The sequence below is a fragment of the Pigmentiphaga kullae genome, assembly GCF_004216695.1.
Classification (GTDB): Bacteria; Pseudomonadota; Gammaproteobacteria; order Burkholderiales; family Burkholderiaceae_B; genus Pigmentiphaga; species Pigmentiphaga kullae.
This window is the reverse complement of record NZ_SGXC01000002.1, coordinates 1,571,285-1,627,443: the sequence shown is the minus strand read 5'-3', so window position 1 is coordinate 1,627,443 and position 56,159 is coordinate 1,571,285. Positions and strand designations below refer to the sequence as shown.

At 67.7% G+C, this 56,159-nt stretch carries 52 protein-coding genes and 1 pseudogene (2 of these 53 running past the window's edge); 25 read left to right on the top strand and 28 right to left on the bottom strand.

Going from position 1 to position 56,159, the window contains the following annotated elements; genetic code table 11:
* From EV675_RS22005 to adeC, 3 genes are all read left to right on the top strand, one after another.
* On the top strand, nt 1-215 hold the 3' portion of the coding sequence (locus EV675_RS22005) for an efflux RND transporter periplasmic adaptor subunit (protein WP_130359789.1). 994 nt of this gene lie to the left of the window's left edge; the window shows 215 of its 1,209 coding nt (coding positions 995-1,209); its start codon lies off the left edge, out of view; it ends in the stop codon at nt 213-215.
* Nucleotides 216-366: 151 nt separating this feature from the next.
* Nucleotides 367-3,549, top strand: coding sequence for an efflux RND transporter permease subunit (locus EV675_RS22000; RefSeq protein ID WP_130359787.1), 3,183 nt, complete (start codon nt 367-369; stop codon nt 3,547-3,549).
* Between the two features lies 1 nt (nt 3,550).
* On the top strand, nt 3,551-5,005 hold the full coding sequence (gene adeC / locus EV675_RS21995; RefSeq protein WP_130359785.1) for an AdeC/AdeK/OprM family multidrug efflux complex outer membrane factor: 1,455 nt from the start codon (nt 3,551-3,553) through the stop codon (nt 5,003-5,005).
* Nucleotides 5,006-5,145: 140 nt separating this feature from the next.
* Here adeC and EV675_RS21990 read toward each other — a convergent pair whose 3' ends face one another.
* Together EV675_RS21990 and EV675_RS21985 are read right to left on the bottom strand one after the other, a co-directional pair.
* Entirely contained in the window at nt 5,146-5,337 is a 192-nt protein-coding gene (locus EV675_RS21990) for a hypothetical protein (protein WP_130359783.1), read from the bottom strand.
* Nucleotides 5,338-5,515: 178 nt separating this feature from the next.
* Nucleotides 5,516-6,304 carry an AraC family transcriptional regulator gene (locus tag EV675_RS21985; RefSeq protein ID WP_130359782.1) on the bottom strand — a complete coding sequence of 263 codons (789 nt, stop codon included), beginning with the start codon at nt 6,302-6,304 and terminating at the stop codon, nt 5,516-5,518.
* A 91-nt stretch (nt 6,305-6,395) separates the two neighbouring features.
* Here EV675_RS21985 and EV675_RS21980 point away from each other — a divergent pair, with 91 nt between their 5' ends.
* Complete coding sequence (locus EV675_RS21980; protein WP_242621537.1) at nt 6,396-7,049, top strand: pyridoxamine 5'-phosphate oxidase family protein; 654 nt, start codon at nt 6,396-6,398, stop codon at nt 7,047-7,049.
* Nucleotides 7,050-7,095: 46 nt separating this feature from the next.
* Here the strand turns inward: EV675_RS21980 and EV675_RS21975 are convergent, their stop codons facing one another.
* The 6 genes from EV675_RS21975 to leuS form a co-directional block, all read right to left on the bottom strand.
* Nucleotides 7,096-8,574, bottom strand: a complete 1,479-nt coding sequence (locus EV675_RS21975; protein ID WP_165404706.1) for a THUMP domain-containing class I SAM-dependent RNA methyltransferase — start codon at nt 8,572-8,574, stop codon at nt 7,096-7,098.
* 12 nt (nt 8,575-8,586) lie between these two features.
* On the bottom strand, nt 8,587-9,009 hold the full coding sequence (locus EV675_RS21970) for a CopD family protein (RefSeq protein WP_130359778.1): 423 nt from the start codon (nt 9,007-9,009) through the stop codon (nt 8,587-8,589).
* 100 nt (nt 9,010-9,109) lie between these two features.
* The gene (locus tag EV675_RS21965) at nt 9,110-10,375 is read right to left on the bottom strand and encodes a glutamate-5-semialdehyde dehydrogenase (protein ID WP_130359776.1); all 1,266 of its coding nucleotides are present in this window, start codon (nt 10,373-10,375) and stop codon (nt 9,110-9,112) included.
* Between the two features lie 28 nt (nt 10,376-10,403).
* Nucleotides 10,404-11,438: a DNA polymerase III subunit delta gene (holA, locus tag EV675_RS21960; RefSeq protein ID WP_130359774.1), complete on the bottom strand. Its 1,035-nt coding sequence runs from the start codon at nt 11,436-11,438 to the stop codon at nt 10,404-10,406.
* Nucleotides 11,439-11,583: 145 nt separating this feature from the next.
* On the bottom strand, nt 11,584-12,078 hold the full coding sequence (locus EV675_RS21955) for an LPS-assembly lipoprotein LptE (RefSeq protein ID WP_130359772.1): 495 nt from the start codon (nt 12,076-12,078) through the stop codon (nt 11,584-11,586).
* Nucleotides 12,079-12,255: 177 nt separating this feature from the next.
* On the bottom strand, nt 12,256-14,916 hold the full coding sequence (leuS, locus tag EV675_RS21950; RefSeq protein ID WP_130359770.1) for a leucine--tRNA ligase: 2,661 nt from the start codon (nt 14,914-14,916) through the stop codon (nt 12,256-12,258).
* Nucleotides 14,917-15,096: 180 nt separating this feature from the next.
* On the opposite strand from leuS, the gene EV675_RS21945 reads away from it, so the two are divergent.
* Nucleotides 15,097-17,385: a UvrD-helicase domain-containing protein gene (locus EV675_RS21945; RefSeq protein ID WP_130359768.1), complete on the top strand. Its 2,289-nt coding sequence runs from the start codon at nt 15,097-15,099 to the stop codon at nt 17,383-17,385.
* A 17-nt stretch (nt 17,386-17,402) separates the two neighbouring features.
* On the opposite strand, the gene EV675_RS21940 is transcribed toward EV675_RS21945, so the two are convergent.
* The 6 genes from EV675_RS21940 to EV675_RS21915 form a co-directional block, all read right to left on the bottom strand.
* A complete protein-coding gene (locus tag EV675_RS21940; protein ID WP_130359766.1) occupies nt 17,403-17,891 on the bottom strand; it encodes a DinB family protein in 489 nt (162 codons plus the stop codon).
* Between the two features lies 1 nt (nt 17,892).
* Complete coding sequence (infA, locus tag EV675_RS21935) at nt 17,893-18,162, bottom strand: translation initiation factor IF-1 (RefSeq protein WP_130359764.1); 270 nt, start codon at nt 18,160-18,162, stop codon at nt 17,893-17,895.
* 290 nt (nt 18,163-18,452) lie between these two features.
* Complete coding sequence (locus EV675_RS21930; RefSeq protein WP_087841797.1) at nt 18,453-18,656, bottom strand: cold-shock protein; 204 nt, start codon at nt 18,654-18,656, stop codon at nt 18,453-18,455.
* Between the two features lie 247 nt (nt 18,657-18,903).
* Nucleotides 18,904-19,689 (bottom strand): BPSS1780 family membrane protein, encoded by a 786-nt coding sequence (locus EV675_RS21925; protein WP_130359762.1) that lies wholly within the window; start codon nt 19,687-19,689, stop codon nt 18,904-18,906.
* Nucleotides 19,690-19,766: 77 nt separating this feature from the next.
* Entirely contained in the window at nt 19,767-20,735 is a 969-nt protein-coding gene (locus EV675_RS21920) for a homoserine kinase (protein ID WP_130359760.1), read from the bottom strand.
* An 86-nt stretch (nt 20,736-20,821) separates the two neighbouring features.
* Complete coding sequence (locus EV675_RS21915) at nt 20,822-21,613, bottom strand: LOG family protein (RefSeq protein ID WP_130359758.1); 792 nt, start codon at nt 21,611-21,613, stop codon at nt 20,822-20,824.
* On the opposite strand from EV675_RS21915, the gene polA reads away from it, so the two are divergent.
* Complete coding sequence (gene polA / locus EV675_RS21910) at nt 21,612-24,332, top strand: DNA polymerase I (RefSeq protein WP_130359756.1); 2,721 nt, start codon at nt 21,612-21,614, stop codon at nt 24,330-24,332. The genes EV675_RS21915 and polA overlap by 2 nt on opposite strands.
* A 36-nt stretch (nt 24,333-24,368) precedes the next feature.
* Here the strand turns inward: polA and EV675_RS21905 are convergent, their stop codons facing one another.
* Nucleotides 24,369-24,584 carry an RNA-binding S4 domain-containing protein gene (locus EV675_RS21905; protein WP_130359754.1) on the bottom strand — a complete coding sequence of 72 codons (216 nt, stop codon included), beginning with the start codon at nt 24,582-24,584 and terminating at the stop codon, nt 24,369-24,371.
* A gap of 119 nt (nt 24,585-24,703) precedes the next feature.
* Between EV675_RS21905 and EV675_RS21900 the strand changes: the two genes are divergently transcribed.
* The 6 genes from EV675_RS21900 to EV675_RS21875 all read left to right on the top strand — a co-directional run bounded on the left by EV675_RS21900 (nt 24,704) and on the right by EV675_RS21875 (nt 30,652).
* Nucleotides 24,704-26,062: a tryptophan--tRNA ligase gene (locus EV675_RS21900; protein ID WP_130359752.1), complete on the top strand. Its 1,359-nt coding sequence runs from the start codon at nt 24,704-24,706 to the stop codon at nt 26,060-26,062.
* A gap of 58 nt (nt 26,063-26,120) precedes the next feature.
* Nucleotides 26,121-26,750 carry an L-threonylcarbamoyladenylate synthase gene (locus EV675_RS21895; protein ID WP_130359750.1) on the top strand — a complete coding sequence of 210 codons (630 nt, stop codon included), beginning with the start codon at nt 26,121-26,123 and terminating at the stop codon, nt 26,748-26,750.
* A 64-nt stretch (nt 26,751-26,814) separates the two neighbouring features.
* Entirely contained in the window at nt 26,815-27,462 is a 648-nt protein-coding gene (locus EV675_RS21890; protein WP_130359748.1) for a site-2 protease family protein, read from the top strand.
* Nucleotides 27,463-27,635: 173 nt separating this feature from the next.
* A complete protein-coding gene (dapA, locus tag EV675_RS21885) occupies nt 27,636-28,535 on the top strand; it encodes a 4-hydroxy-tetrahydrodipicolinate synthase (protein WP_130359746.1) in 900 nt (299 codons plus the stop codon).
* Nucleotides 28,536-28,618: 83 nt separating this feature from the next.
* Nucleotides 28,619-29,803 carry an outer membrane protein assembly factor BamC gene (gene bamC / locus EV675_RS21880; RefSeq protein WP_242621536.1) on the top strand — a complete coding sequence of 395 codons (1,185 nt, stop codon included), beginning with the start codon at nt 28,619-28,621 and terminating at the stop codon, nt 29,801-29,803.
* 66 nt (nt 29,804-29,869) lie between these two features.
* Nucleotides 29,870-30,652 carry an MBL fold metallo-hydrolase gene (locus tag EV675_RS21875; protein ID WP_130359744.1) on the top strand — a complete coding sequence of 261 codons (783 nt, stop codon included), beginning with the start codon at nt 29,870-29,872 and terminating at the stop codon, nt 30,650-30,652.
* 183 nt (nt 30,653-30,835) lie between these two features.
* On the opposite strand, the gene EV675_RS29770 is transcribed toward EV675_RS21875, so the two are convergent.
* Entirely contained in the window at nt 30,836-31,057 is a 222-nt protein-coding gene (locus tag EV675_RS29770; protein ID WP_165404705.1) for a hypothetical protein, read from the bottom strand.
* Between the two features lie 279 nt (nt 31,058-31,336).
* Nucleotides 31,337-31,627, bottom strand: a complete 291-nt coding sequence (locus EV675_RS21865) for an ArsR/SmtB family transcription factor (RefSeq protein ID WP_130359740.1) — start codon at nt 31,625-31,627, stop codon at nt 31,337-31,339.
* A gap of 143 nt (nt 31,628-31,770) precedes the next feature.
* Here EV675_RS21865 and EV675_RS21860 point away from each other — a divergent pair, with 143 nt between their 5' ends.
* The 3 genes from EV675_RS21860 to EV675_RS21850 all read left to right on the top strand — a co-directional run bounded on the left by EV675_RS21860 (nt 31,771) and on the right by EV675_RS21850 (nt 34,551).
* Nucleotides 31,771-33,375 carry a sensor histidine kinase gene (locus EV675_RS21860; RefSeq protein WP_130359738.1) on the top strand — a complete coding sequence of 535 codons (1,605 nt, stop codon included), beginning with the start codon at nt 31,771-31,773 and terminating at the stop codon, nt 33,373-33,375.
* Complete coding sequence (locus tag EV675_RS21855) at nt 33,372-33,989, top strand: response regulator transcription factor (protein ID WP_130359736.1); 618 nt, start codon at nt 33,372-33,374, stop codon at nt 33,987-33,989. The genes EV675_RS21860 and EV675_RS21855 overlap by 4 nt, the downstream gene beginning before the upstream one ends.
* Nucleotides 33,990-34,080: 91 nt before the next feature.
* Nucleotides 34,081-34,551, top strand: a complete 471-nt coding sequence (locus EV675_RS21850; protein ID WP_130359734.1) for a GlcG/HbpS family heme-binding protein — start codon at nt 34,081-34,083, stop codon at nt 34,549-34,551.
* 22 nt (nt 34,552-34,573) lie between these two features.
* On the opposite strand, the gene EV675_RS21845 is transcribed toward EV675_RS21850, so the two are convergent.
* Nucleotides 34,574-35,719, bottom strand: a complete 1,146-nt coding sequence (locus EV675_RS21845; protein WP_130359732.1) for a JmjC domain-containing protein — start codon at nt 35,717-35,719, stop codon at nt 34,574-34,576.
* 107 nt (nt 35,720-35,826) lie between these two features.
* Here EV675_RS21845 and EV675_RS21840 point away from each other — a divergent pair, with 107 nt between their 5' ends.
* Nucleotides 35,827-36,402, top strand: coding sequence for an FKBP-type peptidyl-prolyl cis-trans isomerase (locus tag EV675_RS21840; protein WP_423213237.1), 576 nt, complete (start codon nt 35,827-35,829; stop codon nt 36,400-36,402).
* Nucleotides 36,403-36,409: 7 nt separating this feature from the next.
* Here the strand turns inward: EV675_RS21840 and EV675_RS21835 are convergent, their stop codons facing one another.
* Both EV675_RS21835 and mutS read right to left on the bottom strand, forming a co-directional pair.
* Nucleotides 36,410-37,450: a hypothetical protein gene (locus tag EV675_RS21835; protein ID WP_130359728.1), complete on the bottom strand. Its 1,041-nt coding sequence runs from the start codon at nt 37,448-37,450 to the stop codon at nt 36,410-36,412.
* The gene (mutS, locus tag EV675_RS21830; protein WP_423213234.1) at nt 37,447-40,071 is read right to left on the bottom strand and encodes a DNA mismatch repair protein MutS; all 2,625 of its coding nucleotides are present in this window, start codon (nt 40,069-40,071) and stop codon (nt 37,447-37,449) included. Before mutS ends, EV675_RS21835 begins: the two co-directional genes overlap by 4 nt.
* A 215-nt stretch (nt 40,072-40,286) precedes the next feature.
* Between mutS and EV675_RS21825 the strand changes: the two genes are divergently transcribed.
* Both EV675_RS21825 and EV675_RS21820 read left to right on the top strand, forming a co-directional pair.
* Nucleotides 40,287-40,544 (top strand): type II toxin-antitoxin system Phd/YefM family antitoxin, encoded by a 258-nt coding sequence (locus EV675_RS21825; protein WP_130359726.1) that lies wholly within the window; start codon nt 40,287-40,289, stop codon nt 40,542-40,544.
* Nucleotides 40,545-40,553: 9 nt separating this feature from the next.
* Entirely contained in the window at nt 40,554-40,967 is a 414-nt protein-coding gene (locus EV675_RS21820; RefSeq protein WP_130359724.1) for a type II toxin-antitoxin system VapC family toxin, read from the top strand.
* Between the two features lie 96 nt (nt 40,968-41,063).
* On the opposite strand, the gene EV675_RS21815 is transcribed toward EV675_RS21820, so the two are convergent.
* From EV675_RS21815 to EV675_RS21805, 3 genes and pseudogenes are all read right to left on the bottom strand, one after another.
* Nucleotides 41,064-41,870, bottom strand: a complete 807-nt coding sequence (locus EV675_RS21815; RefSeq protein WP_165404704.1) for an arylamine N-acetyltransferase family protein — start codon at nt 41,868-41,870, stop codon at nt 41,064-41,066.
* Between the two features lie 17 nt (nt 41,871-41,887).
* Nucleotides 41,888-42,262: pseudogene (locus EV675_RS21810) on the bottom strand (YkvA family protein); the annotation flags it as partial.
* Between the two features lie 25 nt (nt 42,263-42,287).
* Entirely contained in the window at nt 42,288-42,563 is a 276-nt protein-coding gene (locus EV675_RS21805) for a metal/formaldehyde-sensitive transcriptional repressor (protein WP_130359718.1), read from the bottom strand.
* A gap of 71 nt (nt 42,564-42,634) precedes the next feature.
* Here EV675_RS21805 and dmeF point away from each other — a divergent pair, with 71 nt between their 5' ends.
* Complete coding sequence (gene dmeF / locus EV675_RS21800; RefSeq protein ID WP_130359716.1) at nt 42,635-43,594, top strand: CDF family Co(II)/Ni(II) efflux transporter DmeF; 960 nt, start codon at nt 42,635-42,637, stop codon at nt 43,592-43,594.
* Nucleotides 43,595-43,619: 25 nt separating this feature from the next.
* Here dmeF and EV675_RS21795 read toward each other — a convergent pair whose 3' ends face one another.
* From EV675_RS21795 to EV675_RS21780, 4 genes are read right to left on the bottom strand one after another with little or no spacing between them, the layout of a single operon-like run.
* Nucleotides 43,620-44,306 (bottom strand): tetratricopeptide repeat protein, encoded by a 687-nt coding sequence (locus EV675_RS21795; RefSeq protein WP_165404703.1) that lies wholly within the window; start codon nt 44,304-44,306, stop codon nt 43,620-43,622.
* Between the two features lie 40 nt (nt 44,307-44,346).
* Complete coding sequence (locus EV675_RS21790; RefSeq protein ID WP_130359712.1) at nt 44,347-46,692, bottom strand: MBL fold metallo-hydrolase; 2,346 nt, start codon at nt 46,690-46,692, stop codon at nt 44,347-44,349.
* A gap of 60 nt (nt 46,693-46,752) precedes the next feature.
* Nucleotides 46,753-48,102 (bottom strand): glucarate dehydratase, encoded by a 1,350-nt coding sequence (gene gudD, locus EV675_RS21785; protein WP_130359710.1) that lies wholly within the window; start codon nt 48,100-48,102, stop codon nt 46,753-46,755.
* Between the two features lie 37 nt (nt 48,103-48,139).
* Nucleotides 48,140-49,111: a Bug family tripartite tricarboxylate transporter substrate binding protein gene (locus EV675_RS21780; protein ID WP_130359708.1), complete on the bottom strand. Its 972-nt coding sequence runs from the start codon at nt 49,109-49,111 to the stop codon at nt 48,140-48,142.
* 279 nt (nt 49,112-49,390) lie between these two features.
* Between EV675_RS21780 and EV675_RS21775 the strand changes: the two genes are divergently transcribed.
* The 4 genes from EV675_RS21775 (at nt 49,391) to EV675_RS21760 (ending at nt 52,812) form a co-directional block, all read left to right on the top strand.
* A complete protein-coding gene (locus EV675_RS21775) occupies nt 49,391-50,365 on the top strand; it encodes a LacI family DNA-binding transcriptional regulator (protein ID WP_130360304.1) in 975 nt (324 codons plus the stop codon).
* A gap of 67 nt (nt 50,366-50,432) precedes the next feature.
* Entirely contained in the window at nt 50,433-51,299 is an 867-nt protein-coding gene (locus tag EV675_RS21770; RefSeq protein WP_130359706.1) for a ParB N-terminal domain-containing protein, read from the top strand.
* Between the two features lie 134 nt (nt 51,300-51,433).
* Nucleotides 51,434-52,582: a DUF4382 domain-containing protein gene (locus tag EV675_RS21765; protein ID WP_130360302.1), complete on the top strand. Its 1,149-nt coding sequence runs from the start codon at nt 51,434-51,436 to the stop codon at nt 52,580-52,582.
* Nucleotides 52,583-52,602: 20 nt separating this feature from the next.
* A complete protein-coding gene (locus tag EV675_RS21760; protein ID WP_130359704.1) occupies nt 52,603-52,812 on the top strand; it encodes a hypothetical protein in 210 nt (69 codons plus the stop codon).
* A gap of 62 nt (nt 52,813-52,874) precedes the next feature.
* Here EV675_RS21760 and EV675_RS21755 read toward each other — a convergent pair whose 3' ends face one another.
* Nucleotides 52,875-53,984, bottom strand: a complete 1,110-nt coding sequence (locus EV675_RS21755; protein ID WP_130359702.1) for an alkene reductase — start codon at nt 53,982-53,984, stop codon at nt 52,875-52,877.
* Nucleotides 53,985-54,266: 282 nt separating this feature from the next.
* Between EV675_RS21755 and EV675_RS21750 the strand changes: the two genes are divergently transcribed.
* Entirely contained in the window at nt 54,267-55,349 is a 1,083-nt protein-coding gene (locus tag EV675_RS21750) for an HPP family protein (protein WP_242621534.1), read from the top strand.
* Nucleotides 55,350-55,535: 186 nt separating this feature from the next.
* A protein-coding gene (locus EV675_RS21745; RefSeq protein ID WP_165404702.1) for a putative bifunctional diguanylate cyclase/phosphodiesterase crosses the window boundary here: on the top strand, nt 55,536-56,159 show its 5' end (the start). It continues 1,035 nt past the right edge of the window; 624 of the gene's 1,659 nt are visible here — the first part of the coding sequence; it begins with the start codon at nt 55,536-55,538; the stop codon falls past the right edge of the window.

The following is a 56,159-nucleotide window of genomic DNA, read 5'->3' as shown; positions in this document are numbered from 1 at the left end:
GCGCCGAGAACAAGATCGAGCCGCGCCCGGTCAAGACCGGTGCCGCGGTGGGCGATCGCTGGATCGTCACCCAGGGTCTGAAGCCCAACGACGTGGTCGTCGTCGAAGGCTTCCAGAAGGTGCGTCCGGGCGCGCAGGTCAAGCCCGTCCCCTGGAAGCCCGCGGCCGAGCCCGCGCCGGCGCAGCCGGCTGGCCAGCAAGGCAGCAAGTCGTGATTGGTACCGTGCCCGGCGCGCAATCCGCCCCGGGTACGCGGGCCGGTGAAGACCGGTCCGGTCGAGACGCAGGCAGGGCGAACCCGGCTTCGTCAAGATCGAGCCGGGTCCTGTCGGGCCGCCCGAAGCATCTCTAAGAGAGTCACCAGACATGTCGCAATTTTTCATTAGCAGGCCGATTTTTGCCTGGGTGGTCGCGCTGTTCATCATCCTGGCAGGTGTCCTGGCCATTCCCAACCTGCCGGTGTCGCAGTACCCGGCGGTGGCGCCGCCGGTCATCTCGGTGTCGGCCACCTATCCCGGCGCGTCCGCCGAAACGGTGGCGCAGTCGATCACCAGCCTGATCGAGGACGAGCTCAACGGCGCCCAGGGCATGCTGTATTTCGAGTCGCAGAGCAACTTTGGCCGCGCCGAAATCGACATCACCTTCGCGCCGGGCGTCGATCCCGACCTGGCCGCGGTGGATGTGCAGAACCGCATCAAGCGGGTCGAGTCCCGCCTGCCGCAGTCCGTGCTGCAGCAAGGACTGCGGGTGGAGAAGGCCAGCACCAACTTCCTGCTGGTGCTGACCCTGTCCTCCGAAAGCGGCGCCACCGATGCCGTCGGCCTGGGCGATTACCTGACCCGGAACGTGCTGAGCGAAATCCGCCGTATCCCGGGTGTGGGCCGGGCGCAGTTGTTCGCCTCGCAGCGGGGCATGCGCATCTGGATCGACCCGGCCAAGCTGGTGGGCTTCAAGCTGTCCGCGGCCGACGTCAATGCCGCCATCGCGGGCCAGAACGTGCAGTTGCCGGCGGGCGCCATCGGCGACCAGCCCAACCTGCCCGACCAGCAGATCACCGCGACCATCTCGGTGCGCGGCCAGCTGGCTACCCCCGAGGAGTTCGGCAACATCGTGCTGCGCGCGAATCCGGACGGCTCGTCGGTGCGGCTGCGCGACGTCGCGCGCATCGAGGTCGGCGCCGAGTCCTACGCGTTCTCGTCGCGCCTGAACGGCAAGCCGACCGCCGCCGTGGCGGTGCAACTGGCGCCGGGCGCCAACGCGCTGTCGGCGGCCGAGGGCGTCAAGGCCAAGATGGCCGAGCTGTCGGCCTACTTCCCCGCCGACTACAAGTACGACATCCCGTACGACACCTCGCCCTTCGTGAAGGCGTCGATCGAGAAGGTGCTCCACACCCTGGTCGAGGCCATGGTGCTGGTGTTCCTGGTGATGTTCCTGTTCCTGCAGAACTTCCGCTACACGCTGATTCCGTCCATCGTGGTGCCGATCTGCCTGATGGGGTCGTTCGCGTGCATGCTGATCGCCGGGTTCTCGATCAACGTGCTGACCATGTTCGGCATGGTGCTGGTGATCGGTATTCTGGTGGACGATGCCATCGTGGTGGTGGAGAACGTCGAGCGGATCATGGTCGAGGAAGGGTTGCCGCCCAAGGAGGCCACCCGCAAGGCCATGGGCCAGATCAGCGGCGCCATCATCGGCATCACGCTGGTGCTGACGGCCGTGTTCCTGCCGCTGGCCTTCATGAGCGGGTCGGTGGGGGTGATCTACCGGCAGTTCTCGCTGGCCATGGCCACGTCCATCCTGTTCTCGGGCTTCCTCGCGCTGTCCTTGACGCCGGCGCTGTGCGCCACGCTGCTCAAGCCCATCCCCAAGGGCGCGCACGACGAGAAGAAGGGCTTCTTCGGCTGGTTCAACCGCAGCTTCAACCGCACCGCCGACCGCTACCAGAACTGGGTGGGACGCCTGCTGGCCAAGACCGGGCGCTACATGGTCATCTACGCGGCCATCCTGGCGGTGATGGCCTACACCTTCCTGCGCCTGCCTTCCTCGTTCCTGCCCGCGGAAGACCAGGGCTACGTGATCACCGACATCCAGACGCCCCCGGGCGCCTCGGTCAACCGCACCAGCGAGGCGGTCGACGTGATGGAAGCGCACTATGCCGCGCGGCCTTCGGTGAAGTCCATCATCACTATCCTGGGCTTCAGCTTCTCGGGCATGGGCCAGAACGCGGCGCTGTCGTTCGCCACGCTCAAGGACTGGTCCGAGCGCGGCGCGGACGAATCGGCGCAGGCCGAGGCCGCGCGCGCCAACGGCAGCTTCTTCGCGCGCATCAAGGACGCCATGGTGTTCTCGATCGTGCCGCCGGCCATTCCCGAACTGGGCAACGCGACCGGCTTCACGTTCCGCCTGCAGGACCGGGGCGGACTGGGCCACAACGCGCTGCGCGACGCCCGCGACCAGTTGCTGGGCGCCGTCGCCAAGAGCCCGGTGATCGCGTACGCCCGTGTCGAAGGTCTGGAAGACGCGCCCGAACTGCGCCTGCTGATCGATCGCGAGAAGGCCAATGCCCTGGGTGTGTCGTTCGATTCCATCCGTTCGTCGCTGTCCACGTCGGTGGGCTCGGCCGTGGTGAACGACTTCATCAACGCCGGCCGCGTCCAGCGCGTGGTCGTGCAGGCCGAGGCCAGGGACCGCATGTCGCCTGACGACCTGCTGCGCCTGTATGCCGCCAATTCGAGCGGGGGGCTGGTGCCGTTCTCGGCCTTCGCTTCGTCCGAATGGGCCAAGGGTCCGGTGCAGGTCATCCGCTACAACGGCTATCCCGCCTATAAGATCTCGGGCGACGCCAAGCCGGGCTTCAGTACCGGCGAGGCCATGAGCGAGATGGAGCGCCTGGTGCGCGAACTGCCCCCGGGCATCGGCTACGAGTGGACGGGCCAGTCGCTGCAGGAACGCGTGTCGGGCGCCCAGGTGCCCATCCTGCTGACGCTGTCGCTGCTGGTGGTGTTCCTGGTGCTGGCCGCGCTGTATGAAAGCTGGTCCATTCCGTTCTCGGTGATCCTGGTGGTGCCGCTGGGGATCCTGGGCGCGGTGCTGGCGGTGACGATGGTGGGCATGCCCAACGACGTGTTCTTCAAGGTGGGCCTGATCACCATCATCGGCCTGTCGGCCAAGAACGCCATCCTGATCGTGGAGTTCGCCAAGGACCTCTATGCCGAGGGCAAGGGCCTGGCCGAAGCCACGATCGAGGCGGCGCGCCTGCGCTTCCGTCCCATCATCATGACGTCGCTGGCGTTCATCCTGGGCGTGCTGCCGCTGGCCATCGCCACCGGCGCCAGCTCGGGCGCGCAGCGCGCCATCGGTACCGGCGTGATGGGCGGCATGATCTCCGCCACGTTGCTGGCCGTGTTCCTGGTGCCCGTGTTCTTCGTGGTGGTGCTGAGGCTGTTCAAGACCAAGCCCGAATCGCTGCATATCATGGGACACCATGACGACGAGCCGAACAAGGGCGATGCCGGCGCGGCGGGAACGGTCAAGCATGAAGGAAACTGATATGAAACGACCCGCACACTCACTCGTGGCGGTGGCCGTCGCCGCCCTGCTGGGGGGATGCTCGCTGATCCCGACCTATGAGCGCCCGGCGGCGCCGGTGGAGGCGGATTTCTCCGCCCACGGCGCGGCGCCGGCCGGCGCGCAGCCGGCCACGGCCGACATCGGCTGGCGCCAGTTCTTCGGCGACGAACGCCTGCAACGGCTGATCGCGCTGTCGCTGGAAAACAACCGCGACCTGCGCGTGGCGGTGCTGAACATCGAGGCGGCCCGGGCCCAGTACGGCGTGACGCGCGCCGACCAGTTCCCCGGCATCAATGCCAACGCGAACGGCACGCGCCAGCGCACGCCCGGCGACCTGTCGTATTCCGGCCGCTCGACCATAGGCAGCCAGTACCAGGTCAACCTGGGGGTGACCGCGTTCGAACTGGACCTGTTCGGCCGCGTCCGCAGCCTGAGCCAGGCGGCGCTGGCGCAATACCTGGCCAGCGAGGAAACCCGGCGCAGCACGCAGATCAGCCTGGTGGCCCAACTGGCCAATGCCTACCTGAACGAGCGTTCCAGCGACGAGCTGCTGGCGCTGGCACAGCGCACCTTGAAGACCCGGCAGGATTCGTACGGCCTGATCAAGCTGCGCTACGACGCCGGCGCGGCGTCCGAACTGGAGCTTCAGCAGGCCGAGTCGCTGGTGCAGAGCGCCTTGTCCGAGCAGGCCATCGCCGAGCGCAACCGCGCGCAGGCCACCAATGCGATCGTGTTGCTGATCGGCCAGCCCCTGCCCGCCGATCTGCCCGCGCCGCGGCCTTTGAGCGAGCAGGGGCTGCTGGCCGATGTGCCGGTGGGCCTGTCGTCCGACCTGATCGAACGCCGGCCCGACATCCGTTCGGCCGAGCAGCAATTGCGCAGCGCCAATGCCAGCATCGGCGCCGCCCGCGCCGCGTTCTTCCCCAGGATTTCGCTGACCGGCGCGTTCGGCACCGCAAGCAGCCAGTTGTCGGGGCTGTTCGACAGCGGTTCGCTGGCCTGGAGCTTCGCGCCCCAGATCAGCCTGCCCATCTTCGACGGCGGCCGCAACCGGGCCAATCTCGACCTGTCCGAAGCCCGCAAGAACATCGCGGTGGCTCAATACGAGAAGACGATCCAGACGGCGTTCCGGGAAGTGGCGGATGCGCTTGACGCCAAGGGGACCTACGACCGGCAGATCCAGTCGCAGCAGACCCTGGTGGATGCGTCCCGCCGCAGCCTGGAGCTGTCCGACATGCGGTATCGCAACGGGGTCGACAGCTACCTGCAACTGCTGGATTCGCAGCGGGCGCTGTTCACCGCCGAGCAGAGCCTGTTGCAGGCGCGCACTCAGCGCCTGAACAACCTGGTGGGCTTGTACAAGTCGCTGGGTGGCGGTTGGGAAGAGAACACGGTGGCCGCCAAGGCGGCGCCGCCAACATCTACCGTGCAATGAAAAAAACAAGGGGCGCTTCGGCGCCCCTTGTCATTCCACCCCAGTTAGTCGTTTTCTTCATGGCCGATGCCTTGTCCCAATGAACAAAGGGCGTCTCCCGCTGGCGGGGACGCCCTTGCCGAGGCACCGCATGGCGGCGATCAGCCGTTGACGTACTGGATGTTGTAGCGGCGAGCGTTCGCCTTCAGGTCGGCGATCAGGTTCAGGACCTGGGTGGCCGCGGCGCGCAGGGTTTCGAACGGGCGGGGCTGTTCGAATTCGTTGGCCAGCTCGCCACGGATCAGTTCGCGCTCGAGCGTGTCGGTCAGCTTGCTGTCTTGAACGTATTTCATGGCTGTATCCTTTACAGTGGTTGCCTAGGTGCTATCCCCTAGGTGATAACCCTATATTAGGGGAAACCCCAGGATAAGGCAAGCTCTTGTCGCATCGCAGCATGAATAGGGCGGGAAGTGTTGCTGCCCAGCCTCATATTTGATGTTTATGAATCACCTAATGGGATAAAAACAAAGCTCAGAGACGCGCGCGATAGGTGGCCGGCGTTTCCCCGAAGGTGCGCTTGAAAACTCCGATGAACGCACTCGCCGTCGAATAACCCAGGTCGAATGCGATGGCCGTCACGGATATTCCTGCCGCGAGCATCTCCAGTGAACGCAACATGCGTGCGCGCTGCCGCCAGGCCGTGAAGTTGAACCCTGTTTCGGCCAAGAACCGTCGGCTCAGGGTGCGCGAACTGACGGCCGCCCAGGCCGCCCAGCGCTCGAGGTCCCGATCGTCGGCCGGATCGGCAATCAGCGCCCGTGCTATGCGCTGCAGGCGCGGATCGCGCGGCAGCGGCAGCCCGAAGGGTTCGGCCGGCAGGCTGCGGATCTCGTCGAGGATCACCGCGGCGACGTGGGCGTGGGGTCCGGTCAGCGGCGCTGCGGTCACGGGTTCCCAGGCGCATGCCCGCAGTACTGCTTCCCGCAGCAGGCCGGAGGTTCGAAGGGTGCAGGGGTGCTGCGGCAGATTCGCGCAGGCGGGCTCGGCGACGTAGACGCTCCAGCCATGAAACGGCCCGTGCGACCGGCCCGAATGGGGGGTATGCGGCGGCAGCCACACGGCGTGGATTGCCGGAACGAGCCACAGGCCGTCATCGACGCCCACCGACAGCAGGCCACGCAGCGACCCGAACAGCTGCCCACGCGCATGTTGGTGGGGAGTGGCGGCCAAGTCACCGTCGTGCCGGCCCTGGGCGGCGACCAGGACCGGCCCCTCCGACATGTCGAGAAAGTGGCGCAGTTGGAGGATGGGATCAGGCATGGCGGATTCAAGCTATCGAATGTCCGATACATTCTATAGCCGCCACGCGAAGTCTCCTTACACTGAAGTCCATTCATGCAGGAGGCCGCCCATGCGCGCACAAGACATTCCTCCGGACCATTCCGACGAGCCCGATCTGGACGCGCTCTATGCGCAGCCCTCCGAGAGGATCCAGAAGGCGGTGCTGGACCGCCTGGTCGATTTTCACGTGGACTACCTCCGGGTCGCCACGTTCTTCTGCCTTGCCACGGGCAGCGAGCGGGGCCTGGACGCCTCGCCCCGCGGCGGCCCGCCCGGGTTTGTCCACGTGCTCGATCCGCACACGGTCGCCTTTGCCGATTGGCCGGGCAACAATCGTATCGAGTCGATGCGCAATCTGCGGCGCGACGAACGTCTCGGCATGCTGTTCCTGTTCCCCGGCTTGGAGATCTTCCTGCGCATCAACGGCCGCGGTCGCGTTTCCACAGCCGCAGAGCTTCTGGCCCAGTTGCGTGAAGGCGAACGGACGCCCAAGACCGCGACCGTGGTGCAGGTCGACGAAGTGCTGCTGCATTGTGGCAGGGCGATCAACCGCGCGGGACTCTGGAGGGACGGCTCCAGGCTCGACCGCCAGGCCCTGCCTACGGTCGGCCGGATGATGGCTTCACTCGCCAGGTTGGGCGATGACCCGGCCGGGATCGGTGATGCGCGGGTCGAGCAGATCGATGCGCACTACGATCATTCGGTCCGGCACGACCTGTACTGAAAACTTGCCCACCGCGCATCGACGGCGGTTTGGGCGAGCTTGAGGTTCAGCGGCGGAAACTGCCCTTGACCAGCTGGAAGCCGAACAGCCGGCAGGCCAGCGCGCCGTTGTAGACGGGCGTGCGCCGGAACGGATCCAGGCGCAGCTTGCGGGGGAATTCCATGTCGCTGGTGATGACGTGCAACTGCCAGCCGCCGAATTCCCGCTTGAGCGTGCTGGCCCATTCGGTCCAGAGCTGGCGATCTTCTTCCAGGTCCAGGCGTTCCCCGTAGGGCGGATTGGTGACCAGCCAGCCCGCGCGTTCGTCCAGCGGGCAGGTGTCGCGCGCGTCGGCCACTTCGAAATAGACCGCGTCCTCGGTCAGCCCCGCCCGGTGGGCATTGTCGCGCGCCGCGTCGATGGCGCGCGGATCGATGTCGGCGCCGGCCAGTTGCATGGGCAGTTCGGGCAGGATGCGGGCGCGCGCGTCATCCTTCAGGTCGCGCCAGCGGCGGTCCTGGTGGCCGCGCAGGCGCTCGAAGGCGAACGGGCGGGAGATGCCCGGCGGCACGCGCAGGCCCTTGAGCGCGGCCTCGATCAGGATGGTACCGCTACCGCAGAAGGGGTCGATCAGCGGTACGTCGGCGGGCCAGCCGGACAGGGCCAGGAGGCCCGCCGCCAGATTCTCGCGCAGTGGCGCCTCGCCCTTGTCCAGCCGCCAGCCGCGCTTGAACAGCGATTCGCCGGAGGTGTCCAGGTAGAGCGTGGCGCTGGTTTCGTCCAGGAAGGCATGCACGCGGGCATCGGGCCGCACGGTATCGATGTTGGGGCGTTCCCCCTCGAGTTCGCGCAGGCGGTCGCAGATGCCGTCCTTGACCCGCAGGTTGCAGAACTGCAGGCTTTTCATCGGGCTGCGGACGGCCGAGGTATCCACGCGCAGGGTCTGCTCGGCGCCGAACCAGCGCTCCCAGGGGGTGGCGCGGGCCAGTTCCAGCAGTTCGTCCTCGTCGCGCACGGTGCCGTGCGCGACCCGGACCAGGACGCGGGTGGCCAGCCGCGATTCCAGATTGGCGCGCATCATGCCGTTCCAGTCGGCCGTGAAATGGGCGCCGGCGCGGCCGGGGTGGGCGTCGTCGTAGCCCAGCGCATGCAGCTCGTCGACCAGAGCATGTTCCAGGCCCTGCGGGCAGGGGGCGAACATGGCGAAGACCTCGGCCTGCGCGCCGCGGGGCCGCCGTTCGGCCCTCGGCTCGGCCGCGGGGGCTGGGGCTGGGGCGGGGCGGCCCGCGTGCCGCTCGCGCGGGCGGGCAACAGGCTCGTCGTCGCGTCGCGGCCGCGGCTTGCGGGGCGGCGCGTCGGGAGCCTGCCTCGGCTCATCCGCAGCGGCGGGCTGTTTGCCGCCTTCGAGCGCCGCCCGTGCCACGCGATGGGCGCGCGGGCCCGACCGGCTGCGCCGCTCGGTGTCCTGCGGATCGCCGGATTGCCGTGGGCGGGTGCCGGTGGGAAGGGAAAGCGTCGGTTTTTTGCGCTCGGGAGTATCGGACAAGACGTGGGCCAATCAGAAGGGTTTGACGACAACGAGGACGGTGGCGGCCAGCAGCAGCAGCACGGGAACCTCGTTGAACCAGCGGTAGAACACGTGGGGCCGGGCGTTGCGGCCGGCCTCGAACTTGCGCAGCAGGCTGCCACAGGCGTGGTGGTAGCCGATGACCAGGATGACCACCGCCAGCTTGGCGTGCATCCAGCCGTTGCCGGGGCCGCGCCCTATACCATAGCCCACATACAGCCACAGGCCCAGCAGGACCGCCGGCACCGCCAGGATGGTGGTGAAGCGGAACAGCCGGCGCGCCATGCCCAGCAGCCGCGTGGCGGCGGCCGCGTTCGTTTCCTGCGCCAGGTTGACGAAGATGCGCGGCAGGTAGAACAGGCCGGCGAACCACGAGGCGACGAAGACGATGTGAAAAGCTTTCACCCACAACATAAGCGCTTCCTTGTCGATGCATGCATGCCGCCGGGGCGGCGGGATCGGACGGCGGGGCGGGCCGTCGGGCCCTGGCCGCCGCATGGTGTTGCGCGAGGCGTCAGCCCCGCGTCTGGCCGTCGCCGGTCAGGACCCACTTCAGCGTGGTCAATCCTTCCAGCCCGACCGGACCGCGGGCGTGCAGCTTGTTGGTCGAGATGCCGATCTCGGCACCCAGGCCGTATTCGTAGCCGTCGGCGAAACAGGTCGGCAGATTGACGTAGACCGAGCTCGAATCGACCTCGCGCTGGAAGCGGCGGGCGGCGGACAGGTTCTCGGTGACGATGGAGTCGGTGTGCTGGGAGCCGTGGGCTTCGATGTGGCCGATGGCCTGGTCCAGGTCGTCCACTACCTTGACGGACAGGATGGGACCCAGGTATTCGGTGTCCCAGTCTTCCTCGGTCGCGGGCAAGGCCTGCGGCAGCAGCGCGCGGGTGCGCTCGCAGCCTCGCATCTCGACGCCGTGCGCGGCAAACGCCTGGCCCATCGCGGGCAGGAAGGCCGCGGCCACGCCCGCGTGGACCAGCAGGGTTTCCATCGACCCGCAGATGCCGTAGCGGTAGGTCTTGGCGTTGAACGCGATGGTGTGGGCCTTGGCCAGGTCGGCGTCGCGGTCGACGTAGACGTGGCAGATGCCGTCCAGGTGCTTGATGACCGGCACCCGCGCTTCCTCGGACAGGCGCTTGATCAGCCCCTTGCCGCCCCGGGGAACGATGACGTCCACGTATTCGGTCATGGTGGCCAGCTTGCCCACGGCCGCCCGGTCGGTGGTCTCGACCACCTGCACGGCGTCGGCGGGCAGGCCGGCGGCTTCCAGGCCCGCGCGCACGATGCGGCCCAGCGCGGTATTCGAGTGGATGGCTTCGGAACCGCCGCGCAGGATGGTGGCGTTGCCCGATTTCAGGCACAGCGCGGCCGCGTCGATGGTGACGTTGGGGCGCGATTCGTAGACGATGGCGATGACGCCCAGCGGGACCCGCATGCGGGCCACCTGCATGCCGTTCGGCCGCGTGCGGGTCTCGGTCAGTTCGCCCACGGGGTCGGGCATGGCGGCGATCTGCTCCAGGCCGGCGGCCATCAGCCCCAGGGCCTTGTCCGACAGCGTCAGGCGGTCCACCAGGGCCGCGTCCAGTCCGTTCGCCCGGGCCGCTTCCAGGTCCTTGGCGTTTTCCGCCTGCAGCCAGTCCTTGCGGTCGCGCAGGCCGGCCGCCATGGCGCGCAGCGCGGCGGCCTTGGCGCGGTCGTCGGCGCGCGCGACCTGCCGGGCGGCGGCGCGGGCGCTGGCGCCGATCCGGCGCATGGTTTGGTCGAGCGTAGAGGTATCCATCCGTATGAATCGCTGGGGGCGGGGCGCCTCAGGCAGCGAGCCTGAGCGCCAGCCGCGTGATTTCGTGCCACGGATCCGGGAGGCGCCCCGGAACACGCAGTCCTTTGATGATCTTGTCCACCTCGTGGGCGTGGTGGACGGCGGCGGTCCAGGCCTGGGGGGGCAGCCGTTTGAGTGCCTGGTTGGCCAATTGTTCATGCGTGCCGAAGAAACGCAGCGTGCGCATCAGCGCCGGCACGCTTTGCCCCTGCTGGCCTGCCTGGGCCAGGCGGGCCAGCAGGCGGATTTCCTCGCCCACCGCCCACAGCACCAGCGGCAGGGCTTCGCCCTCGGCACGCAGGCCTTCGATCAGGCGCACCATGCGCTTGCCGTCGCCCGCCAGCATGGCGTCGCGCAGCTTGAAGACGTCATAGCGCGCCACGTTCATGACCGCGTCCTGCACCTGCTCCAGCGTCAGCGTGCCTTCGGGATACAACAGGCCGAGCTTGAGGATTTCCTGGTGCGCGGCCAGCAGGTTGCCCTCGACGCGGTCGGCCAGCCATTGCAGGACCTCGGCGCCGGCGCGCTGCTTCTGCCGCGCCAGCCGCTCTCCCACCCAGCCGGGCAGCATGGGCCGTTCGATGGTGGGCACGTCCACGACGATGCCATGCTCCGCCAGCGCCGAGAACCAGGCCGACGAGCGGGTCGTCTTGTCCAGCTTGGGCAGCATCACGACCGTGACGCTGTCGCCCCGCTGGCTTGGCGCCTGCCCGGCCAGCCGGGCGATCACCTCGCCGCCGGTCTTGCCGGGCTTGCCGGTGGGGATCTTCAATTCCAGCAGCCGGCGGTCGCCGAACAGCGAGATCGATTGCGAGGCGCTCAGCAGCGCGTTCCAGTCGCTGCGGGCGTCCGCCACCACCGTTTCCCGTTCCGTGAATCCGCCGGCGGTGGCCGCCGTCCGCAAGGCGTCGCAGGCTTCGATCACGAGCAGGGGCTCGTCGCCGGTTACCGTATACAGCGGTTCCAACTGCTCGCCCGCCCGCTGGAGCTGGGCAATCAGTTGTTCGGGACGCAATTGCCTCATGGCGTGCCTCCAGCGGACCGATGAGCACCGAGGTCGACGGCGAGATCGCGCCGCCGTGACCCAGGATGCGGTGGATCCGGCTCCGCCGGTCCACTCGCATCGCCCCCTGGGGGGCGCGCGAAGCGCGTAGGGGGGGGGCTCTTCATCAACTGGGCTGCTTCGACTCGACAGCGGCCATGCGGCGCAAGACCTGCTGCACCGTTTCGTTCTGCATGTCGCGATACAGCAGGTTGGCTTCGGAGTCCTTGGCCAGGGTGTTCGCGTCGCTGAAGGTCAGGTCGCGCTTGAGCGCGATGGTCGTGGGCGGGATGTAGTCCTGGCCCTTGCCGTCGTGGACGCGGAAGGCGAACAGGTAGCGCAGCTCGAATTCCCGCACGCGGCCCGAGGCGTCCAGCGACAGGATGCTGCGCTCGCGCGTTTCCTGCAGGATCTGCAACTGGGCTTGCGCCTCCTTGGGATCCTCGACGATGCGGGTATTGGTCGTGTTGCGCACGTAGCGGCGCAACTGCGCGCCAAGCTCGGAGGTGTCGGCGGCGCCGATGTAGAGCGTGGAGAAGGGCAGGTCGGCCGTGCCCCGCAGCGCGAAGCCGCAGCCCGCCAGAAGTGCCAGCCCGCCGCTTGCTGCGGCTTGCAGCAGCATACGGCGTCGCATATCAGCAGAGGACGAAGAGGACAACGGTTTCATGCCAGTTTCCAAATCAAGACTTCACCAACGAAGCCCGTTGAGTTTCCCCAGGATGCGGTGGATCCGGCTCTGCCGGTCCACCCGCATCGCCCCCTGGGGGGCGCGCGTCAGCGCGTAGGGGGGAGCCAGCCTCTAGCCCACCACGTTTACTAGTTTGCCAGGGACAACGATAACGCGTTTGGGCGGACGTCCCTCGAGGAACCGGCCTACGGCCTCGTGCGCGACGGCCAGGGCCTCGATGGCGGCCTTGTCGGCGCTGCTGGGCACCGACAGCGAACCGCGCAGCTTGCCGTTGACCTGCAGCATCAGCTCGACCTCGTCGGTCACCAGCGCGGCTTCGTCCAGCTGGGGCCAGGGCGCGTCCAGCAGGTCGCCGTGGGCCTGGCCGTAGCCCAGGTCGAGCCAGGCCTGCCAGGTCAGGTGCGGCACGATGGGGTAGAGCACAGACAGCAGGATGCGCGTGCCCTCGGCCAGCGCGGCGTCGCCGGTCTCGCCCTCGAGCTTGGCGTCTTCCAGCGTGTTCAGCAGCTTCATGCTGGCCGAGACCACGGTGTTGTACTGGATGCGCTGGTAGTCGTAGTCGGCCTGCTTCAGGATGGCATGGACGTCGCGGCGCAGCAGCTTGACGGCCTGGCTGGCGGACGACCAGTCGGCCGGGGCGGGACGGCCCAGCGCCGCCTGGATGCGTGCGCGGTTCGCATGGCAGAAGGACCACAGGCGGCGCAGGAAGCGGTGCGCGCCGTCCACGCCCGACCCCGACCATTCCAGCGTCTGCTCGGGGGGGCTCGCGAACATTACGAACAGCCGCGCCGTGTCGGCCCCCTGCGTGTCGATCAGCGATTGCGGATCGACGCCGTTGTTCTTGGACTTGGACATCGTGCCCACGCCGCCGTAGTCCACGGGCGAGCCATCGGCCTTGAGCTTGGCGCCCACGATGGCGCCCTTGGCGTCGTAGATGTTCTCGACTTCGTCGGGCCAGAAGTACTCGATGCCGCCCTTCTCGTTCTTGCGCGAGTAGATGTGGTTGAGCACCATGCCCTGCGTCAGCAGCTTGACGAAGGGTTCGCCGAACTTGACCAGGCCCATGTCGCGCATGACCTTGGTCCAGAAACGGGCGTACAGCAGGTGCAGCACGGCGTGCTCGATGCCGCCGATGTACTGGTCCATCGGCATCCAGTAGTCGTTGCGCCCGTCGACCATCGCCGCGTCGTTGCCCGGCGAGGTATAGCGCATGAAGTACCAGGACGAGTCCACGAACGTGTCCATGGTGTCGGTCTCGCGCCGCGCGGGCTTGCCGCACTGCGGGCAGACGCACTTCAGGAACGATTCGCTCCTGGCCAGCGGGTTGCCGCTGCCGTCCGGGATCAGGTCCTCGGGCAGCACGACCGGCAGATCTTTCTCGGGCACCGGCACGGGGCCGCAGGCCTCGCAGTGGATGATGGGGATGGGCGTGCCCCAGTAGCGCTGGCGCGACACGCCCCAGTCGCGCAGGCGGAAGGTGGTGCGCTTCTCGCCCAGGCCCTTGGCCGCGAGATCGGCCGCGATGGCGTCGACGGCGGCCTGGTGGCCGAGGCCGTCGTACTTGCCGGAGTTCACCGTGCGGGCCACCTGCTTCTCGCCGTACCATTCCTGCCAGGCGTCGGTGGAGAAGGCCTGGCCCTCGGCCTGGATGACCTGCCTGATGGGCAGGCCGTATTTCCTGGCGAACGCGAAGTCGCGTTCGTCATGGGCGGGAACGCCCATGACCGCGCCGTCGCCGTAGCTCATCAGCACGTAGTTGCCGACCCAGACCGGCACGGCTGCGCCGGTGAGCGGGTGCACCACGGTCAGGCCGGTCGGCAGGCCTTCCTTGTCGCGCGTGGCCAGCTCGGCCTCGGTCACGCCGCCCTTGCGGCATTCCTCGATGAAGGCGGCCAGGGCGGGATCGGTGGCGGCGGCGTGCAGGGCCAGGGGGTGTTCGGGCGCGACCGCGCAGAACGTGACGCCCATGATGGTGTCGGCGCGCGTCGTGAACACGTACATGCGGCCGTCCTGGATCAACTGGCCGGCGGCGTCGCGGATGTCGTGGGTGAAGGCGAAGCGCGTGCCCTCGCTCTTGCCTATCCAGTGCTCCTGCATCAGGCGCACGCGCTCGGGCCAGCCGGTCAGGTTGTTCTTGACCTCGTCCAGCAGTTCCTCGGCGTAGTCGGTGATGCGCAGGTAGTAGCCGGGGATCTCGCGCTTTTCCACCAGCGCGCCCGAGCGCCAGCCGCGCCCGTCGATGACCTGTTCGTTGGCCAGCACGGTCTGGTCCACCGGATCCCAGTTCACCACCTGGGTCTTGCGGTAGGCGATGCCCTTTTCCAGCATCTTCAGGAACAGCCACTGGTTCCACTTGTAGTACTTCGGGTCGCAGGCGGCCATTTCGCGCGACCAGTCTATGCCCAGCCCCATCGCCTTCATCTGCTTCTTCATGTAGGCGATGTTGTCGTAGGTCCACTTCGCCGGCGGCACCTTGGACTTGATGGCGGCGTTCTCGGCCGGCATGCCGAAGGCGTCCCAGCCCATGGGCATCAGGACGTTGTAGCCCTTCATGCGCAACTGCCGGTACATGGCGTCGTTGATCGTGTAGTTGCGCACGTGGCCCATGTGCAGCTTGCCGCTGGGGTAGGGCAGCATCGAGCAGGCGTAGAACTTGGGCTTTTCCGAGCCGTCGGCGTTCTTCGCGTGTTCTACCGTCAGGTAGGCGTTGGTCGCTTCCCAGTGCTTCTGGGCAGCGGATTCGATCTCGGTGGGAGCGTAGCGTTCCTGCATGGGTTCCGGGCTGGTCTAAGGTATTCTGGCGCGGCGATGACGCCATGGCCGCGGGCCTGGGCCGGCTCGCGCGAGGGCAGCCGGCCGGCTAAACCCCTCATTATAGAAGCAGGCGGGGCTCTGCTGGGCCAGCGGTGCTAGACTGCCTGCCGCACTCTCTCATTCCCAGCATTCCGCGCCATGTCCCTGCTCGACAATCTCAACGCCCCCCAGCACGCCGCCGTCACGATCGAACCCCGCCACGCCCTGGTGCTGGCCGGCGCCGGCAGCGGCAAGACACGGGTGTTGACCACGCGCATGGCCTGGCTGATCCAGACCGGCCAGGTCAGCCCGCACGGCCTGATGGCGGTTACTTTTACGAACAAGGCCGCGCGCGAGATGCTGACCCGCATCAGCGCGCTGCTGCCCATCAACACGCGCGGCATGTGGATAGGCACCTTCCACGGCCTGTGCAACCGGATGCTGCGTGCGCACTACCGGGATGCCGGGCTGCCCCAGACGTTCCAGATCCTGGACACGGCCGACCAGTTGTCGGCCATCAAGCGGCTGTTGAAGGGGGCGGGCGTGGATGACGAAAAATACCCGCCGCGCCAGTTGCAGCACTTCATCAACGCCGCCAAGGAAGAGGGGCTGCGCCATACCGAGGTCGAGGCCTACGACAGCTTCAACCGGCAGATGGTGGAGCTCTACGGCATGTACGACGCCCAGTGCCAGCGCGAGGGCGTGGTCGACTTTCCCGAACTGCTGCTGCGCTGCTACGAGCTGCTGACCCACAACGCGCCCATACGCGAGCACTACCAGCACCGTTTCCGCCATATCCTGGTAGACGAGTTCCAGGACACCAACCGGCTCCAGTACCGCTGGCTCAAGCTGCTGGCGGGCGGCGGCGCGGCCCTGTTCGCCGTGGGCGACGATGACCAGTCCATCTACGCATTCCGCGGCGCCAACGTCGGCAACATGGCCGAGTTCGAGCGCGAATACGCCCACGAGCGGGTCATCCGGCTCGAGCAGAACTACCGATCGCACGGGCACATCCTGGACGCGGCCAACACGCTGATCCGCAACAACTCCGGCCGCCTGGGCAAGAACCTGTGGACCGACCAGGGGCACGGCGAACCCATCCGCGTCTACGAGGCGCTGTCCGACGCCCAGGAGGCCCAGTGGGTGATCGAGGAGATCCGCTCGCTGGTGGGCGAGGGCCGGCTGCGCCGCGAGATCGCCATCCTGTACCGCAGCAACGCCCAGTCGCGGGTGCTGGAACATGCGCTGTTCTCGTCGGGCATTCCGTACAAGGTCTACGGCGGCCTGCGCTTCTTCGAACGCCAGGAGGTCAAGCACGCGCTGGCCTACCTGCGCCTGATGGAAAATCCGCACGACGACACGGCCTGGATGCGGGTGGTGAATTTCCCGGCGCGGGGCATAGGCGCCCGCACGCTGGAGCAGCAGGCCGACATCGCGCGCCTGCACAATTGCAGCCTGTATGCGGCGGTGAGCCAGGTGCCCGGCCGGGGCGGCAACAACCTGGCACAGTTCGCGGGCCTGATCGACCGCATGCGCTTCGAGACGCAGAACCTGCCGCTGCACGAGATCGTGGACCACGTGATCGAGGCCAGCGGCCTGATCCAGCACTATCTGCAGGAAAAGGAAGGCGCCGAGCGCATCGAGAACCTGAGGGAACTGGTCAATGCGGCGGCGGCTTTCGCCGCCGAGGACGGCTATGGGCTGGCCGATGCCGGCGCGCTGGCGCAGACCCTGCCCGAGGCCGGCGTCGAGCTGCCGTCCCCGCTGGCGGCCTTCCTGTCGCACGCGGCGCTGGAAGCGGGCGACAATCAGGCGAGCGAAGGCCAGGACGCGGTCCAGCTCATGACGGTGCATGCGGCAAAGGGCCTGGAGTTCGAGGCCGTCTTCATCACCGGGCTCGAGGAAGGGCTGTTCCCGCACGAGAACAGCGTCCTGGAGCAATCCGGGCTGGAGGAGGAGCGGCGGTTGATGTACGTGGCGGTGACGCGCGCCCGCGAGCGCCTGTACCTGAGCTTCTCGCAGACGCGCATGCTGCACGGCCAGACCCGCTACAACATGCGGTCGCGCTTCCTGAGCGAGGTGCCCGAGGAATCGCTGAAGTGGCTGACGCCCCGCAACGGCCGCGCCAAGGCGGTCGATACCGCCGGCGGCTGGGGGCGCGCCGCCTGGGGCGAGGACTCCGAGCGCGGCGGCTTTTCGCGGCCGGCCAAGGATGCGCCCTACGTGGGCTCGTCGGAAGGCTATTCCAGCCGCCGCACCTCGGACGCCGGGGTCGAGGTCAACGGGCGCACCTTCAAGGTGGGCCAGAGCGTGGCGCATCCGAAGTTCGGCGAAGGCGTCATCGTCAGCCTGATGGGCAGCGGCCAGGATGCCCAGGTCCAGGTCAATTTCGGCGGGGTGGGGACCAAGACGCTGGCGCTTGCCATGGCCAAGCTCGATCCGGTCTAAGGGGCCGGACGGCGGTCTTACGCCTGGCGGCGCTGCGGCTCGGTGGCGTGGATGAAGACGGTGTAGGTATCGGCGGGGTGGGGAACCCCGGCCAGGTCGAGCGCATGGCCGATCGCGCCACGGTGATAGGTGCCGTGGTTGACGATGTGGAACAGCATTTCCTTGCGCGACATCGCGCCGCGCTGGCCGTCGGCGAACACGAAGGAAACGGTCTCGTCTTCCTCGGGCGGCCCGAGCCGGGCGGCGTAGGCGCCGTACCAGGCGTCGGAGCGGGCGATGCGTTCGCGCAGTTCGTCCAGCGCGGGCAGGCGCGGCGTGTTGGTCGAGGCATGCGGCGCCGGGGCGCCTTCCAGGCGCGACCGGAACAGGTCCTCGACGATGATCATGTGATTGAGCTGCTGCGTCGCGAAGCGCAGGGATTCCGCCCGCGCGGTGTCCAGCCGGCCGATGGCCTCGAGGGTGCGCAGGTCCGCCCAGGCCTTGTACTGGAACGCCTGCCGCAGCATGTCAGTTGCGGCGCAGGGGGCGGCGATTGCCGGACACGGGCGACGGGCCGTCCTTGTGCCGGAAACTGATGCGTCCCTTGGTCAGGTCGTACGGGGACAATTCCATCGTGACCCGGTCGCCGGCCAGGATACGGATGCGGTGCTTGCGCATTTTGCCCGATGCGTAGGCGGCAACCTCCATGCCGTTTTCCAGCGTGACGCGAAAGCTGGTCGAGGGCAGCACTTCGGCGACGACGCCTTCCATTTCGATCAGTTCTTCCTTATTCGCCATGGTCAATTCCTCCTGTACATGCGAATGCATAAATGCGAGCTTCGGCCACGGCGGGGCCATGGCATGCGGCAAGGTGGCGCGAAGCGCCAGCGATGACGGGAAAGTTCGCGTTGAAACGCCGCGAGCCGTTCTAAGGCCGGGGCGTAGTGGCTGCCGCCTGGGGTTTGGGTTTGCCGTGTCGCGGAAGCTTGGGATGGCTTCCTGGGGTGGCCCGTGGCAGGGGCCTTTCTTCCAGGCAAAAACAAAAAACCCCCGCAAGCGGGGGTTTTGGCGGATAAGCTGATTATAGCTTATACAGGCTGGATGTTGGAAGCCTGGCGACCCTTGGGGCCGACGGTGACTTCGAAACGAACCTTTTGGTTTTCCTGCAGGGTCTTGAATCCGTCCACACGGATTTCGGAGAAGTGGGCGAACAGGTCGTCGCCGCCCGAATCAGCCGTGATGAAGCCAAAACCCTTGGCGTCGTTGAACCATTTGACGGTGCCGGTTTCCATGGTGTTTATCCTTGAAATGAAATGACCAAACGAATGTAAGCAAGACAATCAAGGATGGAGACCATGAACAACCGTACCGCAGTGGTAAGCGATTTTGTACAGCAACTCGTACTCTTGAAAATCATGCCCCGCCGTTATACGGGCTATCTTTGGGCCCGTCAACCGCGTTTGCCGGATTGAACCGGAAAATGCCGGCGGTGTGGGTGAAGTCCCGGGTTTTCACTGAGAAAATCGCCCACAAAATCCCTCACGAACCGTTGCCGAAACCCGGTGCGGGAGGCGCTCCGAATACGCTGGTGTAAGTAGGATAAAAACTGCAATACAGCACCGCGGCCGCGACGAAATTGAAAGGCATTTGAATCAGCCCGGAAATCGTCGGCGACATGCCGACGGCTTCGAGCAGGCCGCCGCCCAGTTCCAGGGCCAGCACCACGAGCAGCCAGGTCGCGCCGTACATCAGGAACGCGCCCTTGTTGCGCCAGCAGGCGATGCCGGAAAAGAACAGGGCCTTGCGAATGCCCAGCCGGTGCCAGGCCACCAGTGCCGGCGCGTGCCAGAACAAGCCCGCGATGATGACGTAGAGGATGCCGAACAAGGCGATGGGCGCGCGCATGGCCGCCAGCACCCCGGCGACGTCGTCCGACGACAGGCCGGACATCGCCTCGCTCAGGCCATCGGCGAAAGGCAGGAAGGCGACCAGGCCCGCCACCAGCACGGCGGCCACGTACAGGGCGCCCATCGCCAGCAGCTTCTTGAACAGGCCCGGCGCCTTGAGCACCTGGAACAGGCGCAGCGGCAGCACCGTGCGGCCCTGCTCGATGGCGCGGCAGGCCTCCAGCGTCATGACCGTGATCGCCGGCATGCCGACGACGAACAGCAGGGGGCCGACGGGGGCGAGAATGCTGGCCACCAGGACCATGAAACCGACGGTCAGGGCCCAGGTGAACATCGCCATGGGCTGCAGGCGGAACAGGGCGAGTCCGTCGCGCACCCACTGCCAGCCGGCGCGGGGTGCCAGGGAGGCGGCTTGCATCAGCGGTCCCCCCGCGGATGCGGAATGCGTGCGTGGGCCCTCGTCGGCGCGTGCCGGTAGGAAAGATGTGTCATGGCTCAGGGAAGCGGAAAAATGTCGCCGTCGCGCCGCAGGCGCAGGATGCGTTCGAAATGGGTGGGATCGTGCGGCGTCAGGGTCTGCGCCGGGCGCGGCAGGTGGAAATCGCGCAGCCGGGACATCCAGAAACGCAGCGCGGCGGACCGCAGCACGGTGCGCCACGCGTCGCGTTCGCCATCGGTCAGCGGCCGCACCCGGTCGTAGGCGCCCAGCATCGCCTGGGCAAGCTCGGGCTGGAACGCGCCGCTGGCGTGGGCGATGCACCAGTCGTTGACGCAGACCGCCAGGTCGAACAGCCAGGTGTCGCAGCCGGCGAAGTAGAAGTCGATGAAACCGCCCAGCACCGGCGCCTCGCGCGTGCCGGCGAACAGGACGTTGTCGCGGAACAGGTCGCAGTGCGCCGGCCCCCGCGGCAGCGCGCGGCAGACGTCGGTCTGCGCGAACGCCGTCTGGACCGCCACTTCGTCGCGCAGCATGGCGGCGGCGGCCGGGTCCAGGTAGGGGGCGACGACGGGCTCGGTCTCCCGCCACCAGTCGAGCCCCAGCAGGTTGGGCTGCATCGCCGGGAAGTCGCGCCCGGCCAGGTGCATGCGGGCCAGCGTGGCGCCGACCTGTTCGCAATGGGCGGGCAGGGGCGACATCTCGCACTTGCCCGGCAGCAGGGTGGCGATGGTGCAGGGCTTGCCGTTCAACTCGGCCAGCCGGCGCCCGTCGCGCGTGGCCTGGGGGTGGGGGACGGGAATCCCGTGTTCCGCCAGGTGCGTCATCAGGTCGATGTAGAACGGCAACTGTTCGCGCGTCAGGCGCTCGAACAGGGTCAGCACGTATTCGCCCTGGCTGGTCGTAAGGAAATAGTTGGTGTTCTCGATGCCGGAAGGGATGCCGCGCAGGGCGCGCAGTTCGCCCAGCGTATAGTCGGCAAGCAGCGCGCGGGCATCCGTTTCGGTGACGGGGGTGAATACGGCCATGGATAAGCGGGGGTGAGGGCGGATATCGACGATTACCCCGCATTCTAGCGTCATCGCCCCCGCCGCCGGCCCGTCCGTCGCGGACGCTACAGGTTCAGCAGCCGCTCGCGCTCTCCCGGGGACTGGGTGAAGCCCTCGTGCTGGTAGAAGTCGAAGATGGCGTCGACGATGGCCTGGGGATCGTCGATCACCTGCAGCAGGTCGGGGTCGCCCGGCGATATCAGTCCCTGCGCCAGCGGCTGGGCGCGGATCCAGTCCACCAGGCCCCGCCAGTACTCCGACCCGACCAGGATGATGGGCATCTTCCGGCTCTTGTTGGTCTGCACCAGCGTCAGCGCCTCGAAAAGCTCGTCCAGCGTGCCGTAGCCGCCGGGCAGCACCACGTAGGCCGAGGTGAACTTGACGAAGGCCACCTTGCGCGGGAAAAAATGGCGGAAGAACAGGCTGATGTTCTGGTAGGCGTTGTTCGACTGCTCGTGGGGCAGTTCGATGTTCAGCCCGACGCTGGGGCTGGGGCCCTCGTAGGCGCCCTTGTTGGCCGCCTCCATGATGCCGGGGCCGCCGCCCGAAATGACGGAGAAACCCGCCTCGGACAGCTTGCGGGCGATCCGTTCGGTCGTTTCGTAGCGGGGGTCGCCGGCGGGGATGCGGGCGCTGCCGAAGATGCTGACCGCCGGCCGGATCTGCGCGAGGCGTTCGGACGCCTCGAAGAACTCTGACATAATCCCCAGCACATGCCATGACTCGCGAGCCTTGGTGGCGGTGGCACGCTCCACGCTCACCACGTCCCGCAGGCCGGGGATGCGTCCGGGTTTCTTCGGGACGTTTCCGCCGTCGTGGGTTTCCTTGCCTATTTCGATTTCTCTGTGTTTGATCATGATCAAGACGTTGCTGTTGGTGGACGGGTCCAGCTATCTATATCGCGCATACCACGCCCTGCCGGACCTGCGCAACGCGCAGGGGGAGCCGACCGGGGCGCTGTACGGCGTGCTGAACATGCTGCGCCGCGCACTGAACGATCATAAGGCAGACTACCTCGCCTGCATTTTCGATGCGCCGGGCAAGACCTTCCGCGACGACCTCTATCCCGAGTACAAGGCCACCCGCGCCAGCATGCCGGAAGACCTGGCGCGCCAGGTCGGGCCCATCGTCGAGGCCATACGCGCCCAGGGCTGGCCGGTGTTCGCCATCGAGGGGATCGAGGCCGACGACGTCATCGGCACGCTGGCCCTGCAGGCGGCGGGGCAGGGCATACACAGCGTGGTGTCGACCGGCGACAAGGACATGGCGCAACTGGTCAACGACCACGTGACGCTGGTCAACACCATGACCTCCGAGACGCTGGATGCCGAAGGCGTGCTGAAGAAGTTCGGCGTGCCGCCCGAGCGCATCGTGGACTACCTGATGCTGATCGGCGATTCGGTCGACAATGTGCCGGGCGTGGAGAAGGTCGGGCCCAAGACGGCGGCCAAGTGGCTCGCCCAGTATGGCACGCTGGAAGAACTGGTGGCGCAGGCCGACACCGTCAAGGGCGTGGCCGGCGCCAACCTGCGCACGGCGATCCCGAATTTCGCGCTGACGCGTTCGCTGATCACCATCCGCACCGATTGCGACCTGAGCGCCCACATTCCCGACCTGGATGCGCTGACCATGCGCGCGGTCGACCGCGAGAAGCTCGAGGTCATGTACGAACGCTACGGCTTTCGCACCTGGCTGCGCGAGCTGACGGGCGACGAGTCCCGCATTCCCGAAGGCGATTCGCGCGTGCAGGCCGACGCTCCGGCCGCGCCGGAAACCGTGAACTACGAGACGGTCAGCGACTGGGCCGCCTTCGACCGCTGGCTGGCCGCGATCCAGGCGGCGCCGCTGGTGGCCCTGGACACCGAAACCGATTCGCTGGTGGAAATGGAGGCCCGGCTGGTGGGCCTGTCCATCGCGGTCAAGCCGGGCGAGGCCTGCTACATCCCGCTGACCCACCGGCATCCGGACGCCGGCGAACAACTGCCCAAGGACGAGGTGCTGGCGCGCCTGGCCCCCTGGCTGGAGAACGCCGAGGCCCCCAAGCTGCTGCACAACGCCAAGTACGACACGCACGTCTTCGCCAACGCCGGGGTCGCGCTGCGCGGCGTCGCGCACGACACCATGCTCGAAGCCTACGTGCTGGAGTCGCATCGCAGCGTGTCGCTGGACGACCTGTCGCAGCGCTGGCTGGGCCGCAAGGGCCTGTCCTTCGTCGACGTGTGCGGCAAGGGCGTCAACCAGCTCTGCTTCGACGAGGTCGCCATCGACGTCGCCACCCAGTACGCCTGCGAGGACGTCGACTACACGCTCCAGCTGCATGCCACGCTGTATCCGCGTATCGAGGCCGACGCTGGCCTGGAGCGCATCTACGCCATCGAGTTGCCCGTCTCGCGCGTGCTGACCGTCGTCGAGCGCAACGGCGTGCGCATCGATCCCGAGGAGCTGGCCCGCCAGAGCCATGCCATCGGCCAGGAACTGCTGGTGCTCGAACAACGCGCCTACGAACTGGCCGGCCAGCCCTTCAACCTGAACTCGCCCAAGCAACTGGGCGAGATCCTGTTCGGCAAGCTGCAACTGCCGGTGGTCAAGAAGACCGCGGGCGGCGCGCCGTCCACCGACGAGGACGTGCTGAGCAAGCTGGCCGAGGACTACCCGCTGCCGCAGGCGCTGCTGAGCTACCGGGGACTGGCCAAGCTCAAGTCCACCTATACCGACAAGCTGCCCAAGATGATCAACGCCCGGACCCGGCGCGTGCACACCAGCTATGCCCAGGCGGCGGTGGTCACGGGCCGGCTGGCTTCCAGCGATCCCAACCTGCAGAACATCCCGGTGCGCACGCCCGAGGGCCGGCGCGTGCGCGAGGCCTTCGTGGCCGACCCGGGCAACCTGATCATGTCGGCCGACTATTCGCAGATCGAACTGCGGATCATGGCTCACATTTCCGGCGACGAGAACCTGCTGTCGGCCTTCGCCCGCGGCGAGGACATCCACCGCGCCACGGCGGCCGAGATCTTCGGCGTCCAGCCCGAGGCGGTCAACGCCGAACAGCGGCGCTACGCCAAGGTCATCAACTTCGGCCTGATCTACGGCATGAGCGCGTTCGGCCTGGCCAGCAACCTGGGCATCACGCGCGACGCGGCCAAGCACTACATCGACCGCTATTTCGCCCGCTACCCCGGCGTGGCGCGCTACATGGACGACACGCGCGAACAGGCGCGCGAACAAGGCTACGTCGAAACCGTCTTCGGCCGCCGCCTGTGGCTACCCGAGATCCGCGGCGGCAGCGGCCCCCGCCGCCAGGCCGCCGAACGCGCCGCCATCAACGCCCCCATGCAGGGCACCGCCGCCGATCTGATCAAGATGGCCATGGTCGCGGTGCAGGACTGGCTGGATGCAGACCGGCTGGGCGCGCGCCTGGTCATGCAGGTGCACGACGAACTGGTCCTGGAAGTCCCGCGCGAGGAAAGCGAGATCGTCGCCCACCGCCTGCCCGAGATGATGTGCAACGTGGCCGAACTGAAAGTGCCGCTGGTGGCCGAGGTGGGCACGGGCTACACGTGGGAACAGGCGCACTAGGCGGGTGACGCCGGGCAGGGGGATCGGGCGCTGCGGTCAGCCCCGGACCTGGATCCGCGCCCCATCCATTTCCACCACCTGCCCGGCGCGTATCTTGCAGGTCTTGCGCAACTCGACCTGCCCATCGACCTTCACCATCCCCGCCGCGACCAGCGCCTTGCCCGCTCCGCCCGAGTCGGCAAGACCCGTAAGCTTGAGCAAATCGCACAACGGCACAAACTCGCCCGTGAGCGTGAACGTAATCGAAGACATGGCGGACCCGGGAAGGTAAAAAGGCAATCCGCCATTATCCGCCATGCCGGGCGCGCTCCCGGCACGGGAGGTACACTGCGGCTCTACGTTCCACCTTCCCGCTTGTCGCGCTCCGACCCATGAGAACCCGCATCCTCACCGGCATCACCACCACCGGCACGCCCCACCTGGGCAACTACGTGGGCGCCATCCGCCCCGCCATCCTGGCGAGCCGCAACGACGACAACGATGCCTTCTTCTTCATGGCCGACTACCACGCGCTCATCAAGTGCGAGGACCCCGCGCGCCTGCAGCGCTCGCGCCTGCAGATCGCCGCGACGTGGCTGGCCGCCGGGCTGGACCCCAGCCGCGTCACCTTTTACCGGCAGTCCGACCTGCCCGAGATCCCCCAACTGTGCTGGCTGCTGACCTGCGTCACCGCCAAGGGCCTGATGAACCGGGCCCATGCCTACAAGGCGGCGGTGGACCAGAACGTGGCCGACAACGAGGATCCGGACGCCGGCGTCACGATGGGGCTGTTCTCGTACCCCGTGCTGATGGCCGCCGACATCCTGCTGTTCAACGCGCACCGCGTGCCGGTGGGCCGCGACCAGATCCAGCACATCGAGATGGCGCGCGACATCGCCCAGCGGTTCAGCCACCTGTACGGCGGCGGCCGCGAACTGTTCGTGCTGCCCGAGGTGCAGATCGACGAGGCCGTGGCCACCCTGCCGGGCCTGGACGGGCGCAAGATGTCCAAGAGCTACAACAACACCATTCCGCTGTTCGAGGGCGGCGCCAGGCACCTGCGCGACGCCATCGGCCGCATCGTGACCGATTCGCGCCTGCCGGGCGAACCCAAGGATCCGGACAATTCGCAGCTCTACACGATCTACCGGGCCTTCGCCGACGAGGGCGAGGCCGCCGCGTTCCGGCGTTCGCTGGAAGAGGGCATGGGCTGGGGCGACGCCAAGCAGGCGCTGTACGAACGCATCGAGCGCGAAGTCGGCCCCATGCGCGAGCGCTACGACACCCTGATGGCCCGCCCCGACGACATCGAGGACATCCTGCTGGAAGGCGCCCGCAAGGCGCGCGCCATAGGCGAGCCGTTCCTGGCCGAGCTGCGCGCGGCGGTCGGGCTGGATACCCCGCGCGCGTCTTCCCCCGCGCAGTCCGCGAAGAAGAAGGCCGGCAAGCAGGCCCGTTTCGTCAGCTTCCGTGACGACGACGGCCGCTTCCGCTTCCGCTTCCTGGCTGCCGATGGCCAGGACCTGCTGCTGTCCGAGCCGCATGCGGATGCCCAGGCGGCCGGCGCCGCCATCAAGCGGCTGCGCGCGCTGGCCGATCCGGCCCGGTCGCTGCGGGCGCAGGGAGATTCGTACGTGCTGGAACTGGACGGCGCGGCGGTCGCGCGCGGCTCCGTTTTTGCCGATGCCGCCGGCCGCGATGCCGCGCTGGCCAAGCTGGCCGCCGAGTTGCGCGCGCTGGCCGCCGAGTAGGCGGCAGGGTGCCCGGACGGTTTCCGGGCGTGATCGATGTTTGCGAGGGCCCGCAGTCGTGGCACAGTTTTTTTCCGTTCATCCCCAGAATCCCCAGATGCGTCTGCTCAAGCAGGCGGTCCAGTTGATCCGGGCCGGCGGACTGGTGGCCATACCCACCGACTCCAGCTACGCGCTGGTGGCGCCGCTGGACGATAAGCACGCGGCCGAGGCGCTGCGGCGCCTGCGCGGCGTGGACGAGCGGCATCACCTGACCGTACTGTGCCGGGACCTGGCCGAGATCGGCCAGTTCGCCCACGTCGACAACCAGCAGTACCGGTTGCTGAAGGCGGCCACGCCCGGGCCCTGGACCTTCATTCTCGAGGCCACGCGCGAAGTGCCGCGGCGCTTGTCCCATCCTTCGCGCAAGACCATAGGCATACGTGTCCCCGATCATCCGATCGCGCTGTGCCTGCTGGAGGAAATGGGCGCGCCGCTGCTTTCCAGCACGCTGATTCCCGCCAACGAGGACGAACCGCTCAACGACGCCGAGCAGATCCGCGAGCGCTACGAGCATGAGCTGGCGGCGGTGGTCGATGGGGGTGCCTGTCCCTTCGAGCCGACCACCGTGGTGGACCTGACCGGCGCCGAGCCGGAGGTCGTGCGCCGCGGCCGGGGCGATCCCGCCACCCTCGGCATCGCGGGGTAATCCCCGGCCCGGAAAAGCGCGCGGCCGTCGCCGGACGGCCATGCTCTGCCGCTACAATGCCGCGATGGATTCCATCATTCAGACAATCGCGGTCTATGCGATCCCGTTGATCTTCGCCATTACCCTGCACGAGGCCGCCCACGGATACGTGGCGCGCATGTTCGGGGACGACACGGCCACCCAGGCCGGCCGCGTGACGCTCAATCCCATCAAGCACATCGATCCGGTCGGCACCCTGCTGGTGCCGGCGATCATCCTGCTGACCAGCAAGCTGCTGGGCGGGGCGGGCCTGCTGTTCGGCTGGGCCAAACCCGTGCCCGTCGATTTCGGCCGCCTGCGCCGGCCCAAGCAGGACATGTTGTGGGTGGCCGCGGCCGGCCCCGGCATCAACCTCGTCATGGCCATCATCTGGGCGGTGGGGCTCAAGCTCATGGTCGAGTCCGGCGTGAACGAAACCTTCTTCGTCGCCATGGCGGTGGCGGGGGTGCAGGTCAACCTGATGCTGATGGCCCTGAACCTCCTGCCCATCCCCCCGCTGGACGGCGCCCGCATCGTCTTCAGCCTGCTGCCGCACGATCTGGCCTGGAAATATTCCAAGATCGAACCCTACGGCATGATGATCCTGATCGTGCTGCTGATGACCGGCGTGCTGGGCTTCCTGGTCCAGCCCATGCTGGCCCTGGGCGACGCCATCGTCCGGTTGTTTCTGTAGTCCCCCCCTACGCCCTTCGGGCGCCCCCCGGGGGGGCGAAACCGGCGGACCGGCGGAGCCGGATCCGCGGTTTCCTGGGGGGCGCGCGCGGCACGTAGGAGGGAGCCTCTACAGGCGGTATACTCCATTGATTTTCTTCCTTTTCGTCCGGTTTCGGGCACCCCTGGCAGCGTATGGCAACCACATCTCGCACTCCTATTGAAGGCAGCATCGTCGCAATCGTCACTCCGATGCAGCCAGACGGGAAGCTCGATTTCGAGGCGTTCCGGGCTTTGCTCGACTGGCACCTGGCTGAGGGCACCGATGGCTTCGTGGTGGTGGGCACGACGGGCGAATCGCCCACCGTGGCGGTGGACGAGCATGTCGAACTGATTCGTTTCGCCGTCCAGCACGTGGCGGGCCGCGCGCCGGTCATTGCCGGTACCGGCGCCAACTCCACGGCGGAAGCCATCGAGCTGACCGAGGCCGCCAAGAAGGTCGGCGCCGACGCCGGCCTGTCCGTGGTGCCTTACTACAACCGCCCCACGCAGGAAGGCCTGTACCGGCACTTCAAGACCATCGCCGAGGCGGTCGACCTGCCGATGATCCTGTACAACGTGCCGGGCCGCACCGGCTGCGACATGGCGGGCGAGACCACGGTGCGCCTGGCGCAGGTGCCCGGGATCGTCGGGCTGAAGGACGCCACCGGCGACATCGGCCGCGGCGCGCTGCTGCTTGGCCAGGTGCCCGAGCATTTCGCGGTCTACAGCGGCGACGACCCCACCGCGGCGGCGCTGATGCTGCTGGGCGCGCGGGGCAACATCTCCGTCACCGCCAACGTCACGCCCCGCCTGATGCATGAGCTGTGCGTGGCGGCCGTGGCCGGCGATGCCCGCCTGGCCGCGAAGATCAACCAGCGCATGGCGCTGTTGAACCGCAACCTCTTCCTCGAACCCAACCCCATTCCCGTCAAGTGGGCCCTGGCCCGGATGGGACGCATGGCGCTGGGGTACCGCCTGCCCATGACCGAACTCGGCGCGCAGCACCACGCTGCGGTGCGCGAGGCGCTCAAGGCGGCCGGTGTCGAAATCTGAATCCCACACGCCCCCATGTTTCGCCCCGACATGACCCGCCGGACCCAGCATGGGCCGGCGGCGGCTTCAGGAGTTACTCATCAATGAACGCAGTTCGTATGAATTTGCCGCGCCTGGCGGTCCTGCCGGTGCTGGTTTCCCTGTCCGCGCTGTTCGCGGGATGCAGCAGCGTCAACCAGCTGCTGGGCAAGGAAGAGTCCATCGACTACAAGAGCGCATCCAAGCCGCCTTCGGCCAAGCTGGAAGTGCCCCCCGACCTGACCCAGCTTCCCACCGACAACCGGTTCCAGGTCCCTTCCCAGACTTCTTCCGGGTCGACGCCGCCGGCGCCCTCGACCACGACCTTCTCCAGCTACTCGACGGTCCAGCCTGAAACCAAGCCGGCCGCCAGCAATGTGCTGCCCGAGCGTTCCGACATGCGTGTCGAACGCGACGGCGACCAGCGCTGGCTGGTGGTGGTCGATCGCTCGCCCGAGCAGCTCTACCCCGTGGTGCGCCAGTTCTGGCAGGACCTGGGCTTCCTGATGCGCGAAGACCTGCCCCAGGCCGGCGTGATGGAAACCGACTGGGCCGAGAACCGGGCGAAGATCCCGCAGGACTTCATCCGCAACACCATCGGCAAGGTCTTCGATTCGCTGTGGTCCACCGGCGAACGCGACATGTTCCGCACCCGCCTCGAACGCGTGGGCAACAGCACCGAGATCTACATCAGCCACCGCGGCGCGGTCGAGGTGCTGACCGGCGCGGAGAAGAGCCAGACCACCTGGACCACCCGTCCCAATGACCCGGGCCTGGAAGCGGAGATGCTGAGCCGCCTGATGACCCGCCTGGGCGCCGATTTCGACCGGGCCAAGGCGGCGGTGGCCAACGCCACGCCGGTAACCGCCGGCGCGGCGCCGCAACTGGTGACCGGCTCGGGCGACACCGGCGCGCTGCAGATCGCCGAACCGTTCGATCGTGCGTGGCGCCGTGTGGGCCTGGCCCTGGATCGCGGCGGCTTCACGGTCGAGGACCGCAACCGCGCCGAGGGCGTCTACTACGTGCGCTACGTCGATACCGACGCGGCCAGCACCGATAGCAAGCCGGGCTTCTTCGGCCGCCTGTTCGGCCGCGGCGGCGACAAGCCCGAAACCCGTCCGCAGTACCGCGTGAAACTGGTCACGTCCAACGACCGCACCCAGGTCACCGTGCTGAACGCGCAGGGCGCGCCCGAAAACACCGCCACCGGCCGGCGCATCCTGAACGTCCTGTCCAACCAGCTGAAGTAATGGCCGGCAACCGCCCAGCGCCCGGGATACTCCCGGGCGCTACGCGCGCATAGGGGCGAGCCCTTCATGCGTTATACGAGTCTTGGCAGCGGCAGCGAGGGCAACGCCCTGGTTGTCGAGGCCAGGGAAGGGTTGTCGGTGACCCGCGTCATGATCGACTGCGGGTTCGGGCTGAAGGAGGTCGAAAGGCGCCTGCTCGCCCGTGGCATCGAGCCTTCATCGCTGAACGGCATCCTGGTCACGCACGAACACGGCGACCATATCGGCGGCGTATTCCGCCTGGCCCGCCGCCATGGCATTCCCGTGCACCTGACCACCGGCACGCGCGCCGCCGTGGCGGCCCGCATTCCCGAAGGCATGACAGCCGTCTGCTGCGACAGCCACACCGCCTTTTCCATAGGCGGCCTGCGCGTGCAGCCGTTTCCCGTGCCCCACGATGCCCGTGAGCCGGTGCAGTACGTGCTGGACGACGGCCAGTGGCGCCTGGGGGTGCTGACGGACCTGGGCGAGGGCACGCCGCACGTACACCGGACGCTGTCCGGCTGCGATGCGCTGGTGCTCGAATGCAACCATTGCCCGGACATGCTGGCGCGCAGCGATTACCCCGTTTCGCTGAAATACCGGATAGCCGGCCGCTACGGCCATCTGTCCAACGCGGCGGCGGCCGAGATCTTGCGCGTAGTGGACCGATCGCGCCTGAAATACCTGCACGCGGCCCATCTCAGCAAGCAGAACAATGTGCCGGAACTGGCGCGGGCGGCGCTCGCGCCGATATTGGGATGGCAGCCCGAGCAAATCGGGGTGGCCGACCAGGACACCGGATTCGATTGGGTGGCCCTGGACCCATGAAAAATGCCCCCACGCTTGCCGCTTCGCGGCGGCGCTGCCCCCCAAGGGGGCGTTTTTCATCTTGGGGCGGCCCGGCGATGAAAAAAAGCCCCCGGGTGACGAGGGCTTTTTTTCAGCCGCGCTGGCGGCTGTCGATTTACGGAAACCCGGAACCGGCGGGGCCGGCTGGGTTTCGCATTCGACTTACTGCTGGGCCGGAGCCGGGGCGGCGGGGGCCTGGTCGGCAGGAGCGGCGGGCTCGGCGGGGGCCGGAGCAGCGGGCTCGGCCGGGGCGGGCGCGGGCTCAGCCGGGGTGGTGACGGCCGGAGGAGTCGATTCGGCCGGGGCCGGAGCAGCTTCTTCCTTCTTGCCGCAAGCCGACAGAGCGATTGCCAGCAGCGAGGCCAGGAGCAGGGTCTTCTTCATGATCTCTTTTCCTTTGAGGTGTCAGTCGTAATACACAAAACACAAACCAGAAATAGCGCTATTTCCCGTTCTTACCCAAACAAGGCTGCTGTGTCTGCCGTTATTCGAGCACGGGTAAATTCTATCAGCGTCTCTAGGTATTTTCCATGGTGGAGGCTGGAAGTAAGATTTGCGTAAGCAATTTGTGTATCCGATTGGTCAATAATGTGCGCAAGGGTTTCGGTTTGTGGTTTTTGACGCACATTCCGGCACGTTTTCCCCTGGGGATTCCGAGGCAGGTCACAGCTCCCGGAGCTGGTCGACCAACTGGGCGATGGCCTCTTCATTGCGTTTGTAGAACACCCATTGTCCGATGCGCCGGGTCGTGACGAGACCGGCGCGCTGCAGGGTGGCCAGATGGGCCGACACGGTCGACTGGGACAGGCCGCAGCGTTCGAACATGCCGGCGCAGACGCCGACTTCCAGCGGATGTTCCTGCCCGGCGAAATGGCGTTCCGGCTCCTTGAGCCATTGCAGGATGTCGCGCCGCGCCGGATGCGCCAGCGCCTTGATGGTGGCGTCGAGGTCCATGACGAGAAAACGGTATGGGCGAACAATATCGCCATGGATCGAATTATAGATCGCCTATATCCGATATGCCCCCCGGTACAGGGAGATCCCGGTACGTCGGGGAGGGCGCGACCGGGCGCCTGCAAGTACTATCTGCATCCATGATGAAACGTCAATCCGCGCTGGCCGCCGTTCTGGCGGGGGCCTGGCTGGTGCTGGCGCTGGCCGGCGCCGTCTTGCTGTATCGACAGGCCCTGGACCGGCTGCGCGCGGACCTGGACGGCGCGGCCGATGCCGTGGCCGGTCTCGTGTCGCAGCGCATCGCGCAGCATGACGCCCACCTGACCAGCATGGCGGCGCTGGCGCAGCGATCCGATCGCATCCTGCTCGACGAGATCGGGCAGGTGGCGGGCGCGATCCGCGCGTTCTATCCCCGCATCGAGGCGGTGGACCTGGTCGGCTGGGAGAACACCTCGTCCCCGTCCGGCTGGCATACGCTGGTGTCCAGCCGCCGGTCGGGCCTCCCGCCTCTTGAACCGCAACGCCTGGGCCCGGTGATCGCGACGGCCCAGCCCGGGCGGCCGGTCAGCACGGTGCCGCAGGCCGGCCAGTCCCGCTATCTGCTGGTCAAGCGATTGCCGCCCGCCGCGGGCCAACTGGCGCTGGTGCTGACCGTGGACTTGACGGAGCTGGTCGCCGCCGATGAATTGCCCATGGGGACGCGGCTGGCCCTGCGCCTGGATGGCGCGGCGGCCCGGATCGACCATGGCGCGGTCCCGCCGGGGCAGGGGCTGCATCCGCCGGCCATGGCGGCGGTGCGCATGCTGGAGAATGCCGGCCAGCCCATCATGCTGCGCCTGTCCCGGCATCCGGGATGGGGGGACCTGGCGCTGGGCAGGCCGCTGGCATTGCTGGTGCTGGTCTCCCTGGCCCTGCTGGCGCTGGCGGCCTTGCTGGCGGTGCAGCGGCGCCGCGCCGTCCAGGCCCGGGGCGAGGCCGAGCGGGCCCGCCAGGCGGGGCGGCTCAGCAAGCAGGAAGCCACCCTGGCGCACGCGGCGCGGGTCAATGCGATGGGGGAAATGGCCTCGGGCATCGCGCACGAATTGAACCAGCCGCTGACCGCGCTGCTGAGCCAGAGCCAGGCAGCGCTGCGCCTGGCCGATCTGTCCGGCGACCTGCCCGACGCCATGCGCCGCGTGCTGGAGTCCAACGTGCAGCAGGCCCGCCGGGCCGCGGACATCCTGGCTCGCATGCGCGCCTACGTCGGCGCCGACCCGCCCGCGGCGCAGGCCTGCGACCTGGGCGAGGTCGCCGCCGACATGGTGGCGCTGATGGGGGCGGACCTGTCGGCGCGCGGCGTGCGCCTCGATACGGAGGTGGCCGTGCCGCCGCCCGTCGCGTGGGTGGACCGGGTGCAGGCGGGGCAGGTCATGCACAACCTGATCCGCAATGCCGCCGACGCCCTGGCGGCGGTGCCCGAGGACCGCCGGCGCATCGTGCTGCACATCGATCAAGCCGACGGCATGGCGCGCATCGTGGTCGACGACGACGGCCCGGGGGTGGCGCCCGGCATGCTGGCGCACGTCTTCGAGCCCTTCCGTTCCGACAAGGAGGACGGCATGGGGCTGGGGCTGGCCATCTGCGAAAGCATCGTCCACCATTTCGACGGCAGCATCTCGGCGGCCAACCGGCCCGAGGGCGGCGCGCGGTTCACCGTGCTGCTGCCGCTGGCCCGCGGCCGGAAACCTTCGCAGGAGCCCATGGCGTGACTTCCCAACCTCCCGTCTATCTGGTCGACGACGACCGCGCCGTGCGCGACGCGGTGGCGCTGCTGCTGTCCACGTATGGCCTGCGCGTGGAGACTTTCGCCCACCCGCTGGATTTCCTGTCCCGCCAGCCCGAGCTGGAGCCGGGCTGCATCGTGCTGGACCTGCGCATGCCCGCCATCACGGGCCTGCAACTGCAGCAGAAGCTCCAGGAGTCGGGCTGCGGCTGGCCCATCGTCCTGCTGACCGGCCATGGCGACATGCAGGCATGCCGGCGTGCCTTCAAGGCGGGCGCGGTGGATTTCCTGAGCAAGCCGGTGGACGAGCACGTGCTGATGGAGGCGGTCAACGCCGCCTTCGCCGCGCTGGCACGCTATCGCGAACAGGACGAGCAGCGCGCGCTGCTCGCGCGCCTGACCGAGCGCGAGCGCGAGGTGCTGGTCCTGGTGGCGCAGGGCTACGCGACCAAGGAGATCGCCGCCGCGCTGGAGCTGTCTCCGCGCACCGTCGAAACCCATCGCGCCCATATTTCCGAGAAGATAGGCAGCACTTCGGTGGTCGAGTTCGCGCGCCTGGCGCAGGCGAGCCTGGAACCGGGGCCAGGAGGGAATCCGTAGCGCTACGGATGCCGGTGCGTAGCGAGCACGATGGGCGGCGGACGCGTCGGCGAGCACACTGCGGGTGTCGATTCCACAGGAGGAAAAAACGATGTCCCGTCTGCTCAAAACCCTGTTCGTCCTGGCTGCCTGTGCCGGTTCCAGCGCCTACGCGCAAACGCCCGCGTCGCTGACGCTGTCCCAGGCCACCGAGCTGGCCCAGACCGCCGTGCAAGCCTGCGCGGCCAAGAACTACCAGGTCGCCGCCACCGTGGTCGACCGCGGCGGCAACGTGCTGGCCATGCTGCGTTCCGACCTGTCGGGCCCGCACACCGCCGACGCTTCGCGCCGCAAGGCCTACACCTCGCTGACGATGCGCGCGCCCACCTCGGCGCTGGCCAATGCCATCGAGAACAACCCCGGCGCGCGCCAACTGGTGGCGATCGACGACTTCCTGATCCTGGCGGGCGGCGTGCCCATCAAGGTCGGCAACGAGACCATCGGCGCGATCGGCGTCGGCGGCGCGCCGGGCGGCAACCTGGACGAGGAATGCATCAACGTCGCGCTGGCCGCCCGCAAGTAGGCAAGGCCGGCGAAGCGTGGTTTCAGGGGCGGTAGTGCAGCCATCCTGAGTCCAGCCATTCCTGCAGGGCCGCGCGTTCGTCGTCGCCGGGTTTCGCCCAGGCGCACGCCAGCCGACGCAGGTCCGCCAGTCCACGAAGGGCCGGGGTCGCATCGACCTCGGCTCTTTCGCCGTTGATGAACAGCATCCGGCCACGGTGGATCATCAGCGTGCGGCGGTCCAGCACCAGCTCGCCCGACGGCGGCCAATCCATTTCCAGGTCCGGCAGTGTCGCGGGGTCGGGCGGGTCGAACACGACTTCGGGCTTGGGCTCGGTCAGCCAGCAGCCCAGGTGGCGCGCGGCCAGCGCCGCGTCGAACTTCACCGCCGAGACGGCGGCCAGCGCGGCCTCGACCATGGCTTCGGGCAGGGCGGCGGGCTGCCGCGCCGCGGGCTGGCCGGCATCCTTGTAGTGGCCGCGCAGCGCCGGCGGCAGACGCTCGGTCAGCGACTCGGACGCGAATTCCAGCATGCCGCGCGCCAGTTCGGCCAGCGACGGCGAGCGGAAACCGATGGAGATCGTCATGCAGTCGTCGCCTTCGGCGATGCCGTCGTGAGCGTAGGCGGGCGGCAGGTACAGCATGTCGCCCGCTTCCAGCACGAATTCCTCGGTGGGTTCGAAATGGCGCAGCACCTTGAGCGGCGCGTCGGGGTCCAGCTCCAGGTCGCGCTGGCGGCCGATGCGCCAGCGCCGGCGTCCGCTGGCCTGCAAGAGGAAGACGTCGTAGCTGTCGAAATGCGGGCCGACGCCGCCGCGATCGGTGGCGATGCTGATCATCACGTCGTCCAGCCGCGCATCGGGAACGAAGCGGAATTGCGCCATCAGATCGGCCGCCGCGTCGTCGTGCAGGTTCACCCCCTGGACCAGCAGCGTCCATTCAGGCTCGCGCGCCGGCGGCAGCCGTCCGAACGGGCCGCGCTCCATCTGCCAGGCGCCTTGCTCGCGCCAGACCAGCCTGGACTCGACTTCGTCCCGGCGGGCCAGTCGCTTGACCTGGGCGATGGACAGCGGCGGGCGGAGGTTCTCGAAGGCGCCGCGTATCAGCAGCGGCTTGCGCTGCCAGTGGCGCTGCATGAACCGGGATGGCGAGAGGCCGCCCAGGAGGCGGGTGGGAAGGTCGGGATTCATGGAGATGCTTCGGGTCCGGGAGGGGCGGGGGCCAGCCTGTAGAATGAAAGGCCATCCAACGTATACGGGAAACCAAGATTATGACCGCTTCCAACAGCGATCCGGCCCTGGCCGTCGGCGAGAATACCGTCGTCACGGTCGAGTTCTGGATCATGAGCACGGACGGGGAAGCGCTCGATGACAGCGATGGCCCCGTGAGCTTTCTCCATCGCGGGCTGGACAGCCTGCTGCCCCGCCTGGACGACGGCCTGGAAGGCAAGACCGCCGGTTTCGAGCAGACCTTCCATCTCGAGCCGAGCGACGCGTTCGGCGACTACGATCCGGAGCTGCTGCGGGTCGAGCCGCGTTCGCGTTTCCCGGAGCCGATCGAGGTCGGCATGCAGTTCGAAGGCGTGCCCGGCGATGCCGAGGACGGCGAGGAAACCGAGGTCGAGCCCGATGACGGCGACAGCGACGAGAACGCGTTGATCTTCTCGGTTACCGACCTGACCGACGACAAGGTGGTGCTGGACGCCAACCATCCCTATGCGGGCATGGCGCTGCGCGTGCGCATCAAGCTGCTGGAGGTCCGGCCGGCCGACCCGGAAGAAATCGAGCAGGGATACGCCGACAGCGACGAGGAAAGCGACGATATCCTGGATGCGCTGATCGAGGCCCGGCGCAACCCCGGTACGCTGCACTGAACAGGCCCTAGCGGGGCTGCGGAGGACGCAGCACCGTGTTGGCGTTTTCTATCCGGAAGACGTCCCGGTTGCCGGGCTCCACGCTCACCTTGAGCCAGTGGGCGGGGTCCGGCGCGGCGGGCACCGCGACGCGCGCCACGTGCTGCAATGTCTTGCCGTTGAATTTGACCGGATGATCCGCCAGGGCATGGCCCGGCCGGCCGCGGTCGTGTGAGGGGCCGCCGCCGTGTACGACCAGCACCTGGCCCGCATATTTGGCGGCCAGCCGGGCCAGGTCGGCCTTCAGCGCGGCATACGGATCGACCCCGCCGGCCAGCGTGTGCCGGCCCTCGAAGTGCGGGTCGGCGGAGAAGGCCAGGACCAGTCCGCGCGCCTTGAGCCGCGTGGCGGTCGCGAAGGCCTGCCGCAGCCACGAGGTATCGGCCTGGATTCTCTCCTCGTATTCACCGTTGCGTCCGGCGCCCGTGCGGTAGTTGTTCTGGTTGCCCGGGACGTTCAGGGTGACGAACAGCACGTCGCCGTATTCCCAGCGCGCATTCTCGGGATAGCCGCGGAAGCGCGCGGTCTCGCTCTGGCGCTGCAGGTTCAGCTTCAGCATGCCCAGCGAATCGTCCGGGTCGAAAAACAGCTCGCGCAGCCGGTTCAGGCGTTCGACCGGGCCGAACTGCCCCGCGGCGGGGCGGTCGCATTCGGCCCAGTCGTGCTCGCCCGGCACCAGCACTAGTGGGACCGGACTGCCGTCCAGCAGGGCGTGCCGGCGGGCATAGGTCTTGTCGTCGCAGCGCTCGTCGCGCCCCTTGATGTTGCCGGTGTGGATGGCCAGGTCGGTCTCGGTGCCGAACTGGGCCAGCATCTGGGCGACGGCGGTTTCGTCGCCGTCGTGCGCGGGCACGCTGCCCAGCAGGGCGAAGGCGAAACCCTGGCGGGCCGCATAGCCCGATTCGGCATTGGTGGTGGCGGCCGCCGCCGGCGCCATGGCCGCGCATGCCAGCGCCGCCGCCAGCAGCAGGCGGGGCCAGGAAAGCGGGCGCGGCGTCGGTGCGGTCATTGCGGCAGGGCCAGGCTCTTGAGCCGGTAGAGTTCGTCCAGCGCCTCGCGCGGGCTCAGTCGGTCCGGGTCGATGCCGTCCAGCGCGTCCCGCACGGCTTCCAGGGCGTGGTCGCGCGCCTGTTCCAGCTCCTGCGCTTCGGCGGCCTCGTCCTGCGGCGGCGCGAACAGCGCCATCTGCGGGACCTGGGCCCCCTGCGTCTCCAGCTTTTCCAGTTCACGCCGCGCCATGCGCACGACCGCGGCGGGGATGCCCGCGCGCTGCGCGACCTGGATCCCGTAGCTGCGGCTCGCGGGGCCTTCGCGCACCTCGTGCAGGAAGACGATGCCCTTGTGCGATTCCGCCGCGGCCAGGTGGACGTTGGCGACCTCGGGGCGTACCGAGGGCAGGCGGGTCAATTCGAAATAGTGCGTGGCGAACAGGGTCAGCGCGCGGTTCTGCGACACGAGCTGGAAGGCGATCGCCCAGGCCAGGGCCAGGCCGTCGTAGGTCGAGGTGCCGCGGCCGATCTCGTCCATCAGCACCAGGCTGTCGGACGTGCTGGACGACAGGATGGCGGCGGCCTCGATCATCTCCATCATGAAGGTGGAGCGTCCGCCCGCCAGGTCGTCGGCGGCGCCGATCCGGGTGAACACCCGGTCGATGCGGCCGATGCGGGCCGCCCGCGCGGGCACGAAGCTGCCGATGCGCGCCAGCAGCACGATCAGCGCGGTCTGCCGCATGTAGGTCGACTTACCGCCCATGTTGGGGCCGGTGATCAGCAGCATGCGGCGGGTCTGCGCCAGCCGGCAGTCATTCGGCGTGAAGCGTTCGATGACCCGCTCCACCACCGGATGGCGGCCCTGTTCGATCTGGATCTCGGCCGTGTCCAGCAGTTCGGGCGCGACCCAGTCGTTCGTGCGGGCATGGAAGGCGAGGGCGGCCAGCACGTCGATCTCGGCCAGCGCCGCGGCCGTGCGCGTCAGCGCCCGCACGTGCGGCGCCAGCGTGTCCAGCAACTGCTCGTACAGCCATTTCTCGCGCGCCAGGGCGCGATCCTGGGCGGACAGGATCTTGTCCTCCCAGGTCTTGAGTTCGGGAGTGATGTAGCGTTCGGCGTTCTTGAGCGTCTGGCGGCGGCGGTAGTCGTCGGGGACCTTGTCGGTCTGGCCGCGCGTGACCTCGATGAAGAAGCCATGCACCCGGTTGAATTCCACGCGCAGGTTGGCGATGCCCGTGCGTTCCCGTTCGCGCTTCTCCAACTGCACCAGGAAATCGCCGCTGTGCGATTCCAGTGCGCGCAACTCGTCCAGCTCGGGATCGAAGCCGGCGGCCAGCACGCCACCGTCGCGCACGTTGACGCCGGGCTCGGCGGCGACGGCGCGTGTCAGCAGTTCGGCGATGGCCGGATCGGGGGCGAGCTGGGCCGCCAGTTCGGGCAGCCGCGCCTGCGTGTCGGCCGACAGCATCGAGCCTTCGCCGGCCAGGCGCAGCACCATGGCGTGCAACCCGGGCAGCAGCGCCAGCGCGTCGCGCAGGCTGGCCAGTTCCCGCGGCCGTACCGAGCGCAGGGCCACGCGCGCGGAGATGCGTTCCACGTCCGGCAGCGGCGCCAGCGCATCCTGCAGCAGGCGTGGGTCGCCGCCGTCCAGCAAGGTTTCGATGGCGCGCAGGCGGGCGGCGGCGGGCTCGTTGTCGCGCAGGGGATGGTGCAGCCAGCGGCGCAGCAGCCGGCTGCCCATGGGCGTCTGGCAGTGGTCCAGCACCGAGAACAGCGTGGGGGATTCCTCGCCGCGCAGGGTCTCGGTCAGTTCCAGGTTGCGCCGCGTGACGGGGTCGAGCAGCACGTACTGGCTGGCGCGGTCGGCGGTCAGCTGCTGCACGTGCGCCAGCGCCTGGGACTGCGTGTTCGAGACGTAGCGCAGCAGCGCGCCGGCGGCGCAGATGGCCTCGGGCATGTCCTCGACGTCGAAGCCGGCCAGCGAGTCCGTGCCGAAGTGGTTCAGCAATTGCTGGCGCGCGCCGCTGGTCTCGAAATGCCAGACCGGCACCGGGCTGATGGGGGCGCTGAAGTCGACCGGCAGCGGCTGGCCTTCGGCCAGGATCACTTCCGCCGGCGAGATGCGATGCAGCTCGCTCGCCAGCAGGGCCGGCGCGCATTCGGTCAGTCGGAATTCACCGCTGGCCAGGTTCAGCCAGGCAATGCCCACGCGGCCCGTCTTGCCGTTGCCCGGCTGGACCGCGGCGATGGCGCGATCGGCCTTGGCTGGAAGCAGGGCCTCGTCGGTCAGCGTGCCGGGCGTCACGATGCGGACGATGCGGCGTTCCACCGGTCCCTTCGAGGCGGCGGGGTCGCCGATCTGTTCGCAGATCGCGACCGATTCGCCCAGCTTGACCAGCCTGCCCAGGTACTGCTCGACGGCGTGGAAAGGCACGCCCGCCATCCGTATGGGCACGCCATTGGAGGCGCCGCGGGTGGTCAACGTCAGGTTCAGGAGACGCGAGGCTTTTTCCGCATCGTCGTAGAACAGCTCGTAGAAATCGCCCATGCGGTAGAACAGCAGCAGAGGGCCGGCTTCGGCCTTCAGGCGGAGATACTGCTGCATCATGGGGGTGTGGGCGCTGGTATCCGATTCTTTCATTAAAAATCAATAAGTTCTTGAGGCGCTGGATGAGAGCATGGACAACTTTGGCCGAGTTTGGCCGGAAGGGCGAAGCGCCGTCCCTGCCAGATATGGCATTGTAGTGAGGGCTTTCGACTACCGGGCGAGTATGAGACAGATTGCCACGGATCGATTGTAGGAGATGGAGTCAAGTTGTAAACTAGTCAGGTGACTAGTCTTTATCGGGGTGCACCATGAAAAGCTGGGCTGTACAGGACGCAAAGGCGCGCTTCAGCGAGTTTCTCGAGGCTTGTCTCTCGGACGGGCCGCAGATGGTGACCAAGCGTGGCGCCGAAGCCGCCGTGCTCGTCCCCGCCGCCGAATGGAGGCGGCTGCATGCCGCGGCCAAGCCGTCGCTGAAGGAACTGCTGCTTTCGGATGAGGCACGCACGGAGTGCCTCGTGCCGCCGCGAGGCGCGGCGCGGCGCCGACGCATTGCGCCGATTCGTTGAGTGCACCGCATGTATCTGCTGGACACCAACGTCATTTCCGAATTGCGCCGGCCACGCCCACACGGCGCGGTCGTTGCGTGGCTCCGGTCTGTTGCCGACGGAGACCTCTATCTGTCGGCGGTGACGCTGGGCGAGATCGAGGCCGGCATCGAACTGACGCGCGACCAGGACGCGGACAAGGCTGACGAAATCGCCCACTGGGCCGATCTGGTGGCTGCGTCCTACAACGTCCTTCCCATGGATGCGGAAACCTTCAGGCGCTGGGCGCGTCTGATGCACCGGCGTTCCGAGACACTCTATGAAGATGCAATGATTGCCGCTACCGCGCAGCAGCATCAACTGGTAGTGGTGACACGCAACGCTGGCGATTTCGCTCATTTCGAGGTGGAGGTTTTCAATCCGTTCGAGGTCAGGAAGGCGTGACGAGGCGTTTCTGCATGGTGATGACATGTGAAATGTGATCCGAGGGCAGGCGGACGAATACAAGCCATCACCTTCGTTCAGCCACTCATACAAAGGTCAGATCCGCGTCGACTCGAGCTCTTCGATGGTCAGGGCGATTCCGAAATGTCCGTGCAGCGCCGCTTGGAGCGCCTGCGGACCGTCCAGCACCTGTTCCCGGGCGTGGCCATCGGCCTCCCGTATCTTCAATATGCGGCCGGACAAGGTCACCCGGCGGCCTTCGGGCAGTACCCGCGCCGCGGTGAGTCCTTGCAGAAAGTGCGAAGCGGGATGCGTGCTGGTGTACCAGTTCGCTACCTCGCGGTCGACCATGGGCATGTCCTCGCCGGTGAACTCGTAGACGTCGATCCACTGGCCGGCATGCTGCACCTGGTGGTACCACTTGCCGTCCTCGCGCACCAGGCGCCGCACGTCGTGGGACGTGGGCTGGGGCACGCCGTCCTCCAGCCGCAGGGCGCGGGTGAGCGAAGTCGCGCCGACACCGACGTCGGTGATCCAGTCCTGTCCGTCCAGGTTGACCGCCAGCGTCAGGTGCGTGCGCTGGACCATGATGCTGCGATCGGCCGTGCTCAGGCGCACCCGTGCCGCCAGGGGGCGCACGGCAAAGCCCAGCCGCGCGAGCAGTTCCAGGAACAGGCCGTTCAACTCGAAGCAATAGCCGCCGCGGCGCGCGGCAACGAGCTTGTCGTACAGGCGCTGGGGTTCGAGGTGGATGGGCCGGCGCAGCAGCACGTCCAGGTTCTCGAACGGAATGGATTGCGAGTGGGCGCGGGTCAGCGCATCCAGCGCCGCGAGGGAAGGGGCCGTGGAACCCTGGTATCCGAGCCGTGCCAGGTACGCGTCGATGTCGAACGTATTGCCCACGGGGTCTCCTTGTCGAGTCAGGCGAACGCCGCCTTCCGGAAGAAGACTAACAGGACCAGGGCTGCGGCGAGCACCCATATCGCGACGAATACCGCCGCCGCGGTTCGGCTGACCGGCCGGTTCGACATGTCCGCCGCCGCTCGCCGGAATTCGGCCATCAGGTCGGCGGGGATGAGGCGCACGACCAGCAGGATGCCGAGCGGGACGATGATGAGGTCGTCCAGGTACCCCAGCACGGGGATGAAGTCCGGGATGAGGTCGATGGGCGAGACCGCGTAGGCGGCCACCAGCAGGGCGAGCAACTTGGCCATCCTGGGTGTCCGGGGATCGCGGGCCGCCAGCCAGATCGCGACCACATCCTGCTTGATGCGCCGGGCCCACTGCTTCATCCGCTTGATCATGGTGCGCGTCCAGCCCTTACTTCATGTAGGACCGCACGGCTGCCACGACTTCTTCCAGGTCGGCCGCCCGCACGTCGGCGGGCACGTCGGCCTGGCCCAGGTGTTCGCGGATGTGTCCCTCCAGCACCTGGGCCATGAGCCCGTTCACGGCGCCCCGTATCGCGGCGATCTGCTGCAGGATGGCCACGCATTCCACCTGCTGGCCAAGGGCGTTCTCCAGGGCCTCGGCCTGCCCCTTGATCCGGCGCACGCGCGTCAGGAGCTGCTTCTGGTTGTGGATGGTGTGTGCCATGGATGGCCCTCGCTGCCGGATGAACTATACTGGGGTATAGTATACAATCCCATCGCCGAGCAGGCTGCTTCATGTCGACATCCGCCACCCCCGAGAATTGGACGCACAGCCACGTCTTCGACGAAGGCAACCCCCTGGCCGAACGCAATACCCGCTGGGCGGTCCTGCTTACCGCGACGATGATGGTGGTCGAGATCCTTGGCGGCTACGTCTTCAATTCGATGGCGCTGCTGGCCGACGGGTGGCACATGAGCTCGCACGCGCTGGCGCTCGGGCTGGCGGTGCTGGCGTACGGCGCGGCGCGGCGTTATGCCCATGACCGGCGCTTCGCTTTCGGAACCTGGAAGATCGAGGTGCTGGGCGGTTACACGAGCGCCTTGTTCCTGGCCGGGGTGGCCGCCCTGATGTTGTACGAGTCCGTGGAGCGGCTGATGGCTCCCACGCCCATCCACTACGATCAGGCGATCGCCATCGCGGCCGTCGGCCTGGCCATCAATCTCGCATGCGCCTGGCTGCTCAAGGACGGGCATCATGGGCATGGCCATGGCCACGATCACGACCATGGGCACGGCCATGCACACGCGCACGGCAGCGACCTGAACCTGCGTTCCGCCTATCTGCACGTCGTTGCCGACGCCGCCACTTCCGTACTGGCCATCGTCGCCTTGTTCGGCGGCAAGCTCTGGGGCGCGGCCTGGCTGGACCCGGTCATGGGCATCGTCGGCGCCGGCCTGGTGGCCGTCTGGGCGTATGGCCTGCTGCGCGCCTCGGGCAAGGTCCTGCTCGATGCGGAGATGGATGCGCCGGTGGTGGCCGAGATCCACGAGGCGATCGAGGCGTGCCCATTCCAGGCGACCATTACCGATCTGCACGTCTGGCGGGTCGGCAAAGGCAAGTACGCCTGCATCCTGGGCCTGGTGACCGATACGCAAGCCACCCCTTCCTATTTCCGGGAGGTATTGGCCGTCCATGAAGAACTGGCGCACGTCACCGTGGAGGTCAATCGCATACCGGCCGTTCCGTCCGCGTGACCTGGCGTCCTGGTCCCAAGAGGCCCTAATGGTCGTGCGCGTCTTCCTCCTCATCGTCGTGGGGAGCGACGCCTTCGCGCGATTTCTTCAGCCACGCCTTGCCCTGTTCAAGGTTTAGGGGAACGCCGTCCCCTTCCAGGTAGGCACGTCCCAGCCTGGCCTGAGCCACCGGGTTGCCCGCCTGGGCCGCACGTTCCAGCCAGGCGACGGCTGTTCGCGTATCCCTGGGGACTCCCCGGCCCGCGGCATAGGCCAGGTACAGCTCGTACTGCGACCGGGGGGAGCAGCGGTCATCCCTGGCGGCGGCCAGCCGATGCCATTTGAATGCCTCCTTGTCGTCGCGCGGAGCGCCCCCCAGTCCTTTCTTGTAGAAATCGCCCAGCATGCATTGCGCGATCGCCGAGCCGCCCGCCGCCGCCTTGCCGAACAGGCGGAAGGCCTGGGCGAGATCCTTGGCGACGCGGTCATTGCCGTTGTAGTAAATGAAGGCAAGGTCGACCTGCGCGGGGCCGTGCCCGAGCTCGGCGGCCTTGCGCATGTAGTCGAAGGACTTCCGTCGATCGAGCGCCGCGCCTGTCAGGCCACTGTAATGGCGCGCCATTGCGTATGCCGCCGCTGCATCGTCGCCGGCCCGCGCGCCGGGAAGACTCACCCCGGCGACTACGGCAACCCATCCGCCCAGGATCAGCCGCGCTGTGATGCGCGAGGGCACGGCCTTTTTTCGCGGCCGTTCCCCTGTCCCGACAACGGCCTTAGCGGAAGGCATCGGCGACGTTGGCCGGTACGACGATCTCGCTCGCCGGCGTGAGCGAGAGGGTGACCGTTCGGCCCTTGGCGACCCTGGCCAGGACGGCTTGGGCCTCGGCCAGGCTGTTCAGGCGCTGGGTGCGCAGATATTCGGGCGGATGAAAGGTGCCCGTGGCCGCATGCACCGATTCGACCGGACCGCCGTCATACGTGATCTCGGTGCCCATGCCCGGGCTTGCCTGCCTGTAGCCTTGGGGGATGTAGCCCTTGTATGTGCTGTCCTGCACGTCGACCGCGACCTGGACGTAGAAACCGCCGGGGTCGTTCACGTAGCTGTCGGTCGGGATCACGATGCCCTGGGCCAGCAGCGGAATCGACGGGTTCTTGTTCTGGGCGCCGACGAAACCCTGGACGATCCTTCCTTCGTCCAGCAGCGTCGCCCGGACGTTGGCCAGGCCTGCTTCCCGGCCGGGCTTGAAGGGGCCCGAGGTCTCTATGCTTTTGTACGAGCGGTTGGCTGCATCGCTGGCCTTGTACGAAGCCACCGAGCGACGTTTCTCCAACTGGTTGGCGAATTCGCTCGTGATCCTGCTGCCGCCCACGACCGGCGCATCGTGGACCTTGGACGTCATCGCCTCCATCATCGTCAATGGCCTTGCGGCATTGGCCGGATCCCGGTTATAGGCCTTGAGCGCCTGGTAGACCTCGACGATGGGGTACTGGTTGGTATGCTGCGGCGCTACGAAATCCACCTCGACCGTGCTCTGCAGGTAGCTGAAGCCGTGCTGGAAGGACAGGCGGCGCCAACCGTTGGCGGCGGTCGGCGAGTTCAGGCCGTTGAAACCATACCCGCCGTGATAGCCGAAGGTATAGAACTTGCCGTCGGCAGGATTCTTCACGCGAAAGAGCATGTTGGTGGAACCCGGCGTGTGGCCGGGCGACCAGATCACCATGATCTTCACGTTGCCGAAGTCGTACCACCGGTCGTAGTCGTAGAACTTGCCGGTGCGGGCGCGCAGGATGGTTTCCGACTCGGGCAGGGCGCCGGGGATGTCCCACGCATTGCCTTGCAGGTCGCTCTTGACGCCGGCCACGTCCTCTTTCGAGGCCCAGACGTCCATGGTCTTGCCGGCGTTGTCCATCATCTTGAGCTGCTCGACGGCCGTGCCGTAGTGGTCGGCATGGCCATGCGTGAGCCATAGGTCGGTGACCGACCGGGGATCTATCCCCACCAGCTCCATGTTCTTCCAGTATTGGTAGCCGCTGTTGGGCCAGCCCGCGTCGATCTTGATGACTTTGTCGTCGGACGTGTCCGCGGTTCCCATGTCGGCCTTCAGCACGTATGAGGCCACCTCGTTGTCGCCGACGTAGTACAGGGTGTCCTTCACCATCTCGAACGGCTCGGTGCTGCGCGTGTAGGGCGCGGAGGATACCGAGGTCGCGTTGATGGCCACGTAGGGCAGGCTCGAAACCGGATCGATGCCTTTGTCCGCCAGCATGGGGCTTTGCGTCGGAACGTCCCAGGTGGGTTTGCCGTCGGATCTGGAGGGCGGAGTGAAATACCAGATCGCCACGACCTTGGCGCGATCCGCGTTCAGGTAATTGTTGTCGAACAGCAGATACGCGGCCTGGCGGGAAGTGGTCCCATAGTGGTAGTTGTCGGTGACGGGGATGGCGTCGAATGTGGACGTCTCGCTCTTGGCGTAGTCGTCAGTGTTCACGTTGAACACCCTGGCATAAGGGGCAACGGCGTAGGTTTCCTCGTAGCGCTTGATCGGCGTGGCATATGCCCGGCCCGCCTGGTCCGCGGTGACTATCGTGCCGTCGCCGACGGTAATGGTCGAACCGGTCTTGCCATAGATCCATCCGGCGGCCACCATGGGTCCCGGCGCGCCATCGTTGCGGGTGACCGCCGCACCGTATTTCTGCAGGTTGAACTGGGCAGCGGATGACGAGCCCTTGGACAGAATCACGTTGAAGGCCGGCGAACCATCCTCGGGCACGATGACGGTGCCGGCCGGGGATGCGAGCCAGTCCACGAGATTGCCCGGTACGAGCCCGTCCTTGATCGCCGCCGCGCGTTCCGGCGTGCCGGGCGCGGTGGACAGCGTCTTCAGGCCCGCCTGCGTCAGGACGGTGACATGGACGGTCTGCTTGCCGCCGGAGTCGGTTTCCTGATGGGGAAGGCCTTGCACCAGGCCCGCGGTCCGGAACGATACCGTGGCGCCCGGCGGATCCGGGGGCACGGCGCCTGCGCCGCCGCCGTCGTCGCTCCCGCCACAGCCGGCCAGAAGGGCCGCGGCGATGAATGCCGGCAGCAGTTTTCCTGCATGTCTCGATGCTGTGCTCATCCTGCTGTCTCCTCGGTGTTCTTATGCAAGTCGAATGGTTGGCCGCGCCCGCGGCCTTTTTCAGCGGACCAGGCAGGGCTTCTTGTTGTCGAACCTCCAGCCAGGCATCAGGTATTGCATGGCCATGGCATCGTCGCGAGCGCCCAGGCCGTGCTGCTTGTAGAGTTGGTGCGCCCGCTCGACCGCCTCCATGTCCAGCTCGATGCCCAGTCCCGGGGCCTGGGGCAGTTCGACGTGGCCATTGCGGATCTGCAGCGGATTGCGCGTCAGGTTCTGGCCGTCCTGCCAGATCCAGTGCGTGTCGAGCGCGGTCACCCGGCCTGGCGCGGCCGCGCCGACGTGGGTGAACATCGCCAGCGATACGTCGAAATGGTTGTTGGAGTGCGAGCCCCAGGTCAGGCCGAACGCCTGGCAGGTCTGGGCGACGCGCACCGAGCCCTGCAGGGTCCAGAAGTGCGGATCGGCAAGGGGGATGTCGACCGATTGCAGCGACAGGGCGTGCGCCATTTCCCGCCAGTCGGTGGCGACCATGTTGGTGGCGGTCGGCAGTCCGGTCGCCCGGCGGAATTCGGCCATGGTCTCGCGGCCCGAGTAGACGCCTTCGGCGCCGCAGGGGTCTTCCGCATAGGCCATCACGCCGTGCATGTCGCGGCACAGGCGGATGGCGTCGCGCAGCGGCCAGCCGCCGTTGGGGTCGAGGGTGATGCGCGCCCGGGGAAAGCGTTCGTGCAGGGCGCGGATGGCCTCGATCTCTTCCTCGCCGCGCAGCGCGCCGCCCTTGAGCTTGAAGTCCTCGAAACCATAGCGCCGGTATGCGGCTTCGGCCAGCCTGACGATGGCCTCGGGCGTGAGCGCTTTTTCATGCCGCAGGCGCAGCCAATCGTCCTGGGCATGCGGCGCGCTGTCGTACGGCAGCGGGGTTTGCGTCCGGTCGCCCACGTAGAACAGATAGCCCAGCATCTGCACCGAGGTGCGTTGTATGCCTTCGCCCAGCAGCGCGGCGACGGGCACGTCCAGGTGCTGGCCCAGCAGGTCGAGCAGGGCCGACTCGACGGCCGTCACGGCATGGATCGCAACGCGCAGGTCGAACGTCTGCTGCCCGCGCCCCGCGCTGTCGCGTCCGGCGAACGCGTTTCTCATCTGGTTGAGGGTGTGGGTGTAGCGGCCGATGGAACTGCCCTCGATGAAACCGCGTGCGTCTTCCAGCGTCGCGCGGATGTGTTCGCCGCCGGGGACTTCGCCCACGCCGGTATGGCCGGCGCTGTCGGTCAGGATGACCAGGTTGCGGGTGAAGTAGGGCGCATGGGCGCCGCTCAGGTTGAGCAGCATGGAGTCGCGGCCGGCGACGGGGATCACGCGCATCCGGGTGATGGCGGGCGTGCGTCCGGCTGCCTGGGAAGAATGATGCATGGTCGTTTCTGGTCCGCTGGGGCGTTCAAGGGTTGCATTACTGGATCGAGATGTTTCCCGCTTCGATCACCTCCTTCCAGCGGGCGCTTTCCTGCTGCTGGAAGCGTGCGAATTCCTCGGGCGAGTTGGCCACGAGTTCGAGACCGACGTCGGTGAAGGGTTTGCTGACCGCAGGATCCTTGATGGCGCCCGTCAAATCGGCGGAAATCCGGTCGCGCACGTCGGTCGGCAATCCCCTGGGGGCGACGACGGCCTGCCAGGAATAGACCACCAGGCCAGGCACGTCGGCCTCGGCGAAGGTCGGGATCTCGGGCAGCACCGGCGAGCGCCTGTTGCCCGTGACGGCGATGGCCTTGAGCTTGCCCGCCTTGATGTGGGGCAGCACGGCATTGACGTTCTGGAACGACATGTCGACCTGGTTGCCCAGCAGATCGGCGATGGCGGGCGCGCCGCCCTTGTAGGGGACGTGCAGCCCCTTGGTGCCCGTTTTCTGCCAGAACAGTTCCGCGGTCAGGTGGTCGGACGAACCCGCGCCCGAGGTGGCGAAGCTGACGCCACCCGGCCTGGACTTGAGCAGCGCGAGGACGTCCTGGACATTGTTGATCCTGGGCGCCAGCGACGGGCTGACCACCAGCACGTTGGGCGCCTGGACGGCGACGGTGAGATAGGTGAAGTCCTTCGCCGGGGAGTAGGGCAGGCCTTTCATCAGATGCTCGGCGACCACCAGCGGCGCGAGCGAGGTCACCATGAGGGTGTAGCCGTCGGGCGCAGCACGGGCCACCTGCGCGGCGCCTATCGTGCCGGTGGCGCCGGCCTTGTTCTCGATGACGAAGGATTGCTTGAGCCGCTCCTGCAGCTTGTTGGCGACGGCGCGCGCCACCGAGTCCGTCGCTCCGCCAGGCGGGAAGGGGACCACCATCGTCACCGGCTTGTCGGGCCAGGCGTGGGCGGTGCCGACCGCCGCCAGCAAGGCCGTTCCAACTATCCATCCGCGTGTCTTGCCGTTCATGTCGCCTCCGTATTTTTTAATAATGTTAACGTTAACAATCGCGGATATCAGCATTAATCATCGTTTGTTAACGTTAACATCCGGATGTGCGAAATGTATGGCCCGAGGCCGGGCGCGCGCCATAGGGGGAAACCCAGGCCGCCCGGGCCTCTTGCCGCTTGCGCGCCGGGTTAGCCTTCTGTCTCATGTGTCATTCGAATCGCTCGTATTTTTATCCCGCCGATGTCCGCGTCTTCCCGTAAACCTGCCGTTGCCCCTGCCCCGCGGGGGCGTGTGACCGTGCGCGAGGTGGCGAAGGCCGCCGGTGTCTCGATGATCACGGTCTCGCGCGTCATCAATACTCCGCAACAGGTTTCCCCCGCCACGCTGGAGCGGGTCCATGCCGCGATCGACGCGCTGGGCTATGTGCCCAACCTGATGGCGGGCGCGCTGCGCCTGTCGCGCAGCCATCTGGTGATGGTGCTCGTGCCGTCGGTGGCGGGGTCGCTGTTCGCGGGCATGCTGACGGCCTTGACCGAGTCGCTCGGCGCCAAGGGCTACCAGCTCATGGTGGGGCAGAGCGGCTACGACATGCCGCGCGAGGATGCATTGCTGCGGGCCATCATCGGCCGTCGACCCGATGGCCTCGTGCTGACCGGCGTGATGCATTCGCCCCAGGGACGCCAGTTGCTCCAGGCTTCCGGCATCCCCATCGTCGAGACCTGGGACACCACGGCCACGCCCATCGACATGCTGCTGAGCGTCTCGCACCAGGAGATCGGGGCGGCCGTCAGCCGTTATCTGTTCGAGGCCGGCAAGACCCGCCAGGCGGTGCTGAGCGGGGACGATGAGCGGGCGCGGCTGCGCGCGGACAGCTACGTGCGCACGGCCATCGAGCTGGGCCTGCCCGAGCCGGTGGTGCTCCATCTTCCGGCGCCCACCACGCATGCGCAGGGACGCGAGGGCCTGCGCGCGCTCCAGCGCACCGGCAGAGACGTCGATGGCGTCTTCTGCACCTCCGACCTCATGGCCGCGGGCGTGATCACCGAAGCCATGGCCCAGGGGCTGGCCGTGCCGGGCCAGTTGGCGGTCATCGGCTTCGGCGACATGGACTTCGCCGCATCGATGTCGCCCTCCATCACGTCGGTGCACGTGGACGGCGCCGCGATCGGGGCCAAGGCGGCGGAGATGATAGCGGCCCGGGCCAACGGGCAGCGGCCGGCGAAAGCGGTCGTGGAGATCGGCTTTCGCATCGCGGCGCGCGAAAGCGCGTGATGCGTCCGGGACGGCCGCGCGCCACCGGGTCGATTACACTCCCGGCCGATCCGCAATGAAGGTTTGCATGGACATAGAAATCAACGAAGAACTGCGGGCCTACATCGACCCGCTGAGCGAAGACGAGTACGCCGCGCTGGAGGGCAGCCTGCTGGCCGAAGGCTGCCGCGATGCGCTGGTGCTGTGGGGCAACGTGCTGGTCGACGGCCACAACCGCTACGGCATATGCAGGAAGCACGGCATCGAGTTCCGCACCGTGCAGAACACGGCCTTCCAGTCGATGGACGACGTGCGGCTCTGGATGATAGACAACCACCTGGGCCGGCGCAGCATTTCCGACTACCAGCGGGGCGTGCTGGCCTTGCGCAAGAAGGACATCCTGCAGGCCAGGACGGCGGCGCAGGCGCCGGCTCCCGCGGCCTCCGCGGACGCGTCCGAGGCGTCGCCCGTGCCGCAGGGCGGCGCAGCCGCCGAACCGGCCCGGCCCCCCCTGGCGACGCGCGAGGCCGTGGCCCGGGCCGCGCGGCTCAGCACCGCGACGGTCGGCCAGATCGAGCGCATCCAGAAGGCGGCCGCGCCCGAGCTGGTGGCGGCGGTCAAGTCGGGCACCATTTCCATCAGTGCGGCGGCGGCGGTCGCCACGCTGCCTGCCCAGGAGCAGGTCGTGGCCGTTGCCGGCGGCAAGGACGAACTGCGGCGCGCCGCGCGCCAGGTGCGCGAGAAGAAGGCCAGGGCCCGGCCGGCCGAAGAGGCGCCGCAGGGCGAAGGCGGCGAGGAGCCGGCCGATCTGCCGCCCGAGAGCACCGACGTGGGCGAACTGCAGGGCCTGGTGCGTGCGCTCAGGGCCGAGAATGCCGACCTGAAGCGAAAGGTGGCGAACCTGACCGTGGCGCTGAAGGAGGCGCGCGGCCCGAAAGCCGAGAGCCGTATGTAACAACGGTTTCCCGCCCGACTTACAGAGCTTACACATGGATTACACGCCTCCGACATCACCAGCCGTATGCTCGCCCCGCGTTCACGCTTTACCGAAAGGAGGTCGTCGTGGCGAACAACAGAATTCCGTATGGCATGCTGGCTCTGGGGTGTGCGGGAGCACTGGGATTGGCGGCATGCGGGGGAGGCGACGGTTCGTCCGCTCCCGCCCAGGGCACGCTGCAAGTCTCGATGACCGATGCGCCCGCCTGTGGCTTCGATCATGTCTATGTAACCGTCAGTAAGATCCGTGTGAACGGCAATCCGAACGTCGACGACAGCGGGTCGGGCTGGGTCGATATTCCGGTGACGCCCGCCCGGCGCATCGATCTCCTGTCGCTGACCAACGGCGCCATGGCCACCTTGGGCAAGTCGGCGCTGCCGGCAGGCGACTATCAGCAGATCCGCCTGGTATTGCAGGCCAATGCCGGCAAGCCCTATGCGAATGCCGTGGTGCAGACCGGCGGCGGCGGGGACGAGATCGCGCTGACCACGCCCAGCGCCTCGCAAAGCGGCTACAAGATCATCCGGCCGTTCACCGTCGCCCCGGATACGCTGACCGATCTGGTGCTGGACTTCGATGCCTGCAAGTCCATCGTCGCGCGCGGCAACGGCGGCTTCAATCTGAAGCCCGTGGTGACCGCGATCCCCATCGTGGTGAGCGGCAAGGTGGTCGGCTATGCCCCGGCCGGGTCGCGTGTCTATGCCGAGCGCGGCGGCGAGGTCGTCAAGGGCACCGTGGCCACCAGCGAAGGCGCGTTCACGCTGTCTCCCATCGAGCAGAGCAGCACGACCGGCAACGTCGACGTCGTGGTGGTGCCGCCGGCATCGGCCGCGCGCGGCGTGGGCATCATCCGTTCGGTGCCGGTGGTGGCCGGAGCCAGCACGACGGTCTCCACGGCGACGGCGCCCATCGCTCCGCCGCCGTCGGCCTTCAACACCGTGTCGGGAACCGTGACGCCGTTGAGCGCCGAAGCGTCGCTGCGCGCCTTGCAGACGACGGGCGGGGCGAAGTTCGAAGTGGCTTCCACGTTCGCCAGCATGACGACCGGTGCCTATGGCATGAACCTGCCCGCCGCCGCACCGGTGGTCGGCACCTACCAGACCACGCTGCCCATTCCCCTGGTCCCGGACGCGACCGCGGCGGGGCGCTACGCGATAGAGGCCACTACGTCGACGGGCGCGGTGAAGTCCTCGTCCGTCGACATTGGTACGGGACCGGCAACGCGGGACTTCGCGTTCTGATCCGTACGCAAGGAGCAATCATGAAATCCATCCTGACCGCCATCGCCGCCGCGACCGTGCTGGGCGGATGCGCGGTGTACACCCCCGGAGGCGCCGTCGTGGCGCCGGCGCCGGGGTACTACTACGATTCGCCGGGGTATTACTACGAGTATCAGCCGGCGTACCGGGGCGGCTACTATCCCGGGCCGCGCTTCTGCCCGCCGGGGCAGGCCAAGAAAGGCCGCTGCTAGCGCGGCCGTGCAGGGGGGGGCAGCCCAGAGCTTGCCCCCCCTGGTTTACCTGTCCGGGTCGATCAGGCCAGTGCCGGGTAGTCGATGTACCCTTTTTCCGTGCCGCCGTAGAACGTGGCGTTGTCCGGCGCATTGAGCGGCGCCTGTTCGCGCAGGCGCCGCACGAGGTCCGGATTGGCGATGAACAGCTTGCCGAAAGCCACGAGATCCGCGGCCCCGCTGGCGACCGCCTGCTCGGCGGCCGCGCGGTCGTAGCCGTTGTTGGTCATCCACGCGCCCCGGCCGCCGGCCTGGGCGTAGGCCGCTTTCAGCGCGGCGTAGTCGAACGGCGCGTCGCCCTGGCGGTAGTCGCGGGCGCCGCCCGTCGCGCCCTCGATGACGTGGACGTAGGCCAGCCCGTAGCCGGCCAGCTTGCGCACCACGTAGTCGAACAGGGGCTGGGGCTCCGGATCCGAGGCGTCGTTGGCGGGCGTGACGGGCGAGATGCGGATGCCCGTGCGGCCGGCCCCGATTTCGTCGGTGATGGCGTCCAGCACTTGCGTCAGCAGGCGCGCCCGGTTCTCGATCGAGCCGCCATAGGCGTCGTCGCGATGGTTGCTGCCCGAACGCAGGAACTGGTCGATCAGGTAGCCGTTGGCGGCGTGCAGTTCGACGCCGTCGAAGCCGGCTTCGATGGCGGCGCGGGCGGCGCGCCGGTAGTCGGCGACGATGCCGGGCAGCTCGTCGAGCCGCAGCGCGCGAGGTTCGGAAGTCGGGGCGAAGCCGCCTCCGTCCGGCCCGATCAGGTAGGTCTTGGCGTTGGCCCGGATGGCCGAGGGTGCCACCGGCGCGCCGCCGCCGGGCTGCAGCGAGGTATGCGAGATCCGGCCCACGTGCCAGAGCTGGACGACGATCTTGCCGCCCGCGGCGTGGACCGCGTCGGTCACGCGCCGCCAGCCGGCCAGTTGTTCTTCCGAATACAGGCCGGGCACGTCGGCATAGCCCTGGCCCTGGTGGCTGATGGCCGTGGCTTCCGTGATCAGCAGGCCGGCGCTGGCGCGCTGGCTGTAATAGGTGGCCGTGACGGGCAGGGGTACGGCGCGCGGCGACCGGTTGCGGGTCAGCGGGGCCATGACGATGCGGTTGGCGAGCTGCAGGTCGCCGACGGTGATGGGGTCGTACAGCGTGGTCATAGAGAATCCTGGCTAGGCGGGGAGGCGAAATATATCGATGAATCGCGAATCTTATATCGTTAAATGACGATATATGCTCATGCCCGTGGTGCCAGAGGGGTTATCCGGCGGCGGTGACGCCCGGCAATCCGGTACTATGCCCGGCTGGTCTCCGTCTGCCGTGCCGTTGTCGCCGTCGTTCCAATGTCCGATCGTTCCGCTGCCTCCCGGGTTTGCGCGTCGCTTCCCGGTTTCTCCCTTGCCACGCTGCGTTCCTGGCTGGCTTCCTTCCGGCCGGGCCGCATGCGCATCAACGGACGGGAGCGCCTGCGCATCGTGCTGGGCGCCCTGGCCGGCGTCCTGCTGGCCGCCTGGGCGAGCCGGACGATGGCCGGCAGCCTGGGGAGCGCCGCGTGGATGGTCGCGCCGCTGGGCGCGAGCGCGGTGCTGGTGTTCGCCCTGCCGGCCAGCCCGCTGGCCCAGCCCTGGTCGGTCATCGGCGGAAACACGCTGTCGGCGCTGGTGGGCATCATTTGCGTCAACCTGATCGGCGATCCGGTGCCGGCGGCCGCCCTGGCGGTGGGGGGCGCCATCGTGGTGATGCTGTCGCTGCGCTGCCTGCATCCGCCGGGCGGCGCCGCCGCCCTGACCGCTGTGCTGGCCCAGGCCGCGGACTACCGCTACGCGCTGTTCCCGGTGCTGGCCAATTCGGTGCTGCTGATCATGGCCGGCCTGGCCTACAACAGCCTGACCGGACGCCGCTATCCCCACGCGCAGGCCAAGCCCGTGCCCGGCCCCCGGTCCCGCTTCACCGCGGCCGACCTGGATGCCGCGCTGGCGCACTACAACCAGGTGCTGGACGTCAGCCCCGACGACCTGGAGAACCTGCTGCATCATGCGGAAATGGCCGCCTACCGGCGCAGCCTGGGCGAACTGCGCTGCCGCGACATCATGACGCGCGAGCCGCTCAGCGCCACGCAGAACATGCCGCTCAAGGAGGCCTGGGCCCTGATGCGCCAGCATCGGATCAAGGCGCTGCCGGTGATCGACCAGGCCCGCGGCGTGGTGGGCATCGTGACGGTGGCCGATTTCATGCGGCAGCTGGAGATGGACCAGCCCGAAGGATGGGGCGGACGGCTGCGCGCGCTGATCGGCCTGGCGCCGGGCGGCGGCGGGCGCCCCCGGGTCATTGCGCAGATCATGACCCGCCATGTCCGGGTGGTCAGCGCGAGCCGCTACGTGATCGAGCTGATCCCGCTGTTCGCCGACGGCGGCCATCACCACATTCCCGTCATCGACGAGGAACGCACGCTGGCCGGTATCATCACGCAAACCGATCTTGTCAAGGCCCTGTCACGGGCGGTTGGCGCCGGAAGAGAGGCCTGATTCGGCGTCTTTTCCGCGGCGAAGCGCATCTCAACTTGGCTGCGGGCCCGCCGTTAATACCGTTGCAAGTACGTTGACCGGAGACAGGCCCCACTATCGTCCAGCTGTCCAGGCGTGGTTCCGGGTCTCCCTTGAGCCCGTCCCTCCATGCGACTTGATACCTTAGACCGCGTTTGCGCCGATCCGGTGGCCTCTTTCGAGAGCGCCATCGATTTCTTCGCGCGCATCGACCAGCAGGGCCGGTTCCTGTACATCTCCGAGCCGGGGCTCGCGTTCATCGGCTATCACCGCGAGTACCTGCGCATCGTCACGCTGCGCGACCTGGTCCCGCAGGAGGACGCGCCCCTGCTGGAAGCCTGCCTGCGGCAGGCGCAGCAGACGGGCGAGGTGCAGAAGTGCACGCTGCACCTGATCAAGACGCTGACCTATCCCCGGCTGGTCGAGCTGCGCGTCGCGCCCGACGCGACCGGGCCGGGGCAGTTGCTGGTGGTCGGCCATGACGTGTCGGCCTGGGCCGACAACGAGCAGTGCCTGACCTACGCCATGTACCACGACGTGCTGACCGGGCTCGACAACCTGGCGTCGGCGCGCCACGAGATCGAGCGGGCCAAGCAGGAAGCGCTGGACAAGGGCTACCGCGTGGCCCTGCTGCAGATCGACATCGACGAGTTCCACCGCGTCAACCAGGCCTTCGGCTACGAGGCCGGCGACCGCATCCTGCACGAGACGGCGCTGCGGCTCAAGAGCGCCTGCCACGCCCGGGAATTCGTGGCGCGCTGCTACAGCGACGCCTTCCTGATCCTGCTGCGC

Coding starts and splice junctions, on each gene's coding strand:
- EV675_RS22000 (WP_130359787.1), top strand. CDS start 367: ATGTCGCAATTTTTCATTAGCAGGCCGATTTTTGCCTGGGTGGTCGCG.
- adeC (WP_130359785.1), top strand. CDS start 3,551: ATGAAACGACCCGCACACTCACTCGTGGCGGTGGCCGTCGCCGCCCTG.
- EV675_RS21990 (WP_130359783.1), bottom strand. CDS start 5,337: ATGAAATACGTTCAAGACAGCAAGCTGACCGACACGCTCGAGCGCGAA.
- EV675_RS21985 (WP_130359782.1), bottom strand. CDS start 6,304: ATGCCTGATCCCATCCTCCAACTGCGCCACTTTCTCGACATGTCGGAG.
- EV675_RS21980 (WP_242621537.1), top strand. CDS start 6,396: ATGCGCGCACAAGACATTCCTCCGGACCATTCCGACGAGCCCGATCTG.
- EV675_RS21970 (WP_130359778.1), bottom strand. CDS start 9,009: ATGTTGTGGGTGAAAGCTTTTCACATCGTCTTCGTCGCCTCGTGGTTC.
- EV675_RS21965 (WP_130359776.1), bottom strand. CDS start 10,375: ATGGATACCTCTACGCTCGACCAAACCATGCGCCGGATCGGCGCCAGC.
- holA (WP_130359774.1), bottom strand. CDS start 11,438: ATGAGGCAATTGCGTCCCGAACAACTGATTGCCCAGCTCCAGCGGGCG.
- EV675_RS21955 (WP_130359772.1), bottom strand. CDS start 12,078: ATGCTGCTGCAAGCCGCAGCAAGCGGCGGGCTGGCACTTCTGGCGGGC.
- leuS (WP_130359770.1), bottom strand. CDS start 14,916: ATGCAGGAACGCTACGCTCCCACCGAGATCGAATCCGCTGCCCAGAAG.
- EV675_RS21945 (WP_130359768.1), top strand. CDS start 15,097: ATGTCCCTGCTCGACAATCTCAACGCCCCCCAGCACGCCGCCGTCACG.
- EV675_RS21940 (WP_130359766.1), bottom strand. CDS start 17,891: ATGCTGCGGCAGGCGTTCCAGTACAAGGCCTGGGCGGACCTGCGCACC.
- infA (WP_130359764.1), bottom strand. CDS start 18,162: ATGGCGAATAAGGAAGAACTGATCGAAATGGAAGGCGTCGTCGCCGAA.
- EV675_RS21930 (WP_087841797.1), bottom strand. CDS start 18,656: ATGGAAACCGGCACCGTCAAATGGTTCAACGACGCCAAGGGTTTTGGC.
- EV675_RS21925 (WP_130359762.1), bottom strand. CDS start 19,689: ATGCAAGCCGCCTCCCTGGCACCCCGCGCCGGCTGGCAGTGGGTGCGC.
- EV675_RS21920 (WP_130359760.1), bottom strand. CDS start 20,735: ATGGCCGTATTCACCCCCGTCACCGAAACGGATGCCCGCGCGCTGCTT.
- polA (WP_130359756.1), top strand. CDS start 21,612: ATGATCAAGACGTTGCTGTTGGTGGACGGGTCCAGCTATCTATATCGC.
- EV675_RS21915 (WP_130359758.1), bottom strand. CDS start 21,613: ATGATCAAACACAGAGAAATCGAAATAGGCAAGGAAACCCACGACGGC.
- EV675_RS21905 (WP_130359754.1), bottom strand. CDS start 24,584: ATGTCTTCGATTACGTTCACGCTCACGGGCGAGTTTGTGCCGTTGTGC.
- EV675_RS21900 (WP_130359752.1), top strand. CDS start 24,704: ATGAGAACCCGCATCCTCACCGGCATCACCACCACCGGCACGCCCCAC.
- EV675_RS21890 (WP_130359748.1), top strand. CDS start 26,815: ATGGATTCCATCATTCAGACAATCGCGGTCTATGCGATCCCGTTGATC.
- dapA (WP_130359746.1), top strand. CDS start 27,636: ATGGCAACCACATCTCGCACTCCTATTGAAGGCAGCATCGTCGCAATC.
- bamC (WP_242621536.1), top strand. CDS start 28,619: ATGAACGCAGTTCGTATGAATTTGCCGCGCCTGGCGGTCCTGCCGGTG.
- EV675_RS21875 (WP_130359744.1), top strand. CDS start 29,870: ATGCGTTATACGAGTCTTGGCAGCGGCAGCGAGGGCAACGCCCTGGTT.
- EV675_RS29770 (WP_165404705.1), bottom strand. CDS start 31,057: ATGAAGAAGACCCTGCTCCTGGCCTCGCTGCTGGCAATCGCTCTGTCG.
- EV675_RS21865 (WP_130359740.1), bottom strand. CDS start 31,627: ATGGACCTCGACGCCACCATCAAGGCGCTGGCGCATCCGGCGCGGCGC.
- EV675_RS21860 (WP_130359738.1), top strand. CDS start 31,771: ATGAAACGTCAATCCGCGCTGGCCGCCGTTCTGGCGGGGGCCTGGCTG.
- EV675_RS21850 (WP_130359734.1), top strand. CDS start 34,081: ATGTCCCGTCTGCTCAAAACCCTGTTCGTCCTGGCTGCCTGTGCCGGT.
- EV675_RS21845 (WP_130359732.1), bottom strand. CDS start 35,719: ATGAATCCCGACCTTCCCACCCGCCTCCTGGGCGGCCTCTCGCCATCC.
- EV675_RS21835 (WP_130359728.1), bottom strand. CDS start 37,450: ATGACCGCACCGACGCCGCGCCCGCTTTCCTGGCCCCGCCTGCTGCTG.
- mutS (WP_423213234.1), bottom strand. CDS start 40,071: ATGAAAGAATCGGATACCAGCGCCCACACCCCCATGATGCAGCAGTAT.
- EV675_RS21825 (WP_130359726.1), top strand. CDS start 40,287: ATGAAAAGCTGGGCTGTACAGGACGCAAAGGCGCGCTTCAGCGAGTTT.
- EV675_RS21820 (WP_130359724.1), top strand. CDS start 40,554: ATGTATCTGCTGGACACCAACGTCATTTCCGAATTGCGCCGGCCACGC.
- EV675_RS21805 (WP_130359718.1), bottom strand. CDS start 42,563: ATGGCACACACCATCCACAACCAGAAGCAGCTCCTGACGCGCGTGCGC.
- dmeF (WP_130359716.1), top strand. CDS start 42,635: ATGTCGACATCCGCCACCCCCGAGAATTGGACGCACAGCCACGTCTTC.
- EV675_RS21790 (WP_130359712.1), bottom strand. CDS start 46,692: ATGAGCACAGCATCGAGACATGCAGGAAAACTGCTGCCGGCATTCATC.
- gudD (WP_130359710.1), bottom strand. CDS start 48,102: ATGCATCATTCTTCCCAGGCAGCCGGACGCACGCCCGCCATCACCCGG.
- EV675_RS21780 (WP_130359708.1), bottom strand. CDS start 49,111: ATGAACGGCAAGACACGCGGATGGATAGTTGGAACGGCCTTGCTGGCG.
- EV675_RS21770 (WP_130359706.1), top strand. CDS start 50,433: ATGGACATAGAAATCAACGAAGAACTGCGGGCCTACATCGACCCGCTG.
- EV675_RS21765 (WP_130360302.1), top strand. CDS start 51,434: ATGCTGGCTCTGGGGTGTGCGGGAGCACTGGGATTGGCGGCATGCGGG.
- EV675_RS21760 (WP_130359704.1), top strand. CDS start 52,603: ATGAAATCCATCCTGACCGCCATCGCCGCCGCGACCGTGCTGGGCGGA.
- EV675_RS21755 (WP_130359702.1), bottom strand. CDS start 53,984: ATGACCACGCTGTACGACCCCATCACCGTCGGCGACCTGCAGCTCGCC.
- EV675_RS21750 (WP_242621534.1), top strand. CDS start 54,267: ATGCGCATCAACGGACGGGAGCGCCTGCGCATCGTGCTGGGCGCCCTG.